We start from the raw sequence: 57,671 nt of genomic DNA, 5'->3' as shown, positions 1-57,671 counted from the left end.
TTTCTGACTCTTTAGAAATGGCCCGTTTCGGACGAGATCATGCAGCCTCTACACTGGTTGTGGCTGGTGTTAAGTTTATGGGAGAAACAGCAAAAATCCTGTCTCCTGAAAAAACAATTTTAATGCCGACACTTGAAGCAACCTGCTCACTCGACTTGGGCTGTCCAGTTGATGAGTTTACGGCATTTTGTGATCAGCACCCTGACCACACTGTAGTTGTTTATGCTAATACATCTGCTGCTGTTAAAGCACGTGCCGATTGGGTTGTGACTTCAAGCTGTGCGGTCGAAATTGTTGAGCATCTAGACAGCTTAGGCGAAAAAATTATTTGGGCACCAGATCAGCACTTAGGGCGCTATATTCAAAAGAAAACAGGTGCAGATATGTTGCTTTGGGATGGCGCATGTATTGTGCATGAAGAATTCCGTGCACGTGGTATTGCCAACATGAAAGCACTGTACCCAGACGCTGCTGTATTGGTACATCCTGAGTCACCAGAGTCGGTTGTAGAAATTGCAGACGCGGTAGGTAGTACGTCTCAACTCATTAAAGCTGCGCAGACTTTGCCAAACGAAAGACTGATTGTGGCAACAGACCGCGGTATTTTCTACAAAATGCAGCAAGCTGTACCCAATAAGATTTTAGTTGAAGCGCCAACAGCGGGTGAGGGGGCAACTTGTCGTTCATGTGCGCACTGCCCGTGGATGGCAATGAATGAACTTGACGGAATTTTAGAAGTTTTACAAAAAGGTGATCAGGAAATACACGTCGATCCAGCGCTTGCTGAACGTGCCAAAATGCCTTTAGATCGAATGTTAGCCTTTAGTGCATCGTTAAAACGTTAAAAAACCTCAAAATGCTTGTTAAATATACATTTGATAAGGATTTTTAACTTTTTTTGAGAATAGGTGTTGACGTCTGAGGGCGTCGCGCCTAGAATGCACACCGTACCGCACGATGTGCGATACAGCAAAAGCTGAGATAGATCGGAGCATAGCACAGCCTGGTAGTGCACCTGGTTTGGGACCAGGGGGTCGTAGGTTCGAATCCTACTGCTCCGACCACTTAAAATAATATTTTAAGATCGGCGAAGTATCGCATGATAAGCATCATCGGTTAAGCGCCTGTAGCTCAGTTGGATAGAGCATCCGCCTTCTAAGCGGATGGTCACAGGTTCGAATCCTGTCAGGCGCGCCATTTGGTAGCTTGGTACATAGAACTTATTTGATGGTGGATGTAGCTCAGTTGGTAGAGCCCTGGATTGTGATTCCAGTTGTCGCGGGTTCGAATCCCGTCATTCACCCCAATTTCGGAGCATAGCACAGCCTGGTAGTGCACCTGGTTTGGGACCAGGGGGTCGTAGGTTCGAATCCTACTGCTCCGACCATATTTAAAAGCGTTCAAGCTTTAAAAATATCCCAAATATTAAAATCATTTCTTCTAGTCTTACAGATAGAAGGAATTTTTTTGTTTTCTAGTTCGAAATTTTAATTCATACATACTCCAATCTTTGAACTTCTTTATATAAGCTCTGTTCTCTGTTCTCTGTTCTCTGTTCTCTGTTCTCTGTTCTCTGTTCTCTGTTCTCTGTTCTCTGTTCTCTGTTCTCTGTTCTCTGTTCTCTGTTCTCTGTTCTCTGTTCTCTGTTCTCTGTTCTCTGTTATTGATATTTCTGCCTTAACTCATGTTTTTCTTGATCTGACAAAAATGCGATCTTAAGTCCATTTTCTTGAGCGGTATAAATTTGCTCAGGGCTTAAACCCGCTAATGGGGCGGCAGTTAAATATTCATGTTGTATCTCAATGCCTTCTACTGCTGGGTCATCCGTATTAATGGTGGCAAGCACACCATGTTCTAAAAAAGTCTTTAATGGGTGCTCTGCTAAAGAAGGTACTGTGTTGGTTTGAATATTTGAAGTGAGACAAGATTCAATACCAATCTGGTGTTTAGCCAAATAATCTAAAAGTTTTAAATCTTGAACTGCTTTAACACCATGTCCAATTCGTTCAGCACCTAATTCTTCAATGGCTTGCCAAATACTTTCGGGACCAGCAGCTTCGCCTGCATGTACCGTAATGTGCCAACCTGCATCACGTGCTTTTTTAAAGTGCTCAATAAATAAATTACCCGGGAAACCAAGCTCATCTCCAGCAAGATCTAGTGCTTTAATATCATTTTTATGGGCGAGTAGAGCATTTAATTCTTTTTCGCAGGCTTCCTGACCAAAAGTACGACTCATAATGCCAATTAAATTCGCTTTTACGCCGTACACCTGACTACCTTCTTTTACTCCAGCAATAACTGCTTCAACAACACCTTCAAGTGGAAGTTGATGGGTCATTCCCATATAACCCGGTGAAAAACGCAGCTCTACATAGTCTAGCCCTTGTTGTGCTGCATCCTCCATGTTTTCAAAAGCAATACGTTTGCAGGCATCTAGGCTTGCTAATACTTTTACACCCCAATCGAGCTTTGATAAAAAACTTAATAAGTCAGGTTGGTTATCCATAACTTGTACGTGTGGCCGTAAAGATTCAATGTCGTAAGCAGGCAAATCTAAATGGTATTGTTGCCCCAATTCCAAAATAGTTTGAATGCGGATGTTGCCATCAAGATGGCGGTGTATATCTGTAAGTGGAAGCGTTTTAGTAATCATAAATTTCTTCTTATCTGTTGCTATTAATTCATCATGCCTGTTTAGGACTGCTGATAAAAGTTTGGATTTGCTATGTTTTTGTGAAAAGCGTTGAGTTGAGTTTTTTGAACTTACTATATTTGTATAAGTTTTAATTTTGATGACATTGTTCTGGCCTAAGAAGACAATGCACTCTGTGTAAGATACAAGTATCAAGATTTTTATTGTTTTTAATTTCGCTGAGCCTGTTTGTTTGTTGACTCTTCAATAGTGGATTGGCTGAAGAATAGTCATTGGTATTTTGCCTTTTACTTGTAAAGATGAATAAAGGCTTGCTAAAGACCAAACTGATAAAGCGATTAATTTATCTGTAGAAATCTATTTCTGGCAAGTAAATGAAAAAGAAGAAATAGGAAGCACTCAAATGAAGTCGGTACTTTGTCATCAAGCAAAACTAGAAGTGGTGGACCAACCTAAATTAACCCCTGCTAAAGGACAGGTTTTATTGGAAGTGGTGCGATGTGGGATCTGTGGCTCTGATTTGCATATGCAGCATCACTGCGACCACATGCATGATTTGGCTGCACGTGTAGGGTTTAATGGTTTAGCGAAGTCTACAGATCCGTTTGTACTAGGACATGAGTTCTGTGGCAAGGTTTTGGATTATGGTCCAAAAACACGTCATAAATTTAAAGCAGATACACTTGTTTGTGCAATGCCGCTTTTAAATGTAGATCAGCATGGTTACTTGTCTACAGGACTTTCTCCAAATGCTTCGGGCGGTTATGCCGAGCAAGTATTGGCTCAGTCGAGTTTGATGTTTGAAGTACCCAATGGTCTAGATGCAGATAGTGCTGCCATGACTGAACCTATGGCGGTTGCATTGCATGCTGTTCGCCGTAGCCGTGTAAAAACTAGTGAACCTGCGATTGTAATTGGCTGTGGTCCTGTTGGGCTAGGTGTCATATTAATGCTTAAAGCAGCTGGGGTTAAAACCGTAGTTGCCAGTGACTTTTCTCCAAACCGTCGTAAGCTTGCCGAGCAATGCGGTGCAGATATTGTGGTAGACCCTAAAGAGACATCGCCATTTGCTAACTGGAAAGAGTTTGGTTTACTTGGCAATGTATCAGATGCGATTAATATGGGCATGGGGCTGTTTGATAAGTTGCAAGCAACTCGCTTACCGTGGTGGCATGGATGGCGCATGATTGATAAATTAGGTGCTCTGCCAAAACGTCCTGTTATTTTTGAGTGCGTGGGCGTACCGGGTGTTTTACAGCAGATTATTGAAGGTGCACCTTTATTTTCCCGAATTGTTGGGGTGGGCGTGTGCATGCAAAGTGACAAAATAGAACCCGCACTTGCAATTAATAAAGAGTTAGAAATTCAGTTTGTGTTGGGCTATACACCGCTTGAGTTTAGAGATGCGCTACACATGATTGCAGAGGGGAAAGTGAACTGTTCACCACTGATTACAGGTGTTGTTGGCCTAGAAGGTGTAACTAATGCATTTGAAGCGTTACGTGATCCTGAACAGCATGCCAAAATCTTGATTGACCCAAAACGTAGCGGTTCAGATATTCAATTAATGAGTCATTAATTTCAAAGTCATTTATGCTCAACTAAAAAGGTTGTGATCTCACTAATCACAATCTTTTTTTATTTTTATAGATCGCAATATGTGGCACAAATCAAAGTTGCTGAGCTAATGCGTATTGGTCTTTAGTTGTTCTAGTTCTTGGTAAATCCACTCAACAAATTTTTGAATAGTCGGTGAGATGTCTTGGCTCGAATGAATAAGGTAATACTTTCGGCTACCTTTTAATTTTTTATTGGAAACAATCACCAGTTCCTTTTTTTGTAGTTCAGACTCAATCAACATTTGCGGAATTAGAGCCATTCCCATGTCATGACTGGCAGCAACCGCAAGCATTGAAAATAACTCATGGCGTTGTCCATCAAAAGGCTTCGGGTGTTGCATCTGATGGGTTAGAAACCATTCTTGCCAAATGCTAGGCCGAGTGGTTTGTTGAAGTAGGGGGATTTTCAGTAAATCTTCAGAGCTTAAATCATAGGTATTTTCATTAATCATGACTGCATCTGGAAAATACTTTTCGATGAGTCTCGGCGAGCACACGGGTACAATTTCTTCATCCATTAAATAATGTGCTTGTATGCCGGGCCAGTGATCAATTTGCTGCTGCGTACCTGCAAAAATAGCAGCGTCAAAAATATTGTCATTAAATAGAAAGGGTTTGGTACTGGTTTCTAAGTGAACCGTAATTTCAGGGTGTTTTTGATTTAAAAGATGGAGCTTGGGTAACAACCAGCGCGTTGCAAAGGTAGGTACTACACCTAACTTTAGTGTACCACCTAAACCTTTATGAGAAATCACATCGGCTGTACATTTCTCTAGTCCTAACAAGTAAGGTTTAATGCTTTTAAAATACTGCTGACCTGCAATGGTGAGTTCAACACCATGCCGAGTACGTATAAAGAGTTCAACGCCCAAGAAATCTTCTAACTGCTGAATTTGGCGCGAGACTGCACTTTGGGTAATACATAACTCTTGGGCAGCATAGGTATAACTTAGATGTTTTGCTGCACTTTCAAAGCAAATCAGGCCCTGAATGGATGGGATACTTCTTCGCATAAATAAATCCTTTTATTTGTCGTCATATTTCAAAACAGCATATGACCTAAATGCAGAGAGCAGAGTTTAGTATAAAAATAAGCCATTTTTAATGAAATACAACCAATTAAATATCTAAATTTAATGCATCTTATTTTAAATATGCGTAAGTCGCATATCTGCATGAACATTTATCGTTTGATTACTGCATTTTTCACGCATAACATCGAGTTAAATAAAGAAGATCAAATCAAGCAGAGGATGCGATGAATCACATGGTGACAACAAAAAAAGCAAAAGTTCAATTTAACTGGCAAGACCCATTTTTAATTGAGCAACAGCTTACCGAAGATGAGCGCATGATTCGTGATGCTGCTCACGCCTATTGCCAAGAACGTTTGCAACCACGTGTACTTGAACAATTTCGTCATGAAACAACAGATCCATCTATTTTCCGTGAAATGGGAGAGCTAGGCTTACTGGGTCCAACCATTCCTGAGCAATATGGCGGCGCGGGTTTGAACTATGTGAGTTACGGTTTGGTTGCACGTGAAATTGAATATGTCGATTCGGGTTACCGCTCTATGGCGAGCGTGCAAAGCTCATTGGTCATGGTTCCGATTCATGAATTTGGTACCGAAGAGCAAAAGCAAAAGTATTTACCTAAACTAGCTACGGGTGAATATATTGGTTGTTTTGGTTTGACAGAACCTGATCATGGCTCAGACCCGGGCAGTATGATTACCCGTGCTAAAAAAGTTGATGGTGGTTACCGTTTGACTGGCGCAAAAATGTGGATTACCAATAGTCCAATTGCCGATGTATTTGTAGTCTGGGCAAAAGAAGTTTCTGCTGAAGGCAATGTCGGTGATATTCGCGGCTTCATTTTAGAAAAGGGCTGGGAAGGCCTATCTGCACCCGCAATTCATGGCAAGGTCGGTTTACGTGCCTCGATTACAGGTGAAATCGTGATGGATAACGTTTTTGTACCTGAAGAAAATGTGTTCCCAGAAATTCGAGGTTTAAAAGGCCCATTTACCTGTCTAAATAGCGCTCGTTATGGAATTGCATGGGGTGCAATGGGGGCTGCTGAGTTTTGTTGGCATACCGCACATCAATACACCATGGACCGTAAACAATTTGGTCGTCCATTGGCTGCAAATCAGTTAATTCAAAAGAAACTGGCAGATATGCAAACTGAAATTGCGTTGGGTTTGCAAGTGGCTTTACGTTTTGGCCGTATGAAAGATGAAGGTATTGCATCAGTTGAAGGCACATCTCTAATTAAGCGTAACAACTGTGGGAAAGCACTTGATATTGCTCGCATGGCGCGTGACATGATGGGTGGAAACGGTATTAGTGATGAGTTTGGTGTAGCACGCCATTTAGTCAATCTTGAAGTTGTGAACACCTATGAAGGCACACATGATGTTCATGCCTTGATTTTAGGTCGTGCACAAACAGGCATAGCCGCATTTAGTAACTAACTCATTCATTTTTAACAGATCGAGGTGTTCTTTCGAGAGCACCTTTAGGGATTTTTACGCAAAAATTTATGGAAAATGACAAGATTCATCGTAAGGATACTCATGTGAAGATGTACCTCTGTGTACTTAAAACTAAATGTAAGATGATGAAAAGTATAGAAGATTAAGTCATACAGAAAACATAAGTAAGCTACCGATGACTCATTTGGGAAAATGAGGAACTAAAGATGAACAATGACGTTCAAGTAATATCGAAAGAATTAAGGACTACATTTCCAAATAACCTTGGAACATATGAAAAGATTGGCCCTCATACATGGAAATGGGCGTTGTTATTTGCCTATTTTGCGATGGTGGTCGATGGCATTGATATTATGCTGCTGTCTTATAGCTTGACCAGTTTAAAGGCAGAGTTTGGTTTAAGTACCTTTCAAGCGGGTGCATTAGGCAGTGCTTCTTTGGCGGGTATGGGTATTGGCGGTATTTTGGGTGGTTGGGCATGTGATAAGTTTGGTCGTGTACGAACGATTGCCAACTCAGTTACTTTCTTTTCGGTAGCGACTTGTTTGTTAGGCTTTACGCAAAGCTTTGAGCAATTTATGGCTCTACGTTTTATTGGTGCTTTGGGTATTGGAGCACTCTATATGGCTTGTAATACCTTAATGGCTGAATATGTACCGACTACTTACCGTACAACGGTCTTGGGTACATTACAGACAGGTCAAACCGTAGGTTATATTGCTGCGACGTTATTAGCTGGCGCAATTATTCCAGATCATGGCTGGCGCGTTTTATTCTTCCTGACCGTGGTGCCTGCTTTTGTTAATATTTTCCTGCAACGATTTGTGCCAGAGCCAAAATCTTGGCAGCTCACCAAAATTGAAAGCTTACAAGGCAACAGACAACCTAAAGAAAGAGTGGTGGCTGAAAAGCCGAAAAGTGGCAGTATCTATAAGCAAATTTTTAATAACTTTAAGCACCGTAAGATGTTTTTGTTGTGGATGACCACAGCATTCTTCTTACAGTTTGGTTATTACGGCATTAACAACTGGATGCCAAGTTATTTAGAAACAGAAGTGCATATGAACTTTAAAAACTTAACCAGTTATATGGTGGGTTCATATACAGCAATGATTTTAGGCAAAATTTTAGCGGGTTATCTTGCAGATAAATTTAACCGCCGTGCTGTTTTTGTGTTTGGCACAATTGCCAGCGCCGTGTTTTTGCCAATCATTATTTTCTTCAATACCTCTGACAATATTTTGTATTTATTAATCACTTTTGGCTTTTTATATGGCATTCCATACGGTGTGAACGCGACCTATATGGCTGAAAGTTTTTCAACCGACGTGCGCGGAACAGCCATTGGCGGTGCCTATAACATTGGTCGTGTCGGAGCCGCTATTGCACCAGCTACCATTGGTTTCTTGGCATCGGGTGGTACGTTTACCATGGCCTTTATTGTGATGGGAGCTGCGTATTTTGTTGCGGGTGTATTGCCGGGCTTATTTATTAAAGATCGTCAGTACGATCCACAAAGACAATCATAAACAATGACAAGAAGGTGCGTTGAGTGCCTTCTAAAAGATAAGGGTATCGTTATGGGTGCATTACAAGGAATTCGGGTTTTAGATTTAAGTCGTGTGCTTGCTGGGCCTTGGTGTGGGCAAATTTTGGCAGACCTTGGCGCGGAAGTCATTAAAATTGAACGTCCTCGAGTAGGTGATGACACCCGTATGTGGGGTCCACCATGGATGCCCGATCAAGATGGAAACATGACCCGTGAATCTGGTTATTTCCAGTGTACCAACCGCAATAAATATTCGGTTGCGGTAGACATAACTACACCCGAAGGTCAGGCTTTAATTTATGAAATCGCCAAGACTGCCGACGTGGTCATTGAAAATTATAAGACAGGGTCTTTGGCTAAATATGGTTTGGACTACGCGTCATTAAGTGAGCTAAACCCAAATATTATTTATTGCTCGATTACCGGTTTTGGACAAGATGGCCCACGTGCAGAAGAGCCCGGCTATGATTTTATTATTCAAGGTATGTCTGGCTTAATGAGCATTACTGGCGAGCCTGATGATGTGGCAGGTGGTGGGGCGCAAAAGGTTGGTGTAGCTGTAGTAGATATTCAAACGGGATTGTATTCAACCATAGCCATTCAAGCTGCCTTGATTGCACGTTCGCACACAGGACGTGGTCAATATATTGATATGTCACTCCTTGATGTACAGGTCGCGGCACTGGCAAATCAGGGAATGAACTATTTAGCCTCAAATAAGGCCCCGCAGCGCATGGGTAATCAACACCCAAGTATTGTGCCGTATCAAACTTTTAAGGCCAAAGATAAAGAATTTATTATTGCTTGCGGTAATGACAAGCAGTTTAAAGATTTGTGTATTGCGATCGGTTATCCAGAGTTACTCGAAAATGAAAAGTTTGTCCGTAATCAGGACCGCGTAAAATATCGAAATGAACTGATTCCTTTATTGTCCGAGCACTTTTTGCAAAAAACTGCTAAAGAATGGGTTGATATGATTCATGCCTTAAAAGTACCCGTAGGTGTTATCAACTCTATTGAAGATGCTTTGGCTGAACCACAAATCGTGCATCGCAATTTAGTGGTGAATATTCCTCATCGTTTAAATGAAAACTTCCAAACGATTGGCTCACCAATCAAGCTGTCTGATACTCCAGTTGAATATCATCATGCACCGCCAGAACTAGGTGAACATACTGTTCAAATCTTATCGAGATTTAAAACAGCAGAAGAGCTTGCTGCATTAAAGGAGAAAGGCATTATTGATGGGAAAATTGCTTAAGCTATTGTCATTTTTAATGTGATTCAATTTAAATAAAAACTGTGATTTGCAATAAATCACAGTTTTTATTAGAAACTAAGCGTTTTAATATTTAAAAATAAGCGGCAGCTCTGGTCTGAAATCATGAATTATTCCTTGATGTTCATGATCAAAACTAATTTCCATTAAATGCTCCGATCCATCAGTCACTTCAAAATCATCAAGCGTATTGAACAGTAACGAAGTAGGGTGCTGTTCGAGGTTTGGAATAGAAACCTTAATTGAGGTGATTTCTGATAAATCTTTGCTATGCACAAGTGGTTGTTGTTTTTCTTTCGCAGCAAGGTCTGGTCGTGAAGCAAATGAAAGGAAGAACCACATTGGCTCAGATACAACAGAGTCTTTGGCAACATTTACTTCTAAGCTGGCTGGTAAATAGCTTGGCTTGTACACCCAATTAGGAAATTTTGCGCTGTTATCATCTTTATTTTTAGGACGAAAACAAATACCAAAAGGGGACGCGATATTATTTTGAGTACTTAGTCGCTCAAAAAGCAGAGTCGGTTTTGTGAGATCACTTGAGGCTTCTTCGGGGTTATTTAAAAAGATTAATTCGATAAAGCTATTTTTAAAGAAAAAGCGTCTGTTTTCTGTACCTTGACCCGGATGCTTGTTGGATGAACCTTCTGTTAGACCGAATTTTTTTAAAGTTTCAGCTTCGGGAGCGCCTGATTGTACACAAATAAAAATATGGTCCACTTCCATTTTAAGTTCTCATGCTAATGTTTATGAATATTAAATAATTGATTAATAGAGTTTTTCATGTTTGTCGCAAGTGTTTCATCGAAACCATCGACTAAAAAGCGGCTAATGAGTCCTTCAATCACCGTATAGATCAGCTCAGATAAAGCTTCACCATTGGGTATATTGCAGTTTTGCGCAATCAACACTTTAATCCATTGTTTATGGGCTTTAGAAATAGAAATAATGTCTTGATCGTCTTGGTTAGATTCTGCGACAGCTCTTACAAATAAACAGCCTTTAAAAAAATCTTGCCTAAACCAGTTGGTGTGCCAATCCAGAATCTTATTGATGGCTTCTAACCCTGTTGTATCTCCTACATAGCCCAAAAGACTTTGCTTAAAGCGTTCATCACGTGCAACGAGTACAGACTTAACCAGTTGATTTTTATTTTTATAGTACGTGTACATGGTGGTTTTAGAGCAGCCAGATTCATCGCGAATCAGGTCGACGCCAACCCCGACAAAACTATTTTCATTAAATAACTTCTCGGCTGTATCTAATATTTTTAAGGCAGATTTTGACATGAGTCTTTTCCAAAAAATAAAATAGTACAGATCTGTACTATTTGAGATTTTATCTATATGCTTTTTAAAAAGCAAGGTCTGGCTAAGGAATAAAAATCATGTTCTCTATTTTTTATGGCAAAGAAAAACTGGCTCCATCGCCCAATAAAGTTGATATTTTGCGAAGCCTTATTGGGGGTACAGTTAGTATTTTTATACTTTTGTGGTTGAGTAAGCTCACACATAATATCTTTATCATGGCGCCGTTTGGTGCGACCTGTGTATTGCTCTATACCGTGTCGCAGTCACCTTTGGCACAGCCCAGAAATATTGTATTTGGGCATCTTATTTCGGCTTTTGTGGGTTTGTTTTTTCTAAAATTTGTCGGTGTTTCCATTTTTACAATTGCTTTTTCAGTGGGCTGTGCCATTGCACTCATGCAAGTGTTTAAATGCGTTCATCCACCTGCTGGAGCGAATCCTTTGGTTATTTTGCTCACCGCAAGCAGCATACATTATGAGTGGAGTTTCTTAATTTTCCCTGTTTTGGTCGGCGCAGTGTCTTTAGTTTTAGTGGCGATACTCATTAATAATATTAAAGCGAGTACCAAGTGGCCGATGTATGGCTTAGGAATTTTAAACAGTAAAAAGTAGGGAAGCTATGAAGTATTTTGAACTTAAGAAATAATAAAAGTATTCACTATGCCAAGATAGTGAATACTTTTGAATGAAATTATGATTTCTTGGAAATACGTTCTTCGATGGCAAATTTGAGTAAAGAAGCACTGCGGTAAAAACCATGTGCGAACTTTCCAAATGGCATGGTAATAAAGAAGGTCATGACCGTAGCTAAATGGAAAATCAGTAAAAGTGCCATGTAAGGGGTATTACGAAATGCCATAAGTGCTAGCCCTGAAGCGCTAACGATAAGTAGAAGGAAAATAAAGCCTCGATCTACAGGTTTTTGCTCACGGTCACCATGCAACGGATGACGTTTAAGATTTAAATAGAGCAAGCCAGATGGTCCGATAACTAAGCCGATTCCACCCAAAGTTCCTAAAATGACAGGCAAGCTTAGGTAAGGATAAGGTGCATGTAGATCAAGAAAATAGTGATATAAAGTCGCTACACCTGTAGCTGCAAAGCAGAGCATAAAGCCATAAAACGTCAGGTGATGGAACACACGGCGGATTTGTGTATAACGATCATCTTGCTCATTACAGCCTTTGCCATGACCGCCATCTAAATATTTAAGCGTTAATACATTTTGAGTGGCTTGAACCAGATCGGGTTTCTCAACTTTGCCGTGAATGACTTTAGAGGTTTGTCGCCAGAATTTGCTAATTCCAATGCCGAGTAAAACAATGGCAACTGTAAAGGTTGCTCCAAAAAGTAGGGCTAAAAAGTTATGCGGGAAAATCGCATAGAAATTACCTTGATAGCCTGCAAATAAGTCAGTGCCTTTCCACCACACTACGGCTAACATGCAAAAAAAGAAAATAAGTGTTAAAGCCGAGACAAAAGGAATACCTACAGACTTATAAAGTCGACCTAAAGGCTGAGGGGTCGCAAATTCTTGGTAAGTTTCTAAACGTACTTGTGCCATCGCTTTAGGAATGTTTACCCCAAACTCATGAGGTGGGGCATACTGGCAAGCATGTAAACACGCACCACAGTTATGGCAGAGGTTTGCGAGGTAATGAATATCGGCTTGGTTAAACTCAAGGCGTTTGGTCATGGCCGCAAATACAGCGCAAAAAGACTCACAGTAGCGACAAGCATTACAAATCTGTAGGGCTCTTTGGACTTCTTGCTCATGGTCAGAGAGCTGAACAACTGGAATTAGGGCTTTGCTATTAGCATTCATGTTCAACTCCTTGTGAAAGTGCATAGTGGGCTGCATTTTTTCCGGCAATGCGTCCAAAGGTTGTGCCAATCGACATACCAACGCCTGCGGTATAACCCTGACCAAGTACGTTACCTGCCATCATTTCACCTGCGACAAATAGGTTACGGCTGGCTTTATTGTTAAAACGCACAGCAGCATCGTCTTCGACTTTTAAACCTAAATAGGTAAAGGTAATGCCGGGTTTAAGGGCATAGGCATAGAAGGGTGGCTGGTCGAGAGGAACAGCCCAATGAGTTTTGTTGGGAACAATATTTTCGGTGGTGCAGTCATCTAAAACGGTATGGTTAAAGGTGCCTTGCACACAAGCTTGATTAAATTCTTCTACGGTATGGCATAAGGTTTTTGCATCCAGCCCGATTTTTTCGGCTAACTCTTGAATGCTATTTGCTTTTACGCCAGCAAACACAGGTGGCATAAAACGACCAATAGCTTTTGAATCAATAATTGAATAAGCAATTTGCTGTGGCTGTTTGGCAACAAGACGGCCCCAAATCGCATAACGTTTTGGCCAAAAGTCTTCGCCTTCATCATAAAAACGTTCAGCTTTGTTATTGACCACAATTCCCAAGGAAACGCAGTCAATACGAGTACAAATACCACCGTCATATAAGGGTGCGCGTGCATCTACGGCGACACAGTGCGATTGCGATGGGTCACCAATAATATCGGCACCTTTATCTATCATGAATTTAAGCAAGTTGCCTTGATTAAAGCGGGTACCACGAATAATGAAATTATCGGCAGGCCATTCGCCGTTTTCATTTTGTCCCCATGCTTCTCTTAACCATTCAAGATTTGACTCAAAACCACCTGCGGCCAATACACAGCTTTTTGCTTTAAACACACGTCCATCTTCAGCAATTGCAGCTTCAAAATGTCCTTGATTTAACTTTAGATCTTTAATTTTTGTGCTGTATAAAATTTCAATACCAAGTTCTTGGGCACTGCGGTAGTACGCATTAATGAGAGCTTTACCACCACCCATAAAAAAGGCATTGGTACGTGCAACATGCAAAGCACCCGATAGTGGCGGCTGAAAATTCACCCCATGTTTACGCATCCAGTCGCGGCAGGTTGCAGTGCTACGAATGACCAGACGGGCTAAGTGCTCATTGGTTTTGCCTGCAGTCACTTTAAGTAGGTCTTGCCAATATTCTTCTTCGGGGTAGGCATCGACCAATACGTCTTGAGGAGCGTCATGCATGCAGCGAAGGTTACGAGTGTGTTGTGAGTTACCACCACGCCATTCTTTAGGTGCTGCCTCTATGACAAGCACAGAAGCGCCGCTTTCTTTTGCCGTGAGCGCGGCACACAGTGCGGCATTCCCACCACCAATTACAATCACATCATGCATGGATTTCTCCCTTTCTCAGCTAGGGCTAATGTAGCTTTAAAAGGGAAGGCGAAGTGAGAGGCTAGGCTTGAATGGGTGTTTAGTAAAAATAAACACTAATGGCTTAAGTGTTTATGAGCTCCGCACCGGGCCAGCGCTTTTCATTAATCAAGTTAGTTACACAAGCGCGAATCACTACTTTCGTGGCTAAAGTAGCTGGCGAGAGTTCTTCTTCAGAAAGACTAATTAAATAGTTAATACGCTCAATGGCAGGTTCTACAACGCGCAGTAAACATAGGTCTTGCCGTGAGTTTAACGATGCACCCGCAGGTTGAATGGTTGCCATTTCGAGTTGGCTAATGCTTTCCATTAACAAGTGCAGCCCATCAATTTCATAGGCCACTTTAAGCTGATGAATTTTTTGTTCGAGCAACAAGCGCAGTCCATGTCGTTGGCTCGGTAAAATTAGCGGAAGTTCTTTAAGCTGCGAATGGGTAATAGTTTGAGTGTCGATACAGCTTTCAAGATGGTATTGACTCAGCACTTCTTTAGGCGAGATTAAAAACATTTGCTCTTTGACTAAAGGCTGTATGGCCCACTGTGGGTCGACATCGTCACTAAAGATGATGGCAACATCGAGCTGCCTTGCATTAACTAAGGCCTTGAGGTCACCCGATAAGCCTTCAATTAGACGGACTTTAATGTCGGGGTAGCGGTTTCTCATGAGTTTTAAAAAGTGCGTGCCAATAACCGACGCAACACTCGGCGAAAAACCGACGGTGACATGACCACTTAAACGTGAAGAATGTGCAGAGTCTACAGCATGGTCTAAGTGCCTAAGCGCCAGTTGAACCTGTTGAAAAAAAGCTAAACCCGCAGGGGTGGGAACTGTACCCAAAGCAGTACGTTGTAAAAGGCGAATAGAAAGCTCGCTTTCTAATTTTGAGATTTGCTGACTTAATGCAGAAGTTCCAATATCGAGATTTTTTGCAGCTTTACCCAAGCTTCCTGACTCGATCACTGCAATAAAATACTTTAATTGTTTCAGTTCCACGGCAAATACTACATTAACCTTTATGGATTAATTCTACACTGGTTTATCGCTATAGTTTTTGTTCTATTGCTTTGAGTAAACCACTAAAAGAGAAAAGGCAACATCACCTCAAGATGTTGCCTTTTAGAGCTTTTATTCTTTAACCTGCTCAAGACCCTGTTCTTCAATAATTTGTGTTGCTTGTGGCGATTTCACAAATTTAATTAACTCTTTTGCGACTTTTGCATGTTCCGAGTTTTTACCAATGCCTGCCGCAAATACCGTCACTTTTTGATAAGGTGCAGGGATTGGGCCGACTAATTCAACTTGACCATATTTGCCAGTAAAAGGTTTGATTTCACTAATTTGCTGGAAACCAATATCAAACTGGCCTTCGGCGATACGTTTTGCAACGCGGTCACCAACTACTTTTTCTGCCTTACTCGAAATTACTTTGTACTCGACAGGCGGGAAGCTTGGGAAAACATCTTTTTCAAGATGCGTACCACTCGCACTTGCTGAATAGCCTATGTGCTTGGCATTTAATAAAACTTTTTCAAATTTTTCTGCAGAGCTGATATCTGGCTTTGGTGCACCTTTAGGTACAGCCATGCCAATGCTTGAATTCACTAAAGCACTTTGTGAATTGGGGTCTACATAACCCTTTTCTGCGAGCTTGTTGAGTTCAGGTGCAGCCAAGACCACCACATCAAAACGTTCACCACGATCGAGTCGATTTGGAATTGCAGTTGGTGATGCACCCATTGATGAACCAGACGAGAGATGCACAGTATGACCTGTTTGTTTTTCAAATAATGGAATGAGTTTTTCCATAGATGAATAAAAACCACCTGAGCTAATCACTTCGATTGTATCTGCGTTAGCAAGAGTTGAGCCTAAGCCAGCACCAGCTAGGCAAATGGTCATGAAGATAGGGGACTTTTTCATAGTATCTCGCTTTAATGACAGGAGAACACAGTACGGAGATTTAAGATCTGCCGTACTGTTCATTAAAATTTCAGGTTAAGTAGTAGTTGTTTTAAGCGCTAATTTTTGCAGGTTCAGCAATCGCGTCAGTATTTTTCTGTTTAGAACCGCGGCATAGATACAAGCTTGAGATAAGGCTACAGACTGCAGCAAGCATGAGCCAGAAAGCAGGGGTACTTGGGTTGCCTGTGTTTTCGACAAGGAAGGTACAAGCCATTGGTGTCATACCACCAAAAATAGCGGCTGCAAGGCTGAATGCTAAAGAGAAACCAACTGTACGCACACGTTTCGGCATCACTTCTGCAAGGGTTGCGACCATGGTTCCGTTGTACATACCAAAGAAGAACGAGAAGTAAGCAAGCGTAATTAGAAGGTTTGAGAAGCTAATGTTGCTCACTAACCAACTTAAAACCGGATAACTTGTAAAGAGAGCAAGTGTGGTAATGCCGACTAGAACTGGACGGCGGCCAATTTTGTCTGAAAGCAAACCACCCATTGGTAACCAGAAGAAATTAGACAAACCAACAAACACCGTTGCTAAAAGGCTATCTGTTACTGACATTTCTAAAGTACGTTTTGCATACACTGTGGTGTAAACCGTAATAAAGTAGAAAGTGGTCGTCGTCATTGCACTCATCATCATGCCTGCAAGGACGATGCGCCAGTTGCTCGCCAGTGTGCTAAAAATTTCTTTTGTTGAAGGATGAGTCTTTTGCGATTTAAAGTCTTCAGTTTCCTCTAAAGTACGACGGAACAAGAAGATTAACGGAATAATCAAACAACCAATTAAGAACGGAATACGCCAGCCCCATTCACCCACTTGAGCAGTAGTTAAGATGGTGTTGAGCCAGTAGCCAAGTAATGCGGCAAACACAACAGCAACTTGTTGGCTGCCAGACTGCCAGCTTGTGATAAATCCACGATTTTTATCCGTTGCAATCTCTGCTAGATAAATAGAAACACCGCCAGATTCAACACCTGCCGAGAAGCCTTGTAATAGACGTCCAATCACCACCAAAATCGGCGCAATAATACCTATGGTTTCGTAACCCGGTACAAAGGTAATTAAGATGGTTCCGATGGCCATAAGACTTAAAGTAACAATAAGACCTTTACGTCGACCAACTCTGTCGACATAAGCGCCCAAGAAAATAGCGCCGAGAGGACGCATAAGAAAGCCCGCAGCAAATACGGTAAATGTCATCATTAAAGAGACATATTCATTTTCAGAGTGGAAAAATTTTGCCGCGATATAAGTGGCATAGAAACCAAAAAGAAAAAAGTCGTACTGCTCTAAAAAGTTGCCACTCGTTACATTTAATATTTTTTTAAAAGTAGCCCTACGGTTATTCACGACATCCATTGGAGACCTCCTTGGCCTGACAAAATGGAAACATTCACGATTTTCGAGGCTGGACCTAAATTGATTCAATCAATAAATCTAAAGAGCAAATGGGTTAGAGATGAGATTTAGCGAGGTCCTTTGCAGAAAATGTGATGCCTTGTTTCCAGTTCAAACTACACATCTATATTTCGATAAGTAGCAAACCACTTATCATTCGGACGAAAATGTAATCTCAAAAAGCAGGAGGGAGTGAGAGGGCAAAATTAATTAGGTATTTAATAAAATTAATGACTCTTTATAAAATAATTTCAGAACATGGCCAAATCTGGTTTTGAATCAAATCTTTCACACAAGCCTTAATGGCTGACTTTGCGGCAAGTGCAGCAGGTGATAATTCTTCTTCGGCAAGGCTTACCAAGTAATTGATTCGTTCAACTTCAGGGTCTACTAACTTGAGTAATTGAAGCTTATGTTTGTACTCTTGCAGACAAGCGCTACCTGGGCGGACGCTGGCAAGGTCGAGGTGAATTAGACTGTCCATGAGTAAGTGTAGGCCATCAATTTCATAGACGACATTAAGCTGACCAATCTTGTGCTCAAGCAACTTTCTTAAACTATGGCGCTGGCGTGGTAATACTAAAGGAAGGTCTCCAATTTGTTGAGACTGAATCACACCACTTTTGATGCATTCGGCAAGACCATATTTTTCTAGTACTTCCTTACGTGCCATTAAATACATTTGCTCGCGTACCAAAGGCTGTATTGACCACTGTTTATCAATTTCATTGGTAAAAATAATCGCGATATCGAGCTGACGCGAGTTAATGGATTGAATTAGATTGCCCGATAGCGTTTCCACAATCTCTAAACGAATGTCTGGGTAACGTTCAGACATTAGTTTCATTAAAGGGATACCAATCAAAGCCGTAATGGTCGGTGGAAAGCCAAGGCTGACATGTCCAGATAGTCGTGCAGAATGGGCAGCATCTACCGCGAAGTTCACTTGACGTAAAATAAGTTGAGAATGTTTTAAAAAGGCGAGACCTGCGGGAGTAGGAGTGACACCAAAGGCATTACGCTGTAATAGGCGAATGCTTAGCTCTTGTTCTAATTTACTAATTTGCTGGCTAATTGCTGAAGCGCCCACATCAAGTTTTTGGGCAGCTTTACCAATACTGCCCGCTTCAACCACAGTCAAAAAATACTTTATTTGTTTGATTTCCATAATAAATGTGTTCGCTCATTATCCTTGATTTAATTGATACAGATATGAAGGATTGGGAAATCTATCATGCGCTTTAATATTAACAGCAATCCATAAAAAAGATCTTCAATTTGATATTCTAAAAACAATAAAACGATCTTTTTCAACTTTAATATTAAAATTTATTCTCTAACTTTTATTTATTATTACGATACATTTACCCTTAAATTTTTAGTCTTTTACATTCCCTATTCTTAGAATTTCAACCTATTTAATTTTACTAATGCCCCCTTTAATTTATTGGTATCACGATGTTTTCTTGATCTGTGCTTTAATCTTTTCAAATGAAAAAAGGAGCACATTAAATGCATGATGCATTAAAAAATATGATGGATTTTCAAATTATGAAGAAGAGTAGCTGATTAAATAACTATTGGAACAATATATGAGTATTTAGCTCATTTGATCAGAAGGGAAGATTGGGTAAAGAGTTTTATTTATTTGAATATTAACGTTACCCATAGCATGGATATGCAAAAGACAACTCAATAGATTACGTTTTTACTATCTTGTTGTTATTCATCAGTATTATTTAACCGAAGCATTTTTAGATATTTTTGCAAAGGTTTTAATTCTCATTATAGAACTGGTGATTATCCTAACTTTCCCTTTACTTAGCGATTTTTTTCAGTCGATTGATTCGTAATTTTTATAGTAACGCTGCATTACTGAAGTTCGCTGTGAAAAAGCGCATTTCAAAACATAAAACCAAAACTAAAAACCGATAAGCATGATCGTGCCAAGGAGGTCGATTATGGAGATTGGTAAAAATCAAAATATGAATAGAGCAAAACGTTATAAGGATGTATGTAACATGAAAAATTTAACTTTACTCGCATTAACATGCGTCAGTGTGACAATAGCTGGGTGTGGTTCAGGAAATGCTTCTAAAGAGGCGGGGCAGCCAAAACGCCCAGAATGTATAGCACCAGCCAAGCCGGGTGGTGGGTTTGATATGACCTGTAAATTGATTCAATCTGGCTTTAAACAAACAGACCAGCTCAAAGATCCAATACGTGTAACCTATATGCCGGGTGGGGTAGGTGCCGTAGCCTATAACAAAATCGTAAACAGTGATCCTGCGAATAATAATGCCGTGGTTGCATTTTCCACTGGTTCACTCTTGAACTTAGCACAAGGAAAATTCGGACACTTCACTGAAAAAGATGTGAAATGGTTGTCTGGGGTCGCCGTCGATTATGGTTTGGTTTCGGTACATAAAGACTCACCATTGAAAAACCTTGATGACTTGATGAAAGCACTCCGAGAAAACCCAAAAGCACTTAGCTTTGGTGGTGCCGGAAGTGTGGGTGGTCAAGACTGGATGCAAACAGCAATGTTGGCAAAAAAAGCAGGTATTAGTCCTGCCGATTTAAGATTTGTTGCACTTGAAGGCGGTGGGGAGGTGCTAACTTCATTATTGGGGCAGCATATTCAAGTTGGGGTAGGCAATATTAGTGAAGTGAGTTCATACCTAGAGTCTGGTGATATTCGGGTTTTGGCGGTTTTTGCTAACAAGCGTTTAGACGGGAAGTTCTCAAAATTACCTACTGCAAAAGAGCAAGGCTATGACATTGAGTGGCCAGTCATCCGTGGTTTCTATATGGGACCAAAGGTCAGTGATGAAGCCTATGGTTGGTGGAAAAATGCCTTCGATAAAATGATGGCTAACCAGAAATTTGATGCAGTCCGTGAAAATCAGGATCTACTCCCATTTCAGCTGACAGGTGAAGAACTCAAAGCTTATGTTTATAAACAGACCGCGGAAATGCGGCAGTTATCGCAAGAATATAAATTATCACAATAACAAATCGACTGGGTTGAGAAGCTATTTTTCAGCTCAGTTTTTTTCTGAGGATAGATGATGAAATCTGAACGGATTCTTACCGCCATTATTACGGTTTGTGGGTTATTTTTGTTGATTTATGCGAGCAATTTTGAAGCCCCAATTTCCTACGATCCAGTGGGTCCTAAAGCTTTTCCTATTTTATTAATGGGCTTAATTACAGCGAGTGCAGCGTATCTCACTATTCGACCGGCCATTATGTTTGAACCCGTGGAATTGGGATGGACAAAACATCTAGTCGTTAAGTTAGCGTTATGTGCGGTGGCTTTAACGCTATATGCATTAGTTTTTGAATGGCTCGGCTTTATTGTTGCAACCCTATTAATGACCATTGCAGTGGGCAAACTTTTCCATGGCAAAACCATACCGGTTTTGGTGACAGGTTTAGTACTTAGTATCAGTACCTACTATATGTTTGACCGTTTCTTGGATGTGCCATTACCACTTGGATTTTTTGGTTAAGGATGACCTGATATGGATGTATTAAGTTTTTTAATGATGGGGTTTGAGGTTGCCTTGCAACCGCAGAATCTTTTAATTGCTTTGATTGGCGCATTTATTGGAACGATTGTTGGCTTATTACCGGGTTTAGGTCCAATTAATGGTGTGGCAATTTTATTGCCGTTTGCTTATGCCTTGGGTTTACCTGTAGATAGTGCCTTGATTCTATTGGCAGCAGTTTATTTGGGCTGTGAATATGGTGGGCGTATTTCAGCGATTCTGTTAAACGTACCCGGAGATGCTGGAGCCATTATGACCACCTTAGATGGTTATCCATTGGCACAGCAAGGTAAGGCAGGAATTGCATTGTCTTTGTCATCGGTCAGTTCCTTTGTTGGAAGTACTGTTGCCTTTATTGGGATTGTATTGTTTGCACCTATATTGGCGAAATGGGCAATTGCGTTTGGACCTGCTGAATATTTTGCTTTGATGGTCTTTGCAATTGTTTGTTTAACTGGTCTGGTCAGTACGCAGCCTTTTAAAACTTTAATTATGGCACTCATGGGCCTAGCACTTTCAACTGTGGGAATGGATGCAATTACAGGTGTATATCGCTTTACCTTTAACAGTGTGGGTTTAAGTGACGGTATTGCTTTTACTACTTTGGTTATTGGCCTATTTAGTGTAAGCGAAATCCTATTAATGCTCGAACGTACGACAATTGGTCAAGTTGCCTTAAAACAAGGAAAGCGTTCTCTTTTTAATCTTAAAGAGTTCTTTTTCTCGTTGGTTGCTATTATCCGCAGTTCAGTGATTGGTTTCTTCTTGGGTATTCTTCCAGGAGCAGGTGCAACCGTTGCAAGTGCGATGGCCTATACCACTGAACGAAAAATGGCAAAAGATAGTAGCAAGTTTGGTAAAGGTGACTTACGTGGGCTTGCTGCACCAGAAAGTGCGAATAACGCAGCCGCTTGTGGTTCATTTGTACCTATGTTGACACTAGGTGTGCCGGGCTCGGGGACGACTGCGGTCATGATGGGCGCATTGCTTATGTACAACATCGCACCAGGTCCGCAGTTATTTGTTCAGCAACCTGTATTGGTGTGGTCGCTGATTGCATCGCTTATGGTGGGTAATATCATTCTGTTGGTATTAAACTTGCCATTGGTAGGCTTCTTTGCCCGCATGCTGAGTATTCCTAATTACATTCTGATCCCGATCATCGCAAGTGTGAGTTTTGTTGGTGTGTATGCTATTCATAGCAATATCTTTGACTTGCTGTTATGTATGGGCTTAGGTGTATGTGGATATATTCTCAGAAAATTTGATTTTCCCTTAGCTCCACTGATTCTTGGTTTTGTACTTGGCGAATTAATGGAATCGAATCTGCGCCGTGCACTTTCAATTTCTCAAGGGGAACTTGATGTCTTATGGAGCAGTAACATTAGTATAGGACTTTGGATCATGTCAGGATTATTATTGATCTTGCCAATCGTTCGTAAATACTTGTTTATCAAAAAGCAACAAGCTTAATAGGACAGCAATAATAGTCAGCATTGGTTGGCTATTATTGCTCTGAATTATGGAAAAAATAAGCTCAAATCTCAAAGGATTAGCAATTGCTCTGGTCGGAGCTTTAATTGCCAAATATTTGCATATTCCCTTGCCTTGGTTGCTTGGACCTTTATTGACGGCTTTATTGTTCGGTAGTGTTGGTCATTCACTTGCCTGTGATCCCCAGTGGCGACGCATAGGGCAGGTCATTATTGGTATGGCTTTAGGCCTATACTTTTCACCAGCTTTGGTACAGGCAGTGGCAGCATATTGGGGCTTTATCCTCATAGGTTTGGCATGGTCACTTGTGTTGGGTACATTACTGGCTGGATTGCAATATCGAGTTAATGCCTTGGATTGGGCAACTGCATGGTTTTCTTCTGCGATTGGTAGCGCCAGTGAAATGGTGAATATTGCAGAACGATATCAAGCTCAAGTCGATAAAGTCGTTGCTGCCCATAGTTTGAGAATTGTGATTTTGGTTGTGCTGGTTCCAATTTTTATGGAGCTTTATTTTCATGTCGAATGGACTGGTTTAAAGATACCAGTATCGGATCAATTTAGCTTTTTTCAGGTTGTGTTGCTGTTTTGTCTGGCTCTGTTTGTGGGTAAGGTCTTTCAATTTTTTAATCTTTTGAATGCTTGGATTTTGGGGCCACTTGCCATTATTGGGTTATTGTCATTTTGTGGAATACTTCAGATGAAATTGCCTGAATGGTTTACCGCCTTTGGTCAAGTCTGTATTGGCTGGTCATTAGGTAGCAAATTTCCATTTAGCTTTTTAAGGAAAAATAAAAAATTTATTGGAATCACACTGATATTCAATTTACTGGCTTTAGCGCTATCGATCAGCGTTGCTTTATTACTGGTTAATTTAAGTCATACAGAAAAACAAATCTTGATTTTAGGGCTTTCACCCGGAGGCATCGCAGAAATGTCACTGATGGCTAAAGCTCTTGGACTCGCAGTACCCATCGTCGTTTCCTTTCAACTCTCAAGATTAATTTTCGTAATTCTCACTACACGCTTTTTTTATCAATACAGTCTGCAATTGTTTTTTAAATCTAAAAAGTAAGACCCTTTTTAATATAAAAATTTTGTTCTGCTTACCGCTACACAAACCATAACTTTTCAATATGGCATCTACGATCAAATCATTGGCGTTTGGAGCTAAGCAGAAGCATTCAAATCTACATAAAGTGAGGAATCAAAATAAAAAATATCCAGGATGGATCCATGAGTTTTGTTGTGAATAAAAAAATATTGATCTTAGGAATAACTTCAATTTGCACAAGCACCTTACATGCGGCTGCATTTGATAAAACAGGGCAGTCTGTAGCGGCATTTTTACAACCGGGTAACTATTTTGAAGCAAGTTTAGGAATCACAGATGCCGATTTAAGTGGTGTAGAGTCGGGTACAAACCCGTCACATCATTCAATTTCAGATATAGCCAACACCGATTATCGACCTACCGCAGCTTTAAAACTACAGTTAGCACCGCAGTATTCATTTGGCTTGCTTTACGATCAACCATTTGGTGCCGACACAGAATATTCAGGCCTAAATGGCTTTGTCGCAACGCCAAAAGACACGGTTATGTTACCCGGCATTACAACAGCAGGACTTGCCAATGCTACTTCTGGTCAGGCTCCTACAGGAAATGCAAAATCAGAATTTGATATACAAAATTTAAGCTTTATTTTGGGATATCAACCCACAAAAAACTGGAATCTTTATGCGGGGCCAGTCTATCAAACCTTTAAAAGTCAGGTTGAATTAAGGGGTAATGTATTTAGTCTTTACAACGGCTATGACTTTCACACCAAAACTGTAGGTGACTTGGGATGGTTAGCAGGGCTTGCCTACCAGATTCCAGAAAAAGCTGTGAAAGTCTCATTAACCTACCGTTCAGCCATTACTCACAAACTAAACGCGACTGAAAATGCCCCACTCATTGAGATGTTAAGCACTCAACAAGGTCGTGATTTAGTTAATCAGCATCTAGACTACATGATTTCTATTGGTCAGATGACTCCACAAAAGAAAGCTTACTTAAACCAGATTATTGCCAATTTGCCAGAACAAGAAGATACAGGTACAACAAAATTTAAATCTCCTGATTCAGTGAATTTGGAGTTTCAGACTGGACTTCGTCAGGGAACATTACTGTTTGGTAGTTTACGCTGGGTAAATTGGAGTGATCTTGCTTTACAACCTTATCGCTTTGGTGAGATCTCAAAAGTTGTTGGCGTACTATCAACGCCAAGCCGTCCGGAAGGTTTTAATTTGGTTCGTTATTGTTATGACCAATGGTCTTTAAATTTAGGGGTTGGACAACGCTTTTCACCTAAATGGTTAGGTTCTGTGTCGGTTGGATGGGACTCGGGAGCAGGTGATAAAGTCTCAACGGGTGGTCCAACCAAGGGATATTACAACTTGGGCTTGGGTGCTCAATATAGCCCGACATCGCAATACTTTATTTCTGGTGGTATTAAATATTTTTGGTTAGGCGATGCAAAAGCTCAGCTTGGCGCACAGGCGGGTAGTGACTATTATGTAGGTGAGTTTAAGGATAACCACTCAGTCAGCTATGGCTTAAAAATTGGATATAAATTTTAAACAATACAAAAATTAAAAGAGGAAATAGAGAATGGATTCATTGGTAATTACCGTATTCTTACCCATAGCCTTGGCGATTATTATGGCAGGTATGGGGTTGGAATTGACTCTCAAGGATTTTAAGCGTGTTCGCCAGCATCCCAAAGCCGTATTTATTGCTTTGTTTTGTCAGCTCATTATTTTAGTAGCTATTGCTTTCATGATTTGTAAGGTCTTTGCTTTACCACCAATGATTGCTGTTGGGCTAATGTTACTTGCAGCTTCACCAGGCGGGGCCACTGCAAATTTATTTAGCTATTTATATAAGGGCGATATTGCCCTTAATATTACTTTAACGGCGATAAATTCAGTGCTCGCTGCTTTTACACTGCCCTTGATTGTGAACTTCGCATTACTACATTTTGTGGCAAGTGAACAACACGTTGGATTGCAGTTTTCTAAAATAATTCAAGTATTTGTTATTATTTTATTTCCAGTCATCATTGGAATGTTGATTAGACATTTCTCACCAAAATTTGCAGAAAAGTTAAATAAACCCGTTCGTGTGTTTGCCATTGTATTTTTACTTTTTATTATTGCACTCGCGATTGCTAAAGACTATCAAAAACTTCTCGATTACATTGGACTCGTTGGCGGAGCAACCTTACTTTTCTGTGTTTGTAGTCTTGCAATTGGATATTGGTTGCCACGTTTATTTGGCATTAACAGCTTTCAAGCCAAAGCATGTGCATTTGAAATTGGCATTCATAACAGTACCTTGGCTTTAACGATTGCTTTAACTGTGATGTCAAGTTCGGATGCAGCAATGCCAGCAGCTGTGTATTCAATATTGATGTACATAATGGCCACTTTATTTGGTACCTTATTAAATCAATTAGAAAAGAAAGATTTAGCTAAAAACAAAATAATTATTAATTAACTGCAAAGATTATTAAAACGGAGCTTCATACATAATGAACAAATTTTTTAAAAACAGCCTATTTTTAGGATTATCGACTTTCATTGCAGGTTATGGAACTCTCCTTCATGCGGAAGCAAGTCCAACAAATTTACCTGCAGTTTCACAAAAAGCATTAACCATTATTGATGGGCAAACGGAGTGGTTAAATAAGGTCTATAAAGACATTCATGAACACCCTGAACTTGGGTTTATGGAAACGCGCACTTCTGCCATTGTTGCCAAAGAGCTTAAGTCACTAGGTTTTGACGTTAAAACGGAAATAGCCAAAACAGGCGTGGTCGGCATTTTAAAAAATGGTGAAGGGCCAACGATTATGTACCGTGCTGATATGGATGCCAACACTGTTGAAGAAGCGACTGGTTTACCATACGCGAGTAAAGTACGCGTGAAACTCGATGATGGAACTGAAACACCTGTAGCCCATATGTGTGGTCATGATGCACATGTGACATGGATGCTCAGCATGGCAAAAACATTAGTCGCTTTAAAAAAGGAATGGAGCGGAACTATTATTTTAGTCGCGCAACCTGCCGAAGAGCCGATCACAGGTGCAAAAGCTATGGTGACCGATGGCTTATGGACAAAATATAACTTGCCAAAACCTGATTATTTCTTTGCAGTGCATACCACACCTGCACCTGTGGGCGTGGTCATCAATGCACCGGGGCCACGTATGGCGGGAACCGATCAGCTTGATGTTTTATTTAAAGGGGTTGGTGGGCATGGTTCACTCCCATATTTAACCAAGAACCCGATTAGCATGGCTGCAAATGCCATTACTCAATATCAAACTATTATGGGCAATGCAGTTAACACCCAGCAACCTGCGGCATTGTCTATTGGTTCAATTCAAGCCGGGAATTCGAATAACGTGATCCCTTCAACCGCGTTGGTCAAAATGAATATGCGCTGGTTTGATCCAAAAGTACGCGAAACGATGTTAAATAACATTAAGCTCATGAGTGAAGGCGCGGCTGAAATGCAGGGTATGAGTCAAGATCAATTGCCTACTTTAACGCTCAAAGGTTCGACTATGCCTGTAGTCAACGATAAAGAATTCTCTGCGCGTCTAAATGGACCATTAAAAGCATTATTAGGCGATAAACAAGTCTTAACCAATTTCCCACCGTTTATGGGCTCGGAAGATGTTCACCATTTGTTAGGTGACCAAAAAGACATTCCGTTTAACTTTATGTTCATTGGCGTGGCAGATCCGGTTGTGTTTGCAAATGCAGTAAAGCAAGGCAAACCCGCACCTTACATTCCGCATAGTCCGAACTATGTTGTAGATTTAAAAGCCTTGCCTGTCGGGGCTAAAGTCACCACAGTGTCTATGCTCGAACTGTTAAATAAAAAATAAGATATTCATAAAAAAAGATGCACATCGAGGCATCTTTTTTTATCTAAAATTTTTAGAAATTTAAGAACAAGACAGATGTTTTTCCCGATAGTGTAGTGGTGATAAATCTGTCCAACGTCGAAAAGCACGAGTAAAACTACTCACATCGGTAAAGCCAAGAATATAGGCAATTTCGGTAATATTGTGGCTTGAGTTTTTGATATACGACAAAGCCAGTTCGTGGCGTGTATTGTCGAGTAGCTCGCTATAAGAGGTATTTTCTGCCGAAAGCTTGCGTTGCAGACTGCGTATACTTAAGCCTAAACTTTTCGCAACGTCTTGCTGTTGAAAGTCACCTGTAGATAATTTTTCAATGAGTTTTACTTTCACACGAGCCAATATATTTTCTTTATCAAACCGTGCGAGATAACGATTAATAATCTCATCATATTCTTGGGTGAGGGACGGATTCCCACCGTCTAAAGGCTGCTCTATGGTGGCTGTGTCAAACACAATCATGTCTTTGGGCGCATTAAACACAATCGGGGCTTTTAAAATGCTTTTAAAATTTTCCAGATCTTCAGGTTCTGAACGTCTAAGTTCAATGCGTAATGGCGAAAAAACAGAGCCTTGTAAAGCACGACTTGAACGAATAAAAACAGAGATAAAAGCATCGATAGATTCGGGTTGAACTTCGTCGGGAACATGAATAACGAAATAATGATTTTTTCCCTCGCCATAAAACTCGAGTTCAGGAATGTCGGTTACTATACGAAAGTAACGAATAATTCTTAAAAACATTTCTTTTAGTGTGGTGCTGGTAATGAGTGAATGGCCCAACACATGAAATGTATTTTGATTGACTTGGCTGGCAACTTTAAGGCCAAAGCAAGAGTCTTCAGTCGCTTGAACGGCTAATTTCCATAAATTCGCAGTTTGTTTTAATGAATAGCGTGCATCTGGATCATTTAGGGCCTGAACATCTAAACCTGCTTGTTTTAATAAAGGTTGACTATCCACACCTGCTTTCTCAAGCGCTTTTTGAATCGCTTTAACCCAGCTAGCCAGTGCCGTTGCTGTCTGTGGCATGTTATATCCTATAACTTGTGACTCATATTCCTGTGAGCAGTATAAAAGATTTCAAAAATAAAAGATGTTTTGTTTGCCTCTACTTCTGACATTTTGGCATCCATAGCCAATAGATTGGCGTTTCGAGCTAAGCGTACAAAGGTAGATATAAATAAAGTAGGGACATGAGAAAACTGAGGAATAACGGATGACCTACATATATAAAAATCCTGCTGGAATGAGTGATAGCGAAAAAACCGAACACATTAAAAAAGTAGTCACAGCGGAAGGCGTGGCTTTACGCAAGCGCCATCCCATTTTGAACCATCAAAACGCAATAGGGGCGATGATTTTATTTGTTTCCCTTGTTGGAATGATTGCTACAGCCGTACTCTATATCAATCATCAGCTTTCAGCGTGGTTCGCAATTCCAATTATTGCGTTTTTTGCATCTCTTACCCATGAGTTAGAACACGACCTCATTCACTGGATGTATTTTAGAAAAAAACCATGGGCACATCACCTTATGATGGGCTTAGTGTGGTTAGCTCGTCCAAGTACCATTAACCCGTGGAAACGCCGTGAGCTGCATTTTAATCATCATAAAAATTCAGGCACTGAAGTCGATTTAGAAGAAAGAGCGCTCACCAATGGAGAGCAGTGGAGCATACGCCGACTCGTCGCCATCGGTGACAATGGCTTTGCAGTTTTGCTACGCGTTATTGCTGCAAGCAATTGGACTGTTAGAAAAGTTATTTTTAAACGTGCGTTCTTAGCTTATTTTCCACTTGGAATTATTCATTGGTCTCTTTGGTATATCTTCTTAGGATTCCATGCAGTTGATATGGTTTCAAGCTTGGCAAATGCACCGATTGCGTGGTCAGCTACAACCCTAAATGTTATGCATGTGATTAATATTCTGACTGTGGTGTGGATTGCGCCAAATGTGCTGCGTACTTTCTGCCTGCACTTTGTGACAAGCAATATGCATTACTACGGTGATGTTGAATTGGGCAATGTCATTCAACAAACTCAGGTGTTAACACCGTGGTGGATGATGCCGTTCCAACTCTTTTGCTTTAACTTTGGTTCGACGCATGCCATTCATCATTTTGTGGTGAAAGAACCATTCTACATTCGACAAATGACTGCGCCTATTGCCCATAAAGTCATGCGTGATATGGGGGTCCGATTTAACGATGTCGGAACATTTAAAAGAGCAAATCGTTGGAATGTAAATGATTTATCTGAATCGAATACTTAAAAAATAGATTCTTAGCTCGCTTGAATGGACTGAATTCTGCACGAAGGACTCAGTCCACACTCTACAGTTTCTTAAAATTCATTGGTTCTACTGAAACTTAGTAAAAAGCAAAATCACGCCTAATACACATAAAATAGAGCCAATCACCTTATTAATCTGTACTTGCTTGGCTAACATTTTTTGTCTCAACAGCATTGAAGAGAAAAGCACAGCAACCAGTGAAAACCATACAAAATGAGCAAAAGACATAAAAAAGCCATAAACCAAAAGAATCGATTTAGGCGTAGTTAAGCTCACAATTTGCGTATAGGTGCTAATCACAAATAGCGTGGTTTTAGGGTTGAGGGCGTTGGTAAAAAAGCCGTATTTTATGGCTTGCAAAGTACCTATAGAAGTTAAAGCAGCAGTGTCTAAAACTGGTTTTTGAGTAAAAGTTTTATAGCCAATATAGATCAGATAAAGCGCGCCAATATACTTAACAATATTCAAAATTTGCGGGGTATAAGTCATCACAAAGGCAACGGCGACTAACGTATAAGTCACATGTACCAACACGCCAAGCGATATTCCTAGTGAAGTGAACACACCTATTTTTCTTCCGTACAAGTAACTATTTTTCGTAACGATCGCGAAGTCAGCGCCGGGGCTAACCACCGCCAAAATCGTAATGAGAATAACCGCAATGAACTCTGCCATTATCTTGTACCCTCACTGAAAATGAGGTGATTGGTCTGTACTTTTTGGAATGTATTTGAGAGGAGAATTATTTTATTTAAAGCTGTTATTCTTTTCGTGAGAAAGATAGGGGCTTTACATTTATGAAGATAGATATAGATATCTAATATATTTTTCATCATCTAAAATAGGTTTTAATAAAGATGATTTTTATTTTGAACAGAAACCTAGAAATAGAAATCGATAAAAACGACTACACATCTATGAGTTTTTGGAATGATTGAAAGAATATCGCTGAATTCACTAAAATTTTTCTATTTTGTGGCGAAGTATGGCAGCGTCACGTTAGCTGCAAAGAAATTATTTGTGACGCAAAGTGCAGTCAGTAAACAGATTTATAATTTAGAAGAAGCTTTAAATACGACTTTGTTCGACCGAAAAAATAAAACACTTGTGATGACCGAACAGGGTGAAACTTTATTGAGTTGTTGCCATCAGGTGTTTGGTCAACTCGATGAATGTTTAATAAAACTCAGCCAGCCTAAAACTCATAACAAGCAACTGGTTTTGTCGTGTGAACCGACTCTTTCCATGAAATGGCTCATTCCGCGGCTCTCAAAATTTAAAAAGCTCGGGCATGATTTTGAAGTTGTGCTACTCACAGCAGGCGGTGTGGTCGACTTTGAAAAAGATAATATTGATATCGCGATTCGCAGAAATGACTTTGATTGGGGAGAGCATATTTATAGCGAAAAGATTGCCGATGAATATATCGCTCTAGTTCAAGCAACCAAGCCATCGGAAACAAACGATTTACTCATTTCGACCTCTAGACCGAATTTTTTCAAAAATATCACTCGCATTGCTGAGTTAACGCAGAGTTTAAAAGGCTACGCTAAAGTTGAACTCGAACATTTTTATCTATGTTTAGAAGGCTGTTTGGCGGGACTTGGCGCAACAGTCATCTCAATTTATATGATTGAAAAAGAGCTTGAATGGAACTTACTGAAAAAAAATTCACCTGTTGTGCAAGATAATTCAGCCTATTTTTTACTTTCTCATAGCGCTTTTGAGGAAGATTCACATAAAACCATATTTTTAGAATGGCTAAAAGCAGAGATGAATGAAAGTCAGCACACATTACTTTAGGTTGATTCTTTTTAACTTGAATTTTACTTATTAAATATTTGAAAATAATAATAAATATTTAAAATGATTAAGGTGCCGTGTGAGCACCATACATTGAATTTCTGCTGTCTAAAATTCCCGAAGATGAAAAATATTTAACTTCATACTTATTTATTAAACCCTAAACATGAATTTCACTCAGTTTGTAATGAGACTAAATCATTTTTATTCATGTTCTGATTGCGGTATAAATCTATTCATGCTCTGAAGCGCTCCAGTAATTCACTTTGATAAGACCATAAGGCACAAATCTGACAAGTCTGGAAAAGTTTAAAAAGAGCAAAAAGTTTTTATTTAGGTTTTATCTCAGAAATTAGGGTACTGATCACAATGAGTAAAGAATTTACATTTACGATTAAGAGTATTTGTTTCGATGAGAACTATCGTCCAGCAGACAATACACGTATTACAACCAACTTTGCTAACTTGGCAAGAGGGATGAGCCGCGAAGAGAATTTGCGCAATACATTGCAGATGATCGACAATCGTTTCAATGCCTTAGCTCATTGGGACAACCCTAAAGGCGACCGCTATGGCGTTGAACTTGAAATCATTTCAGTTGAAATGAACATTGATGCCGAAAACCGTACTAGCGGGCTTCCTCTCATCGAAATATTGAAAACCAATATTGTTGATAAGAAAACCAATGAACGCATCGAAGGTATTGTAGGTAACAACTTCTCGTCTTATGTACGTGACTATGACTTTAGTGTGCTGTTGTTAGATCACAACAAAAACAAGTCGACTTTTAGCACGCCAGAAAAGTTTGGTGAATTGCACGGTAACTTGTTTAAGAGTTTTATCAACTCTGAAACTTACAAAGCCAACTTTAAAAAGGCACCTGTGATTTGCTTAAGTGTTTCGACGACTAAAGAGTACCACCGTACTGAAAACGAACATCCTGTTTTAGGTGTTGAATACAAGCAAGAAGACTATTCACTCACTGATGAATATTTCCAAAAAATGGGCTTAAAAGTTCGCTACTTCATGCCGCCAAATAGCGTTGCGCCGTTAGCGTTCTATTTTACAGGCGATTTGTTGAGTGATTACACCAACCTTGAGTTGATTAGTACGATTAGTACGATGGAAACATTCCAAAAGATTTACCGTCCTGAAATTTACAACGCAAATTCAGTGGCTGGAAAATCTTATCAACCAAGCTTGAAACACGAAGATTATTCACTTACTCGAATTGTGTATGACCGTGAAGAACGTAGCCGTTTGGCTATTGAGCAGGGGAAGTTTGTTGAAGAGCAATTTATCAAACCATACCAAGCGATTCTTGAGCAGTGGTCTGCTAATTACGCTCCTAATTAATCAATATACGGGTCATTGATCATGAAAAAATTATTACCAACTTCAACTGCTGGCAGCTTACCAAAACCGTCTTGGCTTGCAGAACCTGAAAAGCTTTGGTCGCCTTGGAAACTTGAAAACGAAGGTTTAGCCGAAGGTAAAAAAGACGCGTTACGTTTGGCGTTGCACGAACAACAACTTGCTGGCATCGACATTGTGAGCGATGGCGAACAAACCCGCCAACACTTTGTGACCACGTTTATTGAACACTTAAATGGCGTAGATTTTGAGAAGCGCGAAACAGTTCGTATTCGTGACCGTTACGATGCAAGCGTACCATCTGTTGTAGGGGCGGTGTCTCGTCAAAAGCCTGTGTTTGTTGAAGATGCGAAGTTTTTACGTCAGCAAACCAATCAACCAATTAAGTGGGCATTACCTGGCCCAATGACCATGATTGATACGCTTTACGATGGTCACTACAAGAGCCGTGAAAAACTTGCTTGGGAATTTGCCAAAATCTTGAACCAAGAAGCGCGTGAGTTAGAAGCTGCTGGTGTAGACATTATTCAGTTTGACGAACCTGCATTTAACGTATTCTTTGACGAAGTAAATGACTGGGGCATCGCGACTTTAGAGCGTGCAATTGAAGGTCTTAAGTGTGAAACTGCGGTCCACATTTGCTATGGTTACGGCATTAAAGCCAACACTGACTGGAAAAAGACACTCGGTTCAGAATGGCGCCAGTACGAAGAAGCTTTCCCGAAACTTCAAACATCTAACATTGATATCATCTCGTTAGAATGTCACAACTCACATGTACCTATCGATTTACTCGAACTCATTCGCGGTAAAAAAGTAATGGTCGGTGCAATTGATGTCGCATCTAACCAGATTGAAACACCAGAAGAAGTGGCTAACACACTACGTAAAGCGCTTCAGTTTGTAGATGCTGACAAGCTTTATCCTTGCACAAACTGCGGTATGGCACCTCTTTCTCGTGAAGTGGCACGTGGCAAGTTAAATGCTTTAAGTGCAGGTGCAGAAATCGTTCGCCGAGAACTGACGGGTTATGATCTTACTGCTTAATATTTACCAATAAGTGGTATAAAGGGTTACTTTTTTGATGGCAGTTGATAATCAAACAAGTAACCCTCATTTTACTTACTACATGTCGCTCTAATCAGATCGCATGTCGATAGTACCTTCCTGATGGAGTTGGGCGGTATAGCAAACACACAGGACAAGGTACGGTTCAATTTAGGAATAATGTCATGGTTCAAGCAACAGACTTTAGAAATGCAATGTCTTTACTCACAAGTGCAGTTAGTGTTGTGACTACGGCAGGCATGTCTGGCCGTTTTGGATTTACTGCCTCTGCTGTTTGTAGTGTGACCGACACACCTCCGACATTATTGGTGTGTATGAACCAATCTGCGAGTTCACATGCACATTTCCTAGATAACAAAATCTTAACTGTGAATGTTTTAGGCGCGCACCACGAACATATTTCAAAAGCATTTTCATCTAAACTCACACCAGAAGAGCGCTTTAAACATGGCGCATGGATTGAGTTAGAAACGGGTTCACCTGTGTTGGATGATGCTTTGGTAAGTTTCGATTGTGAGATTGAGCAAATTCAACAAGTCGGTACACACACGATTTTTATATGCCCGATCGTGGCGATTAAACAAAGCCAACATGACCAAAGCTTGGTTTATTTTAACCGTGCTTATCACCAAGTGGGGCAGACAGAGATTGTTTAAGTCCACTTTTTATAAAATTTAAAATAATAATTTAATAAATCTAAAAATTATAATAAATTTAATGACTTATGTTGTTTTTAATATTGACACAACTAGTCTCCCGAATTATTCTCGCCTGCTTACCGCTATGGTAGGACGAGAGGGAGACACCTTGTGTGTACTGGTTTCATCTTGTCCAGTCTGTCAACTCTCTTTCGTCCTACTACCATTATTTGAGAGTGATTAGATAGAACTACTTTATTATGGTGGAATGGAAGAATGACGCTTCGTGCGTGCTGGGGTACTTGAGGCCAGTCTGTCAACTTTCTTTCATCCCACCACCATTATTTGACATTTATAAAATGCAATTAAATATAATATCTAAATTAATAATTAAGTTAATCTAATGAAAAATAATAATAAATTTAAAATTTTGTCATAAAAGCTACATTGACACCTCTAAACTCTCAGATTATCCTTTGCCTGCTGGCCACATTGCCAGTCGGTTTTAGCAGACCGTTTAGTAAAGGCATCAGATTATTCCCTCTGAGGAATAGTCTTGTGTGTACAATCGTCCCTCGCTTGTTGCGGTAGGGCGAGTGAGGGACACCTTCGGGTGTGCTGATTCTTTACTATCAGTCTGCTAACCCTTGCTCGTTCTGCCACCATAATTTCTAATGAATGCTTTGGCAGAACTCCCAAAATCAGGAGTTGGCTATGCACATCCATCATTTCTTGGTACTCCGTGCCAAAAGCTATAACGACACAGCTTAAAACTTTACAGCTGCTTGAACGCCATAAGGTTTTCAGGCTTTAAGTCATTTTTACTTAAAACTTAGCAAAACAAAACTTGAGATGTGCCAAGCACCATCTTACGGCTTTGCTGTGCCTTTTTTTCTCCCAAAAAGGGCACAGGCTTTTTATCTCATTTAGAAACAACAAGAATTTATAACGGTAAAACTATGCCAACTTTAGAAAGATCTTCCAAAAAATTACAGGTTATTCAAACCGCCATCCAACTCTTTACGACGCATGGATTTCATAATGCAGGCGTAGACCTGATTATCAAAAAATCTAAAATTCAAAAAGCCACGTTTTATAACTACTTTCACTCGAAAGAACGACTTGTTGAAATGTGTTTAATCTTTCAAAAAAGCCGACTTAAAGAAGAGGTGCTGGCAATTGTCTACTCACATCGCTACCCAACCGCAGCCGATAAACTCAAAGAAATTGTCCGCTTACATGTTGATGTAAATAGCCTTTACCATCTTTTGTTTAAAGCCATTTTTGAATTAAAACTGCTTTATCCACGGGCTTACCGCATGGCAGTTGAATACCGTAAATGGCTACTAAAAGAAATTTTTGATTTGGTCTTTAGTCTGGAAACCAACAAACCCAAACCCGATGCCAATATGGTTTTAAACCTAATTGATGGCTTGATGCTACAGGTTTTAAGCTCTAATCGTTTGGATGAACGGGATGTGGTGTTGGAGAGGTTTTGGGGGGCTAATATTGATAGTTTCTTATAATCAAAAAACTAAATTTTATGTAGATACTTAAATTTATAAGTTTTCTACATTATTTATACTTTAATAATTAATTATTAAGAATATAAATAGTCTAATAATTTATCATTAAGACTGCTTAGTATTTTTTAATTAGAATGATACTAATTGTGATTTATAGTATGAAATTTACTCATTAGTTCTAGAGGTAAAAGGAACTTTGAATGGTAAGTTTATTTTTATAAACTTAGTGTCTTTAATTTGTTCCTCTTTATCAATAAATGTTTGGTATCTATTAAACTCTGAATTTAAAAATTCTCTTATTAGTTTCATTTTTCGATCAATACGTAGTTTTTTTATTACTTCTTCTTCAAGAGAGTTATGCTCGCTATCAGAAACATCTCGAGCAAGCATACTGATTTTTGATAGATTCAATTCTTGTTGTTGAATTTCAGTTAGATGACGAACCATTTTATATAGAAAAGCTAAGCACATTGAAGCTAAGGTAATTATGAGTAATGTAAAGGGTAATCTTTGAATTAAAATAATCCATGCTTTTTCAAAAGTATCTACTGTTGATATTGCTGTAAAATCTTTTAAGGTTTCCCAAGAAAGATTAACAATAAACCCTAAAATAAGGAGAGGAATAAATGCTAAAAAACCATAAGTCCATTTAGTTTTAGTTGCTCTTGCAACAAAACCTTCAAGATTATCTGGAAACAGATTTACTGATTTTTCTAATTCTTTTCTTCGTTCTTCTAGACGTTCATTACCTTCAGTTAAATATTTTGAACGCTTCTGTAATTCTAAAAAATCTTCATTCAGCTTTGATAATTGGTTATCTTTAGCAGTTATTTGTGAACCAAGAGATTCAATTTCTGAGTTTTGCTGATTTATATTATTCTGAAGATTTTTCTTTTGTTCTTTTAATTCATCTATATTGGTATTTAGTTCAGATTCATGTTCTTCTTGTGTTTCTAAATATTCTTGGTATTCATTTAATTTTTCGGTTATTTCTTTAACTTTATTAACTAATTCTACTTTTTTTGTAGATATTATTTCTTCATATTGGTTGCGATCTTCTTTAATTTGATAGAAGTTATTTAGTTGGGTGATAGCGTCATTAAATGTAAGTCCATAAAGTTGAAATCTTTCTAGGTTTGATCTTTTTTTAGCAAAAAATTTCTCATTATTAAATTTTAGAGATATTTGTTTAACACAATCATTTGTCCAAAAAATAATTCTTCCGTCTTTATCTTTTTTATCCTGTTTTAATGTTTTTTTTACACCAAATAAGTTTATATATGTAAGCTCAAATACTCCATCCTCTTGAGGAGTAAATAATATTGCAGATACAAAGAAATTATCTGTAAAAGTAACTATAGAACTTGTTTTGTTTAAGGAATAAGTTAAACGTGGATTTTCGATAAACTGTGCAAACTTGCTGTTTTCAAGTGTTTCAGTCGGAGACAAAAAAGTATTTTTATATAAGTTAATAAATAAATTAGGATTTATTTCCTCTTTTTGTATTTGATTAATATCTTCATTTAATTCATTTAAATCAATACTGAGTTCTTTATTCATATAGTATTCTCAGAAATTAAAGGGTCAATAAGATTGCCCCCGTTACGTTGAACGATATATCAGTTGTCTTTTTCCAATACAACAGAGTAATATTTTAGCATAATTAATGATATTCAATGACATCTTTTAACAAAATGTCGGTTGTTATTTTAATTTTTTTGTTTCATTGCAAATTCTATAAGTTCTATTTGGTATTTGTAGCGTTGGATTTGGTAGTTGATAACCATTGCACCTAAAGCAATTCCTGTTAGAAAAGCTGTACCATACAACAGCAAGGTTTGGACTATGTCTCCATTACTTAATGAAAATGAAATAGATGGTGTCTTTGACAATTCTTTCCATACAGACCAACCTAAGCCTATTAATGAAAACACAGCATATTTATCCGAGTTTCCAATAAATGTTGAAATTCTATTACTGAGTCGAGAGCACTTTAACTGAAGCCAATCCTTCGCCTCTAATAGAGTTTCTTTTTTGTACTTGATTAGTGATTCTATAGCTTTTTTATCATGCTCAATTTCAAGTATTAACCAATCAAAACTTCGTGATTTGAATTTGAATATAGATACTAAGCCAACGCATATATCGATAATGATATAAATCGTTGGTATAAACATAGTTAACAGAGCAAACCATATAGCAATTTCTCTTCCTTGATCCGTAAAAGGTGATACCTTGTGCCATACCGCTAGTATAACTAATATTAAAAATAACACGCCTGTAATAGCAGTCATATATTTGTAGCCTCGTCTGGTAAGGCTTTCTAAATAAGTTTCTCTATCCTTTGCTGGTAAGGGTTCAAGTTGATTTAACTGTTCTAAAAGTGGCTTTATTTCTTGCATGATTTTCCTCAAATAGAGAATTTCTTTATAAATTAAATATGTTAATTCCTTGTCATTTAATTTAAGCAATTAGTTTTATTCATGGGATAGAAAAAATTACAGGTACGTCATTTTATGTCGTAAAAGATTTCTCATACTCCACATACCCATCTTCAATTGCAGGAATAATCTCTACAAACTCAAAGTAAGGTTCTGTACAAAATTCAGAGTCTCGAATTGCATCAATCACAAAATAATAATCTTGCAGAGATGTCGTCTCAAACATAGCAATATCACTCGCTTTAGTACTAAACGCTTCAACGTCATACCACCGAACTTTTACAGTCGGGTACTTCTCAAAAATAGGTCCAAGCTTCCGTGTACTAAACTCAGCACGCTTTTCACGAGCTAAAGCCAACCAAGCGGGCAAAGCTCTTAAGTGAATAAAAAAAGTATAGGTTCTAGACATAACCACTCCATGACTGGGCCGAGTTGTGGCTCAATTGAAAAGACTGCATTTACTTGTCAGATCAATATGACTCAGTCAGTATATGAGTGATTACTCACATTAAATACTCGCATTTCGACCCATGTCAGAAACACTTCCAGACCCACGTAAACGCCCACGTCAAGCACGATCAGTTGCTACCTTCGAAGCTATTTTAGAGGCGGCGGCTCGCATTTTGGAGTCTTTAGGCTTTGCTGGATTTAACACAAATGTCGTGGCTGAACTTGCTGGCGTAAGCATTGGTAGCCTATATCAGTACTTTCCATCTAAAGAGGCTTTAATCGTTGAGTTAATTCGACGTGAACGCGCCAAGCTTTCAACCCATATTGTTGAAGCCATACAGCAGCATGAAGCCGCAGACTTAAAAGAAAAATTAAAACTCATCATTCAGGCTGCTGTACAACATCAATTCAACCGTCCGCAGTTGGCTCGAACCTTAGAGTTTGCTTCAGAAATCATTGGAAAAGACATTGAGGAAAGTGAGCATCAGTATGAGCTTGAAACAATAATGTCTGATCTGTTTATACGCTCTGGTATTTCACATGCACCGATAACCGCACAAGATGTAATTGCTTTAAGTAAAGGAATGATTAACGCGGCAGGCATGGCAGGAGAAAGTGATTTAAATCATTTACAACAGCGAGTTGGAAAGGCTGTGTTTGGTTATTTAGAGCTATATTAAAAATTATTAATTTTGCTATAAAATGGCATTTTTATTTTATTAAATAATTATATTTTTTATTGGGGAATTTATGAAAGATGAAATTATGAGTAAAGCAGAGGTAAGCGCATTTACCTCAATTTTCTTAGGTTTGGCGGGTTACTCTATTTTTATGTTTTATCTCCTTGCTAAAAGGAGTAAAGGAGTAAATTACATTGATGATTTATCTTCTTTTAATTATAACGTGTCATATTTAATTTGTTTTCTCATTTTTATATTTAGCAAGGTTTTTAAGGAAAATAAGTATATAGCTACTTTTATGCCACTTTTAATAGGTATCCTTTTATCTGTGATGTTCTTTATTGTTGTTTTATAGAGGGGATAGTTGTGATTTATAAACTTAAAATGTGGATCTCTGCTGAGGTGTTTGATCCATTTTTTTCATTATATTCGTATATTTATAAAAATTTTGTTCTTGTCCTTTCCTTAAGTTTTTGTCTAATCGTACTACTTTGTGCTCTTAACCCAAGTATAGTTTTCACTCCTAAAAAAGAGGGTTTTGTTATTTATGATCCTGAATTTCATATCAAACATGGGCGTATGACATCATTGATAATAAAAGATAATTATAAAAAAAATATTATTAATTGCGCATATTTTAGAAATGAGAATGGTTCATTTTGTGAATTATATAAGCCTAGAAAACTACTTAAAGTTGAGGGAGATTTTTTTCCTAATTCATTATTGTTTTTTAAAAATAAATATATTGTAGTTAATAAAATTCATTTTGAAGATGAAAAAGGTAGTGTAATTAATTTTTCAACAAGTGAAGAAAAAATTGCTTCTTGGTGGAATTGGATTATGTTCCCCACATTATTGATGAGGTATTTAATTTTTATCTGGATAGTGATAGTTGTTTCAATATTACTTTTAAAACTAATTAAGTATAACAAAGTAACCTAATTTTTATTTAAAAGTGGTTTTGCTTTCCTGTTGAATTGAAAGGTAGATATAAAAGAGGGCTGCTATTAGCAACCCTTTTGATCTAAGTAATATATTATGGATTACTGAAACTGATCTAAAGCCTCTTTTGCGGGTTCATATCCATTATCAGCAGCTTTTTTGAACCAAAACTTTGCATTTTCATAATCTGAGTAAACATTAGCATACATATAAGCTAGATTGTTCTGAGCCTCAGGTATATCTTTCTCAGCTACTTGTCTGTATAGCTCCAAAGCTTTTTTATTATCTTGTTTAACTAAGCTACCATCTGAATAAATATTTGCTAAGTTATATTGAGCTTCTGAAAGATTTTGATCCGCAGCTTTTTTATATAATTCTAAAGCTAAATTAATATCTTTTTGTACGCCATTTCCCGAAAGATAAGCATTTGCCAAATTATATTGAGCTTTAGCATAACCTTGGTGAGCAGCTAATTTGTAAAATTCTAAGGCTTTAGATCTGTTTTTGCTTACATAATAGCCATTATCATACATGAGCCCCATATTGTATTGGGCCTCCGGAAAGTCATTTCTCGCAGCTTTCTCATACCAATAGTAAGCTTTTTCTTCACTTTTTTGCGTCCCGATTCCCTTAAGGTACATTCCTGCTAAATCATTTTGTGCAATGGGCAGTCCTTTTTCGGCTGCCTTTTTAAAATATGAAAAAGCTTTTGAATAATCCTTAGATACTTCTTTACCTAAGAAGTATTTCCCACCTTGCTCATATATTTCACTTAATTCACTTTGAGTATTATTTTGTGGTGAAAGTGGTTTTGAGCAACATATAGTACTTAAAGTCGATAAACTTATGACGCTAGAAATTATTAAATATCTTATATTCATAATGTATCTCTTATAATTTAATCTACTGCAATTCATACTAATAGTTATCTTAAATAAGTATAAAAAATCCGACATATAGTCGGATTTTTTATAGCCTCAAATTACTTTGAGGAAGAATGCTTAAACTTACCAGCTTAACGCCCCACCAGTTTGGTAGTCAGTTACGCGAGTTTCGAAGAAGTTCTTCTCTTTACGTAAGTCCATCATCTCAGACATCCACGCAAATGGGTTAGTTACACCAGCAAATTGCTCTGGTAAACCTAACTGAGATAAACGACGGTTACAGATGAATTTCAAATATTCTTCCATCATGCTTGCGTTCATACCCAATACACCGCGTGGCATCGTGTCACGTGCATATTCGATTTCAAGCATCGTACCTTCAACAATCATTTGAACCACTTCTTGTTGGAACTCAGCAGTCCAAAGGTGAGGGTTCTCAATCTTGATTTGGTTAATCATGTCGATACCAAAGTTCAAGTGCATAGATTCATCACGCAAGATATATTGGAATTGCTCAGCAACACCGTTCATCTTGTTACGACGACCCATACTCAAAATTTGAGTAAAGCCACAGTAGAAGAAGATCCCTTCAAGTACACAGTAGAATGCGATCAGGTTACGAAGTAAACGCTGGTCGTTTTCAGGCGTGCCTGTGTGGAAATTAGGATCAGTTAAAGATTGAGTATATTTCAAGCCCCAAGCTGCTTTACGTGCAACAGATGGAACTTCACGGTACATGTTGAAGACTTCGCCTTCGTCCATACCTAAAGATTCGATACAGTATTGGTAAGCGTGAGTGTGAATTGCTTCTTCAAACGCTTGACGCAAGATGTACTGACGGCATTCAGGGTTAGTAATATGACGGTAAATCGCCAATACTAAGTTGTTTGCAACCAAAGAGTCTGCGGTCGAGAAGAAACCTAAAGAACGCATAACAATAGTACGCTCATCTTCGGTCAAGCCATTTTCAGACTTCCAAAGCGCGATGTCATGGTTCATGTTAACTTCTTGAGGCATCCAGTGGTTTGCACACCCGTCAAGATATTTCTGCCAAGCCCATTCATATTTAAATGGAACAAGTTGGTTCAAGTCCGCACGACAGTTAATCATGGCTTTGTCGTCAACTTGAACACGTTGAGCACCCATTTCTAGCTCTTCAAGGCCAGGGGCAACGTCTAAGTGTTCTAAGGCTTGAGCGGCTCTAGCCACTGTATCGGAGGCAACTGTTGGTCGCACGGAATGGGTTCCAGCGGATTGTGGAGCTGCCACGCTCGGCGATGATGGCTGCGCAGTAGATACATTCTGCGAATCTGACGCTTTTTCCGATTGGACGGGCGCAGACTTGTGTTCAGGTGTAGTCGGTTTTTGCGAATCATCTTCAAAATCGTCCCAACTAAGGATAGACATTTTTGTTCTCTCTTCGTTGTATATATCTATATTTGACATCTCTTAAACGAAGATGTCCCTACTATACGCTTTTAATGTGTAAACAAAATTAAGTTTTATTGATGCATGACCAAATTTTGGGCCTTTGGTCTCTACTCCCTACAACTTATTTTGTTTACGCTGTTGCTTACGTATTGTGATAAATGCGTAAACCATCGGCATATAAAAGAAAATAAAGGCAAAGATTAAAACTCCAACACCAAGCATATAGTTATGGCTGAGATGAGAAAGCATAATCTTTACCTCTTTTAAGATTGCTCTTTAGTGAAAAAGAGCAATCTTATTAAATGTTATTGGCAAGCTTCACAATCAGGGTTATCGATTGAACAAGCCATTGGTACTGGAGCTGCTTGAGTAAAGCCTTCTTCCTCAACTGCTGCTTCTGGTTTCTTCGCTTCTACAACAGGGGCAGCAACCGCCGCGGCTTCAACAGTTGCAGGTTTAACTGCGTTTAAAGCACCTGTGTTGATTGTAGATTTTTCAGCAGAAGTTGCACCTAAAGCTCGGAGGTAATAAGTCGTCTTAAGACCACGTAACCATGCCATCTTATAAGTGATGTCAAGTTTCTTACCATTTGCACCAGAGATGTAAAGGTTAAGCGACTGAGCTTGATCAATCCATTTTTGACGGCGTGATGCAGCATCAACGATCCAACGTGTATCTACTTCAAACGCAGTAGCAAAGATTGCTTTTAATTCTTCAGGAATACGAGCAATTTTTTGTACTGAACCTTCAAAGTGTTTAAGGTCGTTAACCATTACTGTGTCCCAAAGACCACGTTCTTTTAATGCACGAACAAGGTATGGGTTAATAACAGTGAACTCACCAGACAAGTTAGATTTCACATATAAGTTTTGGAATGTTGGCTCAATAGATTGAGAAACACCACAAATGTTAGAGATAGTTGCAGTTGGAGCAATCGCCATCACGTTTGAGTTACGCATACCGTCTTTTTGAACTTTGGCACGTAAAGTGTCCCAGTCTAAACGTTGAGTACGGTCAACTTCGAACATGCGCTCTGGACGAGACTTCGCAACAATTTCTAAAGAGTCGATTGGAAGGATACCTTGATCCCACAACGAACCTTTGAATGTTGAGTAAGCACCACGTTCAACAGCCAAGTTGCTTGAAGTTTCAATCGCGTAGTAGCTAATTACTTCCATTGATTCATCAGCAAAATCAACAGCAGCGTCTGAACCGTAAGCAATACCCATTTCATATAGAGCATCTTGGAAGCCCATGATACCCATACCCACAGGGCGGTGTTTCAAGTTTGAGTTTTTCGCTTGTGGTACAGCGTAGTAGTTAATATCGATCACGTTATCGAGCATACGTACAGCTGTTTTAATTGTGCGAGCTAATTTCTCACGGTCTAACACACCACCTTGAACGTGTTGTACAAGGTTGATCGAACCTAAGTTACATACTGCAATTTCGTCTTGATTTGTGTTCAAGGTAATTTCAGTACATAGGTTAGATGAGTGAACTACACCAACGTGTTGTTGTGGTGAACGTAAGTTACATACATCTTTGAATGTGATCCATGGATGACCAGTTTCAAACAACATAGAAAGCATTTTGCGCCATAAATCTTTAGCACGTACTTTCTTGTGTAGCATGTTGGTTTCTTTCGCTACAGACTCATAGTAAGCATAACGCTCAGCAAATTCAGCACCAGTCAAATCGTGCAAGTCTGGAGTTTCAGAAGGGGTAAATAATGTCCATTCACCATCTTCAAATACACGTTGCATAAACAAGTCTGGAACCCAGTTCGCAGTGTTCATGTCGTGAGTACGGCGACGGTCATCACCCGTGTTTTTACGAAGCTCTAAGAACTCTTCGATATCTAAGTGCCAAGTTTCTAGGTATGCACACACAGCACCTTTACGCTTACCACCTTGGTTTACTGCAACAGCTGTATCGTTCGCAACTTTCAAGAATGGAACAACACCCTGAGACTTACCGTTAGTACCTTTAATATAAGAGTTCAAGGCACGTACAGGTGTCCAGTCATTACCTAAACCACCAGCCCATTTAGAAAGCATTGCGTTGTCACGCATCGCGCCATAAATGTCATAAAGGTCATCGCCAATTGTTGTTAAATAACAACTTGAAAGCTGTGGACGTAATGTACCTGAGTTAAACAGGGTAGGCGTAGAAGCCATGTAGTCGAAGCTAGACAATAAGTTATAGAACTCAATTGCACGCTCTTCTTTATCTTGCTCATTGAGTGCAAGACCCATCGACACACGCATGAAGAATAATTGTGGTAATTCGAAGCGAACACCGTTTGAGTGAATGAAGTAACGGTCAAATAAAGTCTGTAAACCTAAGTAGGTGAACTGATTAGAACGTTCTGGCTGAATTGCTGCTGATAATTTTTCTAAGTCGAAGTCAAGCAAGTCAGGTGAAAGCAAATCAAGCTCAACACCTTTTTTCAAGAATGCTTCAAGTGCATTGTTTTCTGGTGTATCTGTTGATAAGCCTAAGAACGTTAAACCAGTGCTCACTAATTCGTTACAAAGCAAACGTGCAGTCACGTAAGTGTAGTTAGGTTCTTGTTCAATACGGGTACGTGTTGCCATCATCATTGTTGTGGCAATATCACTTTCTTTTACGCCGTTATATAAGTTTTTAACGGTTTCATCGACAATGGCTTGAACGTCAATACCTTCCAAACCTTCAGCTGCCTTAGAAACAGTTGCTTGCAATGCACTTAAATCAAGTGGCTGAAGCTGACCGTTTTTGTCGGTAACTTGTAAAGTAGGGTGGTGGTTTGAGTTCGTTTGCTGACGAGCGCTAGCACGTTGTTCACGGTAAATCACATAAGCGCGGGCAACCTTTTGTTCCCCAGTACGCATTAAAGCAAGTTCTACTTGATCTTGAATTTCTTCAATATGGATCGTACCGCCCGATGGTAAACGGCGAGTAAAAGTATTTAAGACCATTTCCGTCAACTGGGTAATACGGTCGTGAATACGGCTAGAATCCGAACTCTGTTGACCTTCCACAGCAAGAAAAGCTTTACCAATCGCAACTGAAATTTTCTCTGCATCAAATGCAGCAACATCTCCAGTGCGCTTAATCACCTGAATTTGACCGGGAGTCGAAGTAATTACGCTCATGCCAGCATAGCTCCATTGTCACTTTTGTTATGTTCATAGACCGTTTGAACCGAGCAAAAAACATGCCACGATATTTGAGGGATAAACACAAGACTTAGTAGTTAAAGTTTATTTTCAACACAAGATACGGGATTTTTCATAGCAGATCAATCTTGACTTTTTAGTAATTTTTTATCTGTATGATTTGATGGGAGATAGCATAGCAAAGCTGTTAAAAAACACTTATAGATAACTTTGTGGATAACTCAAAAAACAAACACTTAAATAAATTTAAACTAAACAGAGAAATAATTTGTTTAATATTCATACATTGGAAATATGAATAGAATATGAAATTTAATAACAATAAATAAATCTTAAAAACACGTGAAAATTCAAAGGCTAATAAAATGCAACAAAATACGATGGTCATGTATCAGTTTGGTGAACGCCTACTTGTTTACAATGTAAACGTGTGTATATTGCAAATGATAAACGAATGTATCTGCAAGATTTTTAAGATGCATGAAACGAGATTTATAGGGGCAATGATATGAGCCAAGAAGAAAAGTTACCAAAGATTCTGATCGTTGAAGATGACGAGCGCTTAGCGCGATTAACTCAAGAATATTTAATTCGCAACGGCTTGGAAGTTGGTGTAGAAACTGATGGTAACCGTGCAATTCGTCGTATTATTAGTGAACAACCAGATCTAGTAGTTTTGGATGTCATGTTGCCGGGTGCCGATGGCTTAACAGTTTGCCGTGAAGTTCGTCCACATTACCATCAACCGATTCTGATGTTGACTGCACGTACAGAAGACATGGATCAGGTACTTGGTTTGGAAATGGGCGCAGATGACTATGTTGCTAAACCGGTTCAACCACGTGTTCTTTTAGCGCGTATCCGTGCACTATTACGTCGCACAGATAAAACTGTAGAAGATGAAGTTGCTCAACGTATCGAGTTCGATGACCTTGTAATTGATAATGGCGGTCGTTCTGTCACGTTAAATGGTGAACTTGTTGACTTCACTAGCGCAGAATATGACCTATTATGGTTGCTTGCATCAAATGCTGGTCGTATCTTATCGCGTGAAGATATCTTCGAACGTTTACGTGGTATCGAATACGATGGTCAGGACCGTTCAATCGACGTCCGTATTTCACGTATTCGTCCAAAAATTGGTGATGATCCTGAAAATCCAAAACGTATTAAAACTGTACGTAGTAAAGGTTACTTGTTCGTTAAAGAAACCAATGGGTTATAAGATCTGAATAAACTTCCTATAAGGTTGGTCGAGTGTTTAAACACAGTATATTCCTGCGAATATATGCGGGACTGGTAATTCTTGTTGTTTTGGTTGCTGTCTTTGGTTATTTGCTTGTACAAATTATCAATTATCAACGGGCACAAGAATACCGAGAATCTTTAACTGATGGTATCTCTTATGTCATTAGTGAGGGAGTCGCTCGACAACCGGGGAAACAACAGAAAATAGACTGGGTTTCAGATGCGTCAGATTTATTGGAACTTCCAATTTACTATACTGATGCAAGCAAGGTTGAGTTATCTCGTACCGAGAAAAAACGAATCGAAGCTCAAAAGTCTGTTGTCCGTTACGATGCCAGTAATAGTATTGCGTATATCATTATTGGCTTGCGTGACGACCCTCAGCATTTTTTATCTATAAAAGTCGACAAAATTACTGAGCGCCAAATGAAGGCTCTCCCTATTTTTGTACTGGATTATCTAATGTTTTATCCGGGGCAAGAACAAGAATATCTTGCCAAGATTCAAAAGCATTTCTCTTACCCAATTAATATCTACAATATTCAAGATATCAATCTGGACTCCGAACAAATTGGTCGTTTACGCCAAGACCAAAGCGTTATGTTGTACAAAGACAGTGCGACAGTCCGCGGTACAACCATTTCAATCGTCTCTCCAATTCCGAATCAGCCTACACGGGTTCTCGTGCTTGGACCGGTTCCGATGTTTAACTGGATGCCTTTGCAGCTTTCAGCAGGGATTACTTTATTTAGCTTATTTTTGCTGAGTCTAGGTGTCTATGGGTTGATCTTGCCGCTAGAGCGTAAAATTCGCCAAGTACGTTATGCATTAAACCGCATGAAGTCTGGTGATTTGTCATTGCGTGTTCCTATTGAAGGAAGTGACGAAATGGCAAACTTGGCATCAAGTTATAACAACATGTCTGATCATATTCAGCGTTTAATCGAGGCTCAGCGTGAGTTAATGAGAGCGGTATCTCATGAGCTTAGAACACCTGTTGCCCGTATTCGCTTTGGTACAGAGATGTTGGCAGAAGAAGATGACTATAATCATCGTATGCATCAGGTCGACATGATTGATAAAGATATTGAGGCACTCAATACTTTAATTGATGAGATCATGACTTATGCAAAACTAGAGCAGGGTACACCTTCACTAGATTTTGATGAAATTACTTTATTTGATGTGTTAGATCAGGTTGCAGTTGAAACCGAAGCTTTAAAAACGCAAAAAGAAATTGAACTTGTTGCTCCTCCACTTTATGTAAAAGTAGATGCTGAGCGTCGCTACTTACATCGTGTTGTTCAAAACTTGGTGGGTAATGCGGTTCGTTATTGCGATAATAAAGTTCGGATTACCGGTGGTATCCACAGCGATGGTATGGCCTTTGTTTGTGTTGAAGATGATGGAGCGGGTATTCCTGAACAAGACCGTAAAAGAGTATTTGAAGCTTTTGCCCGTCTAGACGATAGCCGTACGCGTGCGTCGGGCGGTTATGGTTTAGGATTGTCTATCGTAAGCCGTATTGCCTATTGGTTTGGTGGTGAAATTAAAGTGGATGAAAGCCCGACCTTGGGTGGCGCTCGTTTTATCATGACATGGCCAGCAAAACGCTTTAAACAGCCTCCTTTAAAAGCCAATAAAAAAGCACCTTCATAAGGTGCTTTTTTATTGATCTATTTATAGTTGAGTCGCATCTGGTTCCAAAATAGGTTTTCCGCTTCTTAAGCTGGTTAACGCATCGGAATTAAAATCGATCAGTAACGAATTGTTTTTTGCATCAATCTGGTATTTTTGAATAAGAGGTTGATCTCCATTAAGTGTTTCTATTTTATATTCATCTGCAATATGTAAAATACCTTCTAGGTTTGTTGTCGTTGACGCAAAATCCTGTCTAAATATTTCATAGACATCCCGCAAGTCAAAAATTGCATTGTTGGCATCTGGATGTTTGTGAATATAGCTTTCTATATGTCGCACCAGTAATTGTGCAAACAAGTAGTAGTTTGGTTTATGCGTATATTCTAGAGTCATGCATTTTTCTCCTTATTATCTGTTATTAGCATACATGGCAAAACACAGGTTATTGTATAAAATTCATTACACTAGATGATGAAATGAAAATATTATAAAGATATAAACACTCGATTACGTCCTTGGCGTTTAGCTTGATATAAAGCGTCATCTGCTTCTTTAAATAAACTTTCAATAGCTCGATGGGACGATGGGGAATATAAGCTTATCCCAATACTTACCTGTATAAAAATTGGTAATTTTCCATAAATATAAATCGGTTGCTGACTAATTTTAATTCGAATTTGTTCAGCCAGTTCAAATGCACTTTCTTTAGTGGTATCTGCAATAAAAATGGCAAACTCTTCACCTCCAAAGCGACCTAATAAATCATGAGGATGTAAAATATTTTGAATCGTGGTGACACAAGTTTGTAGCGCCCGATCACCGATTTGATGACCATAGTTGTCGTTAACTTGCTTAAAGTGGTCGACATCAAGCATGAAAAAAGCTGAGGTCTTATTTTCTTTTTGTACTTTTTCTTGAAGTAATCTGACCGACTGTAAAAACTGGCGTCGAGTCAGACTTGAAGTTAGTTCATCATGTGCAATGGCATGTTGAAGTTTTTGAATTAACTCTGAATGCAAAACACTAATACTAGAAACCGTAAGTGGGGCAATCGTCATCATAATTAACCCAATTCGGATTGAGATCGTATTACTGAAATATTCGTTTGGATAGAGCAAAAGGTAATGTCCAGAGACATGATAAATAATATAAGCACTGGTAAAGCTAGTAATGAGTGCAACAACAATAGGTTTATAGCGAATAGCACACCAGATCAGTGCAGCAATCGGGTAGAGCAGCGAACCCGGGCCAGAGTCATAATAGCTAGCAGCAATCGAAATAAGCACAGCGCCAAAAGGTAAAAGGTCGGTTGGTTGTAGGCCACGATTTCTTGAAAAGTAATGCTTAACCTGACTATATTGAGGAATGTTCAATATGATAGGTAAAAGAAGCAAGGCATTTTGCAGTTCTGAAGTGAACCAGTAACCAAACTCATCCAACAAGCCACCAATCATAAATTTGGTATTAAACATAGGCACGAAAGTTGCTGCAAACAATGCACCTACTACGCTACCTATTCCGCATAATCCAAATAAAAAAAGGTAGGAATAACCGCGATAGGCCGCCTTAATATGTTGATTAAAAAACATATAGAGCGCAAAAGTAGTAACAACATAAAGAAAGTTTGATGTTGTTAAAACAAGTGTGAGAGCAAATGGAGTGCCCTGAAATAAGTCAGCAATCACATATCCTATATAGGCACCTAAAAATGCGCTTGGTCGGCGTGTGATTGGAAAACGAATAAGCAATCCGAGCAAAACCGAATTGGCAGGCCAAAAGAATGCAAGAAAACTTAAAGGGCGAGATGCAATGCCAATGAAACAACATGTCGCAATAATGAAGCTAAATAGGAGAAAAAATTTTAAAAAGGAGAGAAATGAAAATTCACGAAGTGAGTATGGCATCAGCTGCCCTTAATGATAAATACTCTTATCCAAGAGTAATAAAATATTATGCATGATTAAACATTCATCATAATTCAGAGGAGAAGCTGAATACAATAAAAAACAAACTAATATTATAAAAAAGTAAGTTATAAAAAGTTAATAAGCGCTTCAACTGTGTAAATATTCTAAAATTAAAAAATGAAAAAAATCATCATAAACAAAGAAACAATTAAATAAACCGATTATGTGCTGTGAAACCCCCCTTACAACACATAGAAGAATAGTTTTGTCTAGAAAATCATCCGAAAGACTAAGACGCTTCAACTAGCATGGGAAATTAGAAATCAGGTACAATTGGCGGGATTAATTTTGTGTTTGGTGTATTTGAAGGCCAATACATACATTCTTTGTTAAATAATAGGCCTGCCAGGAGTTATCCCCGCATGAGTGCCATTACTCCATACGACTGGGCGATTATCGCCTTCGTGATCGGCGTTACATTTCTTTGCGTCTTTATGCTCACAGTTCCCTTACTCCTCGGGGGAAAATCGTGGGGACGTGCTAAGCAAGAGCAGTTTGAATCAGGTGTCGTGAGTGCTGGTGGCGCTCGCATTCGCCTGTCTGCAAAGTTCTATTTAGTTGCAATTTTCTTTGTTGTCTTCGACTTAGAGGCACTTTACCTCTATGCATGGTCTACTTCTGTGCGTGAAGTAGGGTGGTTGGGATATACCACTGTAGTGATCTTTGTCGTTGATTTATTGATTGCGCTTGTTTATGCCTTCTCTGTAGGTGCTTTAAGTTGGTCACCAGCAGATCGCCGTAAATCAGCAGGTGAGGCGGTTAAAATCGGTTCACCAACAATGAACATTGCTGAAATTACACGCTTTAATTCTATTGAAGAGCTCGTAACTGACCCTACAGGCCAGATTCCAGCTCAATCATCAGGTCGTGTTAAGTCAAAAACTACACCTGCATTGTCATCTGAAAAGGAGTAAGTCGGGATGAAATATACTCTGACCCGCGCGAATCCGGATGCTGATCAATACCCATTGCAAGAACGTCAAATTGTGACGGATCCGCTTGAAGAGGAAGTGAATAAAAACGTATTCATGACTCGTTTAGAGGATGTCTTGCATACAGCAGTAAACTGGGGACGTAAAAACTCTTTGTGGCCATTTAACTTTGGTACCTCATGTTGTTACGTCGAATATGCAACGACCTTAACCGGTGTGCATGACTTGTCACGTTTCGGTGCAGAGGTTATCCGTGCTTCACCTCGTCAGGCTGACTTGATGATTGTTGCAGGTACCTGTTTCGTAAAAATGGCACCAGTTATTCAGCGTCTGTATGAACAGATGTTAGAGCCTAAATGGGTCATTTCGATGGGTGCTTGTGCAAACTCTGGAGGTATGTACGACATCTATTCAGTAGTACAAGGTGTAGACAAAATTATTCCTGTTGACGTGTACGTCCCAGGTTGTCCGCCTCGTCCTGAAGCATTAATTCAAGCTTTAATGCTTTTACAAGACCAGATTCAATTAGAGCGACGCCCGCTTTCTGCCGTGATCGGTGATGATCTTCAGCCAGTATATAAGCCAAAGATGATGCCAGAACGTGACCGTAAGAATGCAGAGCGTATTGCCGTTAAAAACTTACGCTCTATGGATGAGATTAAATAATTTTTTGACGGTGTTTTGACATATCTAACTGATATGTTCATCGAGAAAATTGACAGAATTTGTATTAAATAGGAAGCCAAGCCAATGGCTGAAACTGACATTGCTATGCCAGAGTCAACAGCAGTTGATTCACGCCCAGCATTTGCAATCGTAGAAGAGCTCAAAACCAAATTTGGTGAGAACTTTTACGTGCAGGCGACTTTTGAAGAGTTTCCAACAGTCTGGGTTGAGCGCGCACGCGTGCAAGAAGTCCTTATGTTCCTGCGTAAAGTGGAACGTCCGTATGTAATGCTGTTTGACTTATCTGCGATGGATGAACGTTTACGTGTTCATCGTGATGGTTTACCAGCATCTGACTTCACTGTGTTCTATCATTTATTATCGCTTGAGCGTAATAGTGACATTCGTATCAAGGTTGCCTTGAACGAAAATGATCTAAACATTCCGACAGCGACAAATATCTGGCCAAATGCCAACTGGTATGAACGTGAAGCTTACGATATGTTCGGTATCAATTTCGAAGGGCATCCAATGCTCCGTCGTATTTTGTTGCCAACCTATTGGGAAGGTCATCCGCTTCGTAAAGAATATTCAGCACGTGCGACAGAATATACGCCGTACATGCAAGACAAAGCGAAACAAGACTTTGAACAAGAACACTTACGTTTTGTACCTGAAGACTGGGGTCTTAAGCGTGGTAACGCTGATGAAGACTTCATGTTCTTGAACTTGGGTCCTAACCATCCATCTGCACATGGTGCGTTCCGTGTTGTATTGCAGTTAGATGGCGAAGAAGTGAAGGACTGTGTACCTGATATCGGTTATCACCACCGTGGTGTGGAAAAGATGGCTGAACGTCAAACATGGCATTCTTTCATTCCTTATACTGACCGTGTTGACTACTTAGGTGGTTGTGCTCAAAACATGCCGTATGTGATGGCTGTAGAGCAAATGGCAGGTATTAAAGTTCCTGAGCGTGCGCAAGTGATTCGTGTCATGTTGAACGAATTGTTCCGTATTAATAACCACTTATTATTCTGTGGTACGGCAATTCAGGATGCCGGTGGTATGACACCAGTATTCTATATGTTCGCAGACCGTCAAAAAGTTTACGACATTGTCGAAGCAATCACGGGTTACCGTATGCATCCAGCATGGTTCCGTATTGGTGGTACAGCACACGATCTTCCAAACAACTGGCAAAAGCTTGTTAAAGAATTGCTAGAGTGGATGCCTAAACGCTTAAACGAATACTACACAGCGGCATTGAAAAACTCTGTGTTTATTGGTCGTACGCGTAATGTTGCACAATACGATGCCAAATCTGCACTCGCATGGGGTGTAACTGGTACTGGTTTACGTGCAACAGGTATCGATTTTGACGTTCGTAAATATCGTCCATACAGCGGCTATGAAAACTTCGATTTTGATGTGCCGGTTGAGTATGAAGGCGATGCATACGCACGTGTGCTTGTTCACTTCCGTGAAATTACCGAGTCGCTAAAAATTATTCAACAGTGCTTGGATAACATGCCTTCTGGTCCATATAAAGCGGATCATCCATTGGCTGTTCCACCACCGAAAGATAAGACATTACAAGATATTGAAACCTTGATTACGCACTTCTTGAGCGTTTCATGGGGTCCTGTCATGCCAGCGGGCGAGTCATCATTTATGACTGAAGTGGTTAAAGGTGCAAGTACTTACTACTTGACTTCAGATAAAGCGACCATGAGTTATCGTACTCGTATTCGTACACCGACGTTTACTCACTTACAGCAAATGCCTTCAGTGATTAACGGAAGTTTAGTATCTGACTTAATCATTTATCTGGCGACCATTGACGTGGTTATGGCTGACGTGGATCGCTAAGAGGTAACACATAATGATGATTTTGACTGATAAAAAACCACGTGTGAATGTCGAAGGGATTTTGACTGCGGAAGAAATTCACGAAATCGAACATCACATTGGTCACTATCCATACCCTCGTGCAGCCTCTTTGGATGCATTGAAGTGTGTACAGCGCCGTAATGGTTGGGTAGATGACGCTCAAATGAATGCCATCGCACAGTTGTTGTCGATGAGTGTTGCTGATTTGGAAGGCGTTGCAACATTTTACAACCGTATCTATCGTCATCCGGTAGGTCGTCACGTAATTTTGCTTTGCGACTCAATTGCTTGCTTCTTAATGGGTGCAGAAACTCTTGCTGAAGCATTCCAGCGTGAATTAGGAATTCAGTATGGTCAAACGACACCAGATGGTCGTTTTACATTGCTTCCAATTTGCTGCCTAGGCAACTGCGACAAAGGCCCAACTTTAATGATTGATGAAGATACTCACGGTTTAGTCGAAGTGACATCAATTAAACAGTTATTGGAGAAGTATGTATGAATACTGAACCAAAACCAATTTATGGCGACGGTAATCCGGAAACTCATCCGCTCACTTGGCGTTTAAGCAAACAAGAAGCGGTACGTAGTGCTGATGATTACGAAGCACTTGAAGGCTATGCTGGCTTTAAAAAAGCTTTAGGCATGAAACCTGCTGAAGTGTTAGATGTCATTAAAGCTGCAACTGTAAAAGGTCGTGGTGGTGCGGGTTTCCCTGCGGGTATTAAATGGTCATTGATGGCACCAAATGATGGTGGTCCACGTTACTTGATCTGTAATGCCGACGAAATGGAACCGGGTACCTTTAAAGACCGTTTGTTGATGGAAAAACTTCCACATCAATTGATCGAAGGGATGTTAATTGCGGGTTATACCTTAGAAGCAACTCAAGGTTATATCTTTATCCGTGGTGAATACATCGAGGCTGCTCAATATCTAAATGAAGCGTTAGAACAGATTCGTGCTAAAGGTTATTTAGGCGAAAACATCTTAGGTTCTGGCTGGAATTTTGATCTGCATGTACATACGGGTGCAGGGCGTTATATCTGTGGTGAAGAAACTGCATTGATTAACTCGCTTGAAGGCCGTCGTGCTAACCCACGTACTAAGCCACCGTTCCCGCAAGTTGCAGGAGCATGGGGCCGTCCGACGATTGTGAACAACGTTGAAACTTATAACAACTTGCCAGCAATCATGCTTCGTGGACCAGAGTGGTATATCGGCTTGTCAGCGGGTAAATCAAAAGATCCAGGCACTAAAATTTATGGTGCATCGGGTAAAGTTAAATTCCCGGGTCTTTGGGAATTGCCATTTGGTACAACTGCGCGTGAAGTGATTGAAGATCATGCTGGTGGTATGCGTGAGGGCTTAAAGCTTAAAGCATGGTTACCGGGCGGTGCTTCAACTGACTTTTTACCAGCAGATACCATTGATTTACCAATGGATGCAGACACGATTATGAAAGCAGGTTCTCGTTTGGGAACATGTTTGTTAATGGTGGTAGACGAAACTCAATGTATGGTATCGCTCACTCGTAACTTAGAAGAGTTCTTTGCGCGTGAATCATGTGGTTTCTGTACACCATGTCGTGATGGTTTGCCATGGGCTGTTAAAGCGCTTAAAGCACTTGAAGCAGGTGAAGGCAAGAAAGAAGATATCGACCATTTACAAGAACTAACTCGTAAATTATGGATTGGTAAAACTTTCTGTGCCCACGCACCAGGTGCGATGGAGCCGCTTATGGGCGCACTCAAACATTTCCGTGGTGAGTTTGAAGCGAAAGTGACGAATCGTCCTGTCGTGCAAACCAGCAACGTAGAACAAGCTTAAGGAATTCGACTATGGCTACAATTCATGTCGATGGAAAATCGTATGAAGTCAACGGCTCGGAAAACTTGCTACAAGCATGTTTGAGTCTGGGCATCGACATCCCATATTTTTGTTGGCATCCATCCTTAGGTTCGGTTGGTTCTTGCCGTCAATGTGCTGTTACGCAATATGCGAATCCAGAAGATACGCGTGGTCGTTTGGTCATGTCTTGCATGACACCGGCATCTGACAATACCTATATCTCAATTGAAGACAAAGAAGCAACGGATTTCCGTGCATCTATTGTTGAATTTTTGATGACCAACCACCCGCACGACTGTCCAGTCTGTGAAGAGGGTGGTCACTGTCATTTACAAGATATGACTGTAATGACGGGTCATGACCGTCGTCGCTACCGTTTTACAAAACGTACGCATTACAACCAAGAACTCGGCTCATTCATTGCGCATGAAATGAACCGCTGTATTGCTTGTTACCGTTGTGTTCGTTACTACAAAGACTATGCGGGCGGTACAGACTTTGGCGTATATGCCAATGCATCTCGTGTTTACTTTGGTCGTCCGGAATCAGGTACTTTAGAGTCTGAATTCTCTGGTAACTTGACTGAAGTATGTCCAACAGGTGTATTTACTGATAAGACTCATTCAGAGCGTTATAACCGTAAGTGGGATATGCAGTATGCACCAAGCGTGTGTCAAGGCTGTTCTTCTGGTTGTAACATTTCTCCGGGTGAACGTTATGGTGAAATCCGTCGTGTAGAAAACCGTTTTAATGGTTCGGTTAACCAATACTTCCTTTGTGACAAAGGTCGTTTTGGCACAGGTTATGTAAACCGTGCAGACCGTCCACGTCAGCCTCAGTTCCGTAATGGTGAAACTGTTGCAACTGTTTCTGTCGACCAAGCTCTAGATCAAGCGATTGCTAAGCTTCAAGGCAAAAAAGTTTTGGGTATTGGTTCTCCTCGCGCAAGCTTGGAATCGAACTATGCATTACGTGAGCTTGTAGGTCAGGCAAATTATTCAACTGGTATTGCACAAAAAGAGCAAAAGCTTGTTGAACTTGCTGCATCTATCATGCAAACCGAGGGTATCTACAACCCGAATATGCGTGAAATCGAAAGCTATGATGCTGTTCTGATCTTAGGTGAAGACCTAACTCAAACTGCACCTCGCATGGCATTGTCTGTTCGCCAAGCTGCGAAAAACAAAGCACGCGAAATGGCTGCAAAAACACGTA

The 57,671-nt window shown here is 39.6% G+C and carries 52 protein-coding genes and 4 tRNA genes (2 of these 56 cut by a window edge); 35 read left to right on the top strand and 21 right to left on the bottom strand.

The window, feature by feature from the left end; translation table 11 throughout:
• The 5 genes from nadA to AC52J8_RS14935 all read left to right on the top strand — a co-directional run.
• Nucleotides 1-845: the 3' portion of a quinolinate synthase NadA gene (gene nadA / locus AC52J8_RS14955; protein ID WP_002115913.1), read on the top strand. The gene continues 220 nt to the left of window position 1, outside the view; only the last 845 of its 1,065 coding nucleotides appear in the window; its start codon lies beyond the left edge, outside the window; its stop codon occupies nt 843-845.
• A gap of 142 nt (nt 846-987) precedes the next feature.
• Nucleotides 988-1,064: transfer RNA gene (locus tag AC52J8_RS14950), tRNA-Pro, on the top strand.
• Between the two features lie 56 nt (nt 1,065-1,120).
• Nucleotides 1,121-1,197, top strand: a tRNA-Arg gene (locus tag AC52J8_RS14945).
• Between the two features lie 33 nt (nt 1,198-1,230).
• Nucleotides 1,231-1,306, top strand: a tRNA-His gene (locus tag AC52J8_RS14940).
• A 4-nt stretch (nt 1,307-1,310) separates the two neighbouring features.
• Nucleotides 1,311-1,387, top strand: a tRNA-Pro gene (locus AC52J8_RS14935).
• A 273-nt stretch (nt 1,388-1,660) separates the two neighbouring features.
• Here AC52J8_RS14935 and add read toward each other — a convergent pair.
• On the bottom strand, nt 1,661-2,656 hold the full coding sequence (gene add / locus AC52J8_RS14930; RefSeq protein ID WP_086399055.1) for an adenosine deaminase: 996 nt from the start codon (nt 2,654-2,656) through the stop codon (nt 1,661-1,663).
• A gap of 403 nt (nt 2,657-3,059) precedes the next feature.
• Here add and AC52J8_RS14925 point away from each other — a divergent pair, with 403 nt between their 5' ends.
• Nucleotides 3,060-4,235 carry a zinc-binding dehydrogenase gene (locus tag AC52J8_RS14925; RefSeq protein ID WP_086399056.1) on the top strand — a complete coding sequence of 392 codons (1,176 nt, stop codon included), beginning with the start codon at nt 3,060-3,062 and terminating at the stop codon, nt 4,233-4,235.
• Between the two features lie 105 nt (nt 4,236-4,340).
• Here AC52J8_RS14925 and AC52J8_RS14920 read toward each other — a convergent pair whose 3' ends face one another.
• Nucleotides 4,341-5,288, bottom strand: coding sequence for a LysR substrate-binding domain-containing protein (locus AC52J8_RS14920; protein ID WP_032007294.1), 948 nt, complete (start codon nt 5,286-5,288; stop codon nt 4,341-4,343).
• 245 nt (nt 5,289-5,533) lie between these two features.
• On the opposite strand from AC52J8_RS14920, the gene AC52J8_RS14915 reads away from it, so the two are divergent.
• The 3 genes from AC52J8_RS14915 (at nt 5,534) to AC52J8_RS14905 (ending at nt 9,585) form a co-directional block, all read left to right on the top strand.
• On the top strand, nt 5,534-6,754 hold the full coding sequence (locus AC52J8_RS14915; RefSeq protein WP_057085139.1) for an acyl-CoA dehydrogenase: 1,221 nt from the start codon (nt 5,534-5,536) through the stop codon (nt 6,752-6,754).
• 227 nt (nt 6,755-6,981) lie between these two features.
• Nucleotides 6,982-8,304 (top strand): MFS transporter, encoded by a 1,323-nt coding sequence (locus tag AC52J8_RS14910; protein WP_005803331.1) that lies wholly within the window; start codon nt 6,982-6,984, stop codon nt 8,302-8,304.
• A 51-nt stretch (nt 8,305-8,355) separates the two neighbouring features.
• Complete coding sequence (locus AC52J8_RS14905; protein WP_086399057.1) at nt 8,356-9,585, top strand: CaiB/BaiF CoA transferase family protein; 1,230 nt, start codon at nt 8,356-8,358, stop codon at nt 9,583-9,585.
• Nucleotides 9,586-9,669: 84 nt separating this feature from the next.
• On the opposite strand, the gene AC52J8_RS14900 is transcribed toward AC52J8_RS14905, so the two are convergent.
• Nucleotides 9,670-10,329 (bottom strand): VOC family protein, encoded by a 660-nt coding sequence (locus AC52J8_RS14900; RefSeq protein WP_086399058.1) that lies wholly within the window; start codon nt 10,327-10,329, stop codon nt 9,670-9,672.
• Nucleotides 10,330-10,343: 14 nt separating this feature from the next.
• Nucleotides 10,344-10,892, bottom strand: coding sequence for a TetR/AcrR family transcriptional regulator (locus AC52J8_RS14895; protein ID WP_005075174.1), 549 nt, complete (start codon nt 10,890-10,892; stop codon nt 10,344-10,346).
• A gap of 98 nt (nt 10,893-10,990) precedes the next feature.
• Between AC52J8_RS14895 and AC52J8_RS14890 the strand changes: the two genes are divergently transcribed.
• Complete coding sequence (locus tag AC52J8_RS14890) at nt 10,991-11,524, top strand: HPP family protein (protein WP_002115845.1); 534 nt, start codon at nt 10,991-10,993, stop codon at nt 11,522-11,524.
• 79 nt (nt 11,525-11,603) lie between these two features.
• Here AC52J8_RS14890 and tcuB read toward each other — a convergent pair whose 3' ends face one another.
• The 6 genes from tcuB to AC52J8_RS14860 all read right to left on the bottom strand — a co-directional run bounded on the left by tcuB (nt 11,604) and on the right by AC52J8_RS14860 (nt 18,702).
• Nucleotides 11,604-12,737, bottom strand: a complete 1,134-nt coding sequence (tcuB, locus tag AC52J8_RS14885; RefSeq protein ID WP_086399059.1) for a tricarballylate utilization 4Fe-4S protein TcuB — start codon at nt 12,735-12,737, stop codon at nt 11,604-11,606.
• Nucleotides 12,727-14,133: an FAD-dependent tricarballylate dehydrogenase TcuA gene (gene tcuA / locus AC52J8_RS14880; RefSeq protein WP_086399060.1), complete on the bottom strand. Its 1,407-nt coding sequence runs from the start codon at nt 14,131-14,133 to the stop codon at nt 12,727-12,729. Before tcuA ends, tcuB begins: the two co-directional genes overlap by 11 nt.
• Before the next feature lie 103 nt (nt 14,134-14,236).
• Nucleotides 14,237-15,166, bottom strand: coding sequence for a LysR family transcriptional regulator (locus AC52J8_RS14875; RefSeq protein ID WP_064191086.1), 930 nt, complete (start codon nt 15,164-15,166; stop codon nt 14,237-14,239).
• Nucleotides 15,167-15,298: 132 nt separating this feature from the next.
• Nucleotides 15,299-16,093 (bottom strand): substrate-binding domain-containing protein, encoded by a 795-nt coding sequence (locus tag AC52J8_RS14870; protein ID WP_032036850.1) that lies wholly within the window; start codon nt 16,091-16,093, stop codon nt 15,299-15,301.
• Nucleotides 16,094-16,184: 91 nt separating this feature from the next.
• A complete protein-coding gene (locus tag AC52J8_RS14865) occupies nt 16,185-17,495 on the bottom strand; it encodes an MFS transporter (RefSeq protein WP_017387501.1) in 1,311 nt (436 codons plus the stop codon).
• A gap of 277 nt (nt 17,496-17,772) precedes the next feature.
• Nucleotides 17,773-18,702, bottom strand: coding sequence for a LysR family transcriptional regulator (locus tag AC52J8_RS14860; RefSeq protein ID WP_002115857.1), 930 nt, complete (start codon nt 18,700-18,702; stop codon nt 17,773-17,775).
• Nucleotides 18,703-19,495: 793 nt separating this feature from the next.
• Here AC52J8_RS14860 and AC52J8_RS14855 point away from each other — a divergent pair.
• The 7 genes from AC52J8_RS14855 (at nt 19,496) to AC52J8_RS14825 (ending at nt 27,525) form a co-directional block, all read left to right on the top strand.
• Nucleotides 19,496-20,548, top strand: coding sequence for a Bug family tripartite tricarboxylate transporter substrate binding protein (locus AC52J8_RS14855; RefSeq protein WP_017387502.1), 1,053 nt, complete (start codon nt 19,496-19,498; stop codon nt 20,546-20,548).
• A gap of 54 nt (nt 20,549-20,602) precedes the next feature.
• Nucleotides 20,603-21,049: a tripartite tricarboxylate transporter TctB family protein gene (locus AC52J8_RS14850; RefSeq protein ID WP_080777003.1), complete on the top strand. Its 447-nt coding sequence runs from the start codon at nt 20,603-20,605 to the stop codon at nt 21,047-21,049.
• A gap of 12 nt (nt 21,050-21,061) precedes the next feature.
• Entirely contained in the window at nt 21,062-22,561 is a 1,500-nt protein-coding gene (locus AC52J8_RS14845; protein WP_000382837.1) for a tripartite tricarboxylate transporter permease, read from the top strand.
• A 49-nt stretch (nt 22,562-22,610) separates the two neighbouring features.
• Nucleotides 22,611-23,657 carry an AbrB family transcriptional regulator gene (locus AC52J8_RS14840; protein WP_005803305.1) on the top strand — a complete coding sequence of 349 codons (1,047 nt, stop codon included), beginning with the start codon at nt 22,611-22,613 and terminating at the stop codon, nt 23,655-23,657.
• Between the two features lie 161 nt (nt 23,658-23,818).
• Nucleotides 23,819-25,204 (top strand): long-chain fatty acid transporter, encoded by a 1,386-nt coding sequence (locus AC52J8_RS14835; protein WP_086399063.1) that lies wholly within the window; start codon nt 23,819-23,821, stop codon nt 25,202-25,204.
• A 31-nt stretch (nt 25,205-25,235) separates the two neighbouring features.
• Nucleotides 25,236-26,123 (top strand): bile acid:sodium symporter family protein, encoded by an 888-nt coding sequence (locus tag AC52J8_RS14830; RefSeq protein ID WP_057067986.1) that lies wholly within the window; start codon nt 25,236-25,238, stop codon nt 26,121-26,123.
• A 34-nt stretch (nt 26,124-26,157) separates the two neighbouring features.
• The gene (locus tag AC52J8_RS14825) at nt 26,158-27,525 is read left to right on the top strand and encodes an amidohydrolase (RefSeq protein ID WP_086399064.1); all 1,368 of its coding nucleotides are present in this window, start codon (nt 26,158-26,160) and stop codon (nt 27,523-27,525) included.
• 60 nt (nt 27,526-27,585) lie between these two features.
• Here AC52J8_RS14825 and AC52J8_RS14820 read toward each other — a convergent pair whose 3' ends face one another.
• Nucleotides 27,586-28,593 carry an AraC family transcriptional regulator gene (locus AC52J8_RS14820; protein ID WP_086399065.1) on the bottom strand — a complete coding sequence of 336 codons (1,008 nt, stop codon included), beginning with the start codon at nt 28,591-28,593 and terminating at the stop codon, nt 27,586-27,588.
• Nucleotides 28,594-28,810: 217 nt separating this feature from the next.
• Here AC52J8_RS14820 and AC52J8_RS14815 point away from each other — a divergent pair, with 217 nt between their 5' ends.
• On the top strand, nt 28,811-29,836 hold the full coding sequence (locus AC52J8_RS14815; RefSeq protein ID WP_086399101.1) for a fatty acid desaturase: 1,026 nt from the start codon (nt 28,811-28,813) through the stop codon (nt 29,834-29,836).
• An 87-nt stretch (nt 29,837-29,923) separates the two neighbouring features.
• Here AC52J8_RS14815 and AC52J8_RS14810 read toward each other — a convergent pair whose 3' ends face one another.
• Nucleotides 29,924-30,532 (bottom strand): LysE family translocator, encoded by a 609-nt coding sequence (locus tag AC52J8_RS14810; RefSeq protein ID WP_086399066.1) that lies wholly within the window; start codon nt 30,530-30,532, stop codon nt 29,924-29,926.
• Nucleotides 30,533-30,787: 255 nt separating this feature from the next.
• Between AC52J8_RS14810 and AC52J8_RS14805 the strand changes: the two genes are divergently transcribed.
• From AC52J8_RS14805 to AC52J8_RS14785, 5 genes are all read left to right on the top strand, one after another.
• The gene (locus tag AC52J8_RS14805) at nt 30,788-31,660 is read left to right on the top strand and encodes a LysR family transcriptional regulator (RefSeq protein ID WP_086399067.1); all 873 of its coding nucleotides are present in this window, start codon (nt 30,788-30,790) and stop codon (nt 31,658-31,660) included.
• A gap of 369 nt (nt 31,661-32,029) precedes the next feature.
• On the top strand, nt 32,030-33,016 hold the full coding sequence (locus tag AC52J8_RS14800) for a DUF1852 domain-containing protein (RefSeq protein ID WP_000031350.1): 987 nt from the start codon (nt 32,030-32,032) through the stop codon (nt 33,014-33,016).
• A gap of 21 nt (nt 33,017-33,037) precedes the next feature.
• A complete protein-coding gene (locus AC52J8_RS14795; protein WP_017400049.1) occupies nt 33,038-34,081 on the top strand; it encodes a methionine synthase in 1,044 nt (347 codons plus the stop codon).
• 185 nt (nt 34,082-34,266) lie between these two features.
• The gene (locus AC52J8_RS14790) at nt 34,267-34,758 is read left to right on the top strand and encodes a flavin reductase (RefSeq protein ID WP_000249487.1); all 492 of its coding nucleotides are present in this window, start codon (nt 34,267-34,269) and stop codon (nt 34,756-34,758) included.
• Between the two features lie 941 nt (nt 34,759-35,699).
• Nucleotides 35,700-36,266: a TetR/AcrR family transcriptional regulator gene (locus tag AC52J8_RS14785; protein WP_198912074.1), complete on the top strand. Its 567-nt coding sequence runs from the start codon at nt 35,700-35,702 to the stop codon at nt 36,264-36,266.
• 165 nt (nt 36,267-36,431) lie between these two features.
• Here AC52J8_RS14785 and AC52J8_RS14780 read toward each other — a convergent pair whose 3' ends face one another.
• From AC52J8_RS14780 to AC52J8_RS14770, 3 genes are all read right to left on the bottom strand, one after another.
• On the bottom strand, nt 36,432-37,826 hold the full coding sequence (locus AC52J8_RS14780; protein ID WP_496538846.1) for a hypothetical protein: 1,395 nt from the start codon (nt 37,824-37,826) through the stop codon (nt 36,432-36,434).
• Nucleotides 37,827-37,975: 149 nt separating this feature from the next.
• Complete coding sequence (locus AC52J8_RS14775) at nt 37,976-38,668, bottom strand: YuaM family protein (RefSeq protein WP_063098179.1); 693 nt, start codon at nt 38,666-38,668, stop codon at nt 37,976-37,978.
• Nucleotides 38,669-38,780: 112 nt separating this feature from the next.
• Entirely contained in the window at nt 38,781-39,116 is a 336-nt protein-coding gene (locus tag AC52J8_RS14770) for a darcynin family protein (protein WP_086399070.1), read from the bottom strand.
• 121 nt (nt 39,117-39,237) lie between these two features.
• On the opposite strand from AC52J8_RS14770, the gene AC52J8_RS14765 reads away from it, so the two are divergent.
• From AC52J8_RS14765 to AC52J8_RS14755, 3 genes are all read left to right on the top strand, one after another.
• Nucleotides 39,238-39,837: a TetR/AcrR family transcriptional regulator gene (locus AC52J8_RS14765; RefSeq protein ID WP_086399071.1), complete on the top strand. Its 600-nt coding sequence runs from the start codon at nt 39,238-39,240 to the stop codon at nt 39,835-39,837.
• A gap of 70 nt (nt 39,838-39,907) precedes the next feature.
• Nucleotides 39,908-40,192 (top strand): hypothetical protein, encoded by a 285-nt coding sequence (locus AC52J8_RS14760; protein WP_078220242.1) that lies wholly within the window; start codon nt 39,908-39,910, stop codon nt 40,190-40,192.
• An 11-nt stretch (nt 40,193-40,203) separates the two neighbouring features.
• Nucleotides 40,204-40,779, top strand: a complete 576-nt coding sequence (locus tag AC52J8_RS14755; RefSeq protein WP_086399072.1) for a hypothetical protein — start codon at nt 40,204-40,206, stop codon at nt 40,777-40,779.
• 101 nt (nt 40,780-40,880) lie between these two features.
• Here the strand turns inward: AC52J8_RS14755 and AC52J8_RS14750 are convergent, their stop codons facing one another.
• The 4 genes from AC52J8_RS14750 to AC52J8_RS14735 all read right to left on the bottom strand — a co-directional run bounded on the left by AC52J8_RS14750 (nt 40,881) and on the right by AC52J8_RS14735 (nt 46,234).
• The gene (locus tag AC52J8_RS14750) at nt 40,881-41,660 is read right to left on the bottom strand and encodes a tetratricopeptide repeat protein (protein ID WP_057067961.1); all 780 of its coding nucleotides are present in this window, start codon (nt 41,658-41,660) and stop codon (nt 40,881-40,883) included.
• A gap of 126 nt (nt 41,661-41,786) precedes the next feature.
• The gene (locus AC52J8_RS14745) at nt 41,787-43,070 is read right to left on the bottom strand and encodes a ribonucleotide-diphosphate reductase subunit beta (RefSeq protein WP_005803276.1); all 1,284 of its coding nucleotides are present in this window, start codon (nt 43,068-43,070) and stop codon (nt 41,787-41,789) included.
• Nucleotides 43,071-43,208: 138 nt separating this feature from the next.
• Complete coding sequence (locus AC52J8_RS14740) at nt 43,209-43,343, bottom strand: hypothetical protein (protein ID WP_002120013.1); 135 nt, start codon at nt 43,341-43,343, stop codon at nt 43,209-43,211.
• Nucleotides 43,344-43,399: 56 nt separating this feature from the next.
• A complete protein-coding gene (locus AC52J8_RS14735; protein ID WP_002120003.1) occupies nt 43,400-46,234 on the bottom strand; it encodes a ribonucleoside-diphosphate reductase subunit alpha in 2,835 nt (944 codons plus the stop codon).
• Nucleotides 46,235-46,587: 353 nt separating this feature from the next.
• Between AC52J8_RS14735 and AC52J8_RS14730 the strand changes: the two genes are divergently transcribed.
• Genes AC52J8_RS14730 through bfmS form a run of 3 tightly spaced genes read left to right on the top strand, consistent with a single transcriptional unit; the run spans nt 46,588 to nt 49,165 of the window.
• Nucleotides 46,588-46,770: a hypothetical protein gene (locus AC52J8_RS14730; RefSeq protein ID WP_031944149.1), complete on the top strand. Its 183-nt coding sequence runs from the start codon at nt 46,588-46,590 to the stop codon at nt 46,768-46,770.
• Nucleotides 46,767-47,483: a response regulator transcription factor BfmR gene (gene bfmR / locus AC52J8_RS14725; RefSeq protein ID WP_000076440.1), complete on the top strand. Its 717-nt coding sequence runs from the start codon at nt 46,767-46,769 to the stop codon at nt 47,481-47,483. The genes AC52J8_RS14730 and bfmR overlap by 4 nt, the downstream gene beginning before the upstream one ends.
• A gap of 32 nt (nt 47,484-47,515) precedes the next feature.
• Nucleotides 47,516-49,165 carry a sensor histidine kinase BfmS gene (bfmS, locus tag AC52J8_RS14720; RefSeq protein ID WP_002120020.1) on the top strand — a complete coding sequence of 550 codons (1,650 nt, stop codon included), beginning with the start codon at nt 47,516-47,518 and terminating at the stop codon, nt 49,163-49,165.
• Between the two features lie 21 nt (nt 49,166-49,186).
• Here the strand turns inward: bfmS and AC52J8_RS14715 are convergent, their stop codons facing one another.
• Nucleotides 49,187-49,540, bottom strand: coding sequence for a hypothetical protein (locus AC52J8_RS14715; protein WP_002120022.1), 354 nt, complete (start codon nt 49,538-49,540; stop codon nt 49,187-49,189).
• Between the two features lie 92 nt (nt 49,541-49,632).
• Nucleotides 49,633-51,051, bottom strand: a complete 1,419-nt coding sequence (locus AC52J8_RS14710) for a sensor domain-containing diguanylate cyclase (protein WP_044424824.1) — start codon at nt 51,049-51,051, stop codon at nt 49,633-49,635.
• 425 nt (nt 51,052-51,476) lie between these two features.
• Between AC52J8_RS14710 and ndhC the strand changes: the two genes are divergently transcribed.
• From ndhC to nuoG, 6 genes are all read left to right on the top strand, one after another.
• Nucleotides 51,477-52,028, top strand: coding sequence for an NADH-quinone oxidoreductase subunit A (ndhC, locus tag AC52J8_RS14705; protein ID WP_002120061.1), 552 nt, complete (start codon nt 51,477-51,479; stop codon nt 52,026-52,028).
• Between the two features lie 6 nt (nt 52,029-52,034).
• Nucleotides 52,035-52,712, top strand: coding sequence for a NuoB/complex I 20 kDa subunit family protein (locus tag AC52J8_RS14700; RefSeq protein ID WP_002120034.1), 678 nt, complete (start codon nt 52,035-52,037; stop codon nt 52,710-52,712).
• Nucleotides 52,713-52,796: 84 nt separating this feature from the next.
• Nucleotides 52,797-54,584, top strand: coding sequence for an NADH-quinone oxidoreductase subunit C/D (gene nuoC, locus AC52J8_RS14695; RefSeq protein WP_002120052.1), 1,788 nt, complete (start codon nt 52,797-52,799; stop codon nt 54,582-54,584).
• Between the two features lie 13 nt (nt 54,585-54,597).
• Nucleotides 54,598-55,107, top strand: coding sequence for an NADH-quinone oxidoreductase subunit NuoE (nuoE, locus tag AC52J8_RS14690; RefSeq protein ID WP_002120040.1), 510 nt, complete (start codon nt 54,598-54,600; stop codon nt 55,105-55,107).
• On the top strand, nt 55,104-56,435 hold the full coding sequence (gene nuoF / locus AC52J8_RS14685; protein ID WP_002120030.1) for an NADH-quinone oxidoreductase subunit NuoF: 1,332 nt from the start codon (nt 55,104-55,106) through the stop codon (nt 56,433-56,435). The genes nuoE and nuoF overlap by 4 nt, the downstream gene beginning before the upstream one ends.
• An 11-nt stretch (nt 56,436-56,446) precedes the next feature.
• A protein-coding gene (nuoG, locus tag AC52J8_RS14680; protein WP_014205900.1) for an NADH-quinone oxidoreductase subunit NuoG crosses the window boundary here: on the top strand, nt 56,447-57,671 show its start. 1,460 nt of this gene lie beyond the right edge of the window; 1,225 of the gene's 2,685 nt are visible here — the first part of the coding sequence; it begins with the start codon at nt 56,447-56,449; the stop codon falls past the right edge of the window.

It is taken from the genome of Acinetobacter sp. S-1 (assembly GCF_059579785.1).
This window is presented reverse-complemented; position numbering and strand designations above follow the sequence as displayed.

Coding starts and splice junctions, on each gene's coding strand:
- add (WP_086399055.1), bottom strand. CDS start 2,656: ATGATTACTAAAACGCTTCCACTTACAGATATACACCGCCATCTTGAT.
- AC52J8_RS14925 (WP_086399056.1), top strand. CDS start 3,060: ATGAAGTCGGTACTTTGTCATCAAGCAAAACTAGAAGTGGTGGACCAA.
- AC52J8_RS14920 (WP_032007294.1), bottom strand. CDS start 5,288: ATGCGAAGAAGTATCCCATCCATTCAGGGCCTGATTTGCTTTGAAAGT.
- AC52J8_RS14915 (WP_057085139.1), top strand. CDS start 5,534: ATGAATCACATGGTGACAACAAAAAAAGCAAAAGTTCAATTTAACTGG.
- AC52J8_RS14910 (WP_005803331.1), top strand. CDS start 6,982: ATGAACAATGACGTTCAAGTAATATCGAAAGAATTAAGGACTACATTT.
- AC52J8_RS14905 (WP_086399057.1), top strand. CDS start 8,356: ATGGGTGCATTACAAGGAATTCGGGTTTTAGATTTAAGTCGTGTGCTT.
- AC52J8_RS14900 (WP_086399058.1), bottom strand. CDS start 10,329: ATGGAAGTGGACCATATTTTTATTTGTGTACAATCAGGCGCTCCCGAA.
- AC52J8_RS14895 (WP_005075174.1), bottom strand. CDS start 10,892: ATGTCAAAATCTGCCTTAAAAATATTAGATACAGCCGAGAAGTTATTT.
- AC52J8_RS14890 (WP_002115845.1), top strand. CDS start 10,991: ATGTTCTCTATTTTTTATGGCAAAGAAAAACTGGCTCCATCGCCCAAT.
- tcuB (WP_086399059.1), bottom strand. CDS start 12,737: ATGAATGCTAATAGCAAAGCCCTAATTCCAGTTGTTCAGCTCTCTGAC.
- tcuA (WP_086399060.1), bottom strand. CDS start 14,133: ATGCATGATGTGATTGTAATTGGTGGTGGGAATGCCGCACTGTGTGCC.
- AC52J8_RS14870 (WP_032036850.1), bottom strand. CDS start 16,093: ATGAAAAAGTCCCCTATCTTCATGACCATTTGCCTAGCTGGTGCTGGC.
- AC52J8_RS14865 (WP_017387501.1), bottom strand. CDS start 17,495: ATGGATGTCGTGAATAACCGTAGGGCTACTTTTAAAAAAATATTAAAT.
- AC52J8_RS14860 (WP_002115857.1), bottom strand. CDS start 18,702: ATGGAAATCAAACAAATAAAGTATTTTTTGACTGTGGTTGAAGCGGGC.
- AC52J8_RS14855 (WP_017387502.1), top strand. CDS start 19,496: ATGGAGATTGGTAAAAATCAAAATATGAATAGAGCAAAACGTTATAAG.
- AC52J8_RS14850 (WP_080777003.1), top strand. CDS start 20,603: ATGATGAAATCTGAACGGATTCTTACCGCCATTATTACGGTTTGTGGG.
- AC52J8_RS14845 (WP_000382837.1), top strand. CDS start 21,062: ATGGATGTATTAAGTTTTTTAATGATGGGGTTTGAGGTTGCCTTGCAA.
- AC52J8_RS14840 (WP_005803305.1), top strand. CDS start 22,611: ATGGAAAAAATAAGCTCAAATCTCAAAGGATTAGCAATTGCTCTGGTC.
- AC52J8_RS14835 (WP_086399063.1), top strand. CDS start 23,819: ATGAGTTTTGTTGTGAATAAAAAAATATTGATCTTAGGAATAACTTCA.
- AC52J8_RS14830 (WP_057067986.1), top strand. CDS start 25,236: ATGGATTCATTGGTAATTACCGTATTCTTACCCATAGCCTTGGCGATT.
- AC52J8_RS14825 (WP_086399064.1), top strand. CDS start 26,158: ATGAACAAATTTTTTAAAAACAGCCTATTTTTAGGATTATCGACTTTC.
- AC52J8_RS14820 (WP_086399065.1), bottom strand. CDS start 28,593: ATGCCACAGACAGCAACGGCACTGGCTAGCTGGGTTAAAGCGATTCAA.
- AC52J8_RS14815 (WP_086399101.1), top strand. CDS start 28,811: ATGAGTGATAGCGAAAAAACCGAACACATTAAAAAAGTAGTCACAGCG.
- AC52J8_RS14810 (WP_086399066.1), bottom strand. CDS start 30,532: ATGGCAGAGTTCATTGCGGTTATTCTCATTACGATTTTGGCGGTGGTT.
- AC52J8_RS14805 (WP_086399067.1), top strand. CDS start 30,788: ATGATTGAAAGAATATCGCTGAATTCACTAAAATTTTTCTATTTTGTG.
- AC52J8_RS14800 (WP_000031350.1), top strand. CDS start 32,030: ATGAGTAAAGAATTTACATTTACGATTAAGAGTATTTGTTTCGATGAG.
- AC52J8_RS14795 (WP_017400049.1), top strand. CDS start 33,038: ATGAAAAAATTATTACCAACTTCAACTGCTGGCAGCTTACCAAAACCG.
- AC52J8_RS14790 (WP_000249487.1), top strand. CDS start 34,267: ATGGTTCAAGCAACAGACTTTAGAAATGCAATGTCTTTACTCACAAGT.
- AC52J8_RS14785 (WP_198912074.1), top strand. CDS start 35,700: ATGCCAACTTTAGAAAGATCTTCCAAAAAATTACAGGTTATTCAAACC.
- AC52J8_RS14780 (WP_496538846.1), bottom strand. CDS start 37,826: ATGAATAAAGAACTCAGTATTGATTTAAATGAATTAAATGAAGATATT.
- AC52J8_RS14775 (WP_063098179.1), bottom strand. CDS start 38,668: ATGCAAGAAATAAAGCCACTTTTAGAACAGTTAAATCAACTTGAACCC.
- AC52J8_RS14770 (WP_086399070.1), bottom strand. CDS start 39,116: ATGTCTAGAACCTATACTTTTTTTATTCACTTAAGAGCTTTGCCCGCT.
- AC52J8_RS14765 (WP_086399071.1), top strand. CDS start 39,238: ATGTCAGAAACACTTCCAGACCCACGTAAACGCCCACGTCAAGCACGA.
- AC52J8_RS14760 (WP_078220242.1), top strand. CDS start 39,908: ATGAAAGATGAAATTATGAGTAAAGCAGAGGTAAGCGCATTTACCTCA.
- AC52J8_RS14750 (WP_057067961.1), bottom strand. CDS start 41,660: ATGAATATAAGATATTTAATAATTTCTAGCGTCATAAGTTTATCGACT.
- AC52J8_RS14745 (WP_005803276.1), bottom strand. CDS start 43,070: ATGTCTATCCTTAGTTGGGACGATTTTGAAGATGATTCGCAAAAACCG.
- AC52J8_RS14740 (WP_002120013.1), bottom strand. CDS start 43,343: ATGCTTTCTCATCTCAGCCATAACTATATGCTTGGTGTTGGAGTTTTA.
- AC52J8_RS14735 (WP_002120003.1), bottom strand. CDS start 46,234: ATGAGCGTAATTACTTCGACTCCCGGTCAAATTCAGGTGATTAAGCGC.
- bfmR (WP_000076440.1), top strand. CDS start 46,767: ATGAGCCAAGAAGAAAAGTTACCAAAGATTCTGATCGTTGAAGATGAC.
- AC52J8_RS14715 (WP_002120022.1), bottom strand. CDS start 49,540: ATGACTCTAGAATATACGCATAAACCAAACTACTACTTGTTTGCACAA.
- AC52J8_RS14710 (WP_044424824.1), bottom strand. CDS start 51,051: ATGCCATACTCACTTCGTGAATTTTCATTTCTCTCCTTTTTAAAATTT.
- ndhC (WP_002120061.1), top strand. CDS start 51,477: ATGAGTGCCATTACTCCATACGACTGGGCGATTATCGCCTTCGTGATC.
- AC52J8_RS14700 (WP_002120034.1), top strand. CDS start 52,035: ATGAAATATACTCTGACCCGCGCGAATCCGGATGCTGATCAATACCCA.
- nuoC (WP_002120052.1), top strand. CDS start 52,797: ATGGCTGAAACTGACATTGCTATGCCAGAGTCAACAGCAGTTGATTCA.
- nuoE (WP_002120040.1), top strand. CDS start 54,598: ATGATGATTTTGACTGATAAAAAACCACGTGTGAATGTCGAAGGGATT.
- nuoF (WP_002120030.1), top strand. CDS start 55,104: ATGAATACTGAACCAAAACCAATTTATGGCGACGGTAATCCGGAAACT.